The 57,671-nt window shown below is 70.0% G+C and carries 49 protein-coding genes and 1 pseudogene (1 of these 50 running past the window's edge); 26 read left to right on the forward strand and 24 right to left on the reverse strand.

Features of this window, described 5'->3' with window-relative positions; all coding sequences use genetic code 11:
- Window positions 1-52 precede the first annotated feature (52 nt).
- The gene (locus ACFWBT_RS11210) at window positions 53-1,429 is read right to left on the reverse strand and encodes a M14 family metallopeptidase (protein ID WP_385698230.1); all 1,377 of its coding nucleotides are present in this window, start codon (window positions 1,427-1,429) and stop codon (window positions 53-55) included.
- 309 nt (window positions 1,430-1,738) lie between these two features.
- Here ACFWBT_RS11210 and ACFWBT_RS11215 point away from each other — a divergent pair, with 309 nt between their 5' ends.
- Entirely contained in the window at window positions 1,739-3,055 is a 1,317-nt protein-coding gene (locus ACFWBT_RS11215; protein WP_385698232.1) for an Nramp family divalent metal transporter, read from the forward strand.
- Between the two features lie 213 nt (window positions 3,056-3,268).
- A complete protein-coding gene (locus ACFWBT_RS11220) occupies window positions 3,269-3,616 on the forward strand; it encodes a hypothetical protein (protein WP_385698234.1) in 348 nt (115 codons plus the stop codon).
- Between the two features lie 146 nt (window positions 3,617-3,762).
- Here ACFWBT_RS11220 and ACFWBT_RS11225 read toward each other — a convergent pair whose 3' ends face one another.
- On the reverse strand, window positions 3,763-5,448 hold the full coding sequence (locus ACFWBT_RS11225; protein WP_385698236.1) for a chitinase: 1,686 nt from the start codon (window positions 5,446-5,448) through the stop codon (window positions 3,763-3,765).
- 376 nt (window positions 5,449-5,824) lie between these two features.
- On the opposite strand from ACFWBT_RS11225, the gene ACFWBT_RS11230 reads away from it, so the two are divergent.
- The 14 genes from ACFWBT_RS11230 (at window position 5,825) to ACFWBT_RS11295 (ending at window position 18,383) form a co-directional block, all read left to right on the forward strand.
- Window positions 5,825-6,706, forward strand: a complete 882-nt coding sequence (locus tag ACFWBT_RS11230; protein WP_385698238.1) for a hypothetical protein — start codon at window positions 5,825-5,827, stop codon at window positions 6,704-6,706.
- A 171-nt stretch (window positions 6,707-6,877) separates the two neighbouring features.
- Complete coding sequence (cpaB, locus tag ACFWBT_RS11235; protein ID WP_385698240.1) at window positions 6,878-7,591, forward strand: Flp pilus assembly protein CpaB; 714 nt, start codon at window positions 6,878-6,880, stop codon at window positions 7,589-7,591.
- Between the two features lie 198 nt (window positions 7,592-7,789).
- Entirely contained in the window at window positions 7,790-9,406 is a 1,617-nt protein-coding gene (locus ACFWBT_RS11240) for a CpaE family protein (protein ID WP_385698242.1), read from the forward strand.
- 299 nt (window positions 9,407-9,705) lie between these two features.
- Window positions 9,706-10,110, forward strand: coding sequence for a TadE/TadG family type IV pilus assembly protein (locus ACFWBT_RS11245; protein ID WP_385698309.1), 405 nt, complete (start codon window positions 9,706-9,708; stop codon window positions 10,108-10,110).
- An 18-nt stretch (window positions 10,111-10,128) separates the two neighbouring features.
- Complete coding sequence (locus ACFWBT_RS11250) at window positions 10,129-11,469, forward strand: CpaF family protein (protein ID WP_385698245.1); 1,341 nt, start codon at window positions 10,129-10,131, stop codon at window positions 11,467-11,469.
- 88 nt (window positions 11,470-11,557) lie between these two features.
- Window positions 11,558-12,499, forward strand: coding sequence for a type II secretion system F family protein (locus ACFWBT_RS11255; protein WP_385698247.1), 942 nt, complete (start codon window positions 11,558-11,560; stop codon window positions 12,497-12,499).
- Window positions 12,500-12,512: 13 nt separating this feature from the next.
- Window positions 12,513-13,403 carry a DUF5936 domain-containing protein gene (locus ACFWBT_RS11260; protein ID WP_266762253.1) on the forward strand — a complete coding sequence of 297 codons (891 nt, stop codon included), beginning with the start codon at window positions 12,513-12,515 and terminating at the stop codon, window positions 13,401-13,403.
- Window positions 13,403-14,779 (forward strand): sensor histidine kinase, encoded by a 1,377-nt coding sequence (locus ACFWBT_RS11265; RefSeq protein ID WP_385698250.1) that lies wholly within the window; start codon window positions 13,403-13,405, stop codon window positions 14,777-14,779. Before ACFWBT_RS11260 ends, ACFWBT_RS11265 begins: the two co-directional genes overlap by 1 nt.
- A complete protein-coding gene (locus ACFWBT_RS11270; protein ID WP_385698252.1) occupies window positions 14,772-15,503 on the forward strand; it encodes a response regulator in 732 nt (243 codons plus the stop codon). Before ACFWBT_RS11265 ends, ACFWBT_RS11270 begins: the two co-directional genes overlap by 8 nt.
- Window positions 15,504-15,605: 102 nt before the next feature.
- Window positions 15,606-15,806, forward strand: a complete 201-nt coding sequence (locus ACFWBT_RS11275) for a hypothetical protein (RefSeq protein WP_385698255.1) — start codon at window positions 15,606-15,608, stop codon at window positions 15,804-15,806.
- Window positions 15,803-16,408, forward strand: coding sequence for a pilus assembly protein TadG-related protein (locus ACFWBT_RS11280; RefSeq protein WP_385698310.1), 606 nt, complete (start codon window positions 15,803-15,805; stop codon window positions 16,406-16,408). Before ACFWBT_RS11275 ends, ACFWBT_RS11280 begins: the two co-directional genes overlap by 4 nt.
- 15 nt (window positions 16,409-16,423) lie before the next feature.
- Entirely contained in the window at window positions 16,424-17,017 is a 594-nt protein-coding gene (locus tag ACFWBT_RS11285) for a hypothetical protein (protein ID WP_385698257.1), read from the forward strand.
- Between the two features lie 3 nt (window positions 17,018-17,020).
- Window positions 17,021-17,659 (forward strand): OmpA family protein, encoded by a 639-nt coding sequence (locus ACFWBT_RS11290; protein ID WP_385698259.1) that lies wholly within the window; start codon window positions 17,021-17,023, stop codon window positions 17,657-17,659.
- A gap of 85 nt (window positions 17,660-17,744) precedes the next feature.
- The gene (locus ACFWBT_RS11295) at window positions 17,745-18,383 is read left to right on the forward strand and encodes a dihydrofolate reductase family protein (RefSeq protein ID WP_385698262.1); all 639 of its coding nucleotides are present in this window, start codon (window positions 17,745-17,747) and stop codon (window positions 18,381-18,383) included.
- Between the two features lie 107 nt (window positions 18,384-18,490).
- Here ACFWBT_RS11295 and ACFWBT_RS11300 read toward each other — a convergent pair whose 3' ends face one another.
- Window positions 18,491-19,003 carry a DinB family protein gene (locus tag ACFWBT_RS11300; protein ID WP_385698263.1) on the reverse strand — a complete coding sequence of 171 codons (513 nt, stop codon included), beginning with the start codon at window positions 19,001-19,003 and terminating at the stop codon, window positions 18,491-18,493.
- Window positions 19,004-19,087: 84 nt separating this feature from the next.
- Here ACFWBT_RS11300 and ACFWBT_RS11305 point away from each other — a divergent pair, with 84 nt between their 5' ends.
- Window positions 19,088-19,876, forward strand: coding sequence for a class I SAM-dependent methyltransferase (locus tag ACFWBT_RS11305; protein ID WP_385698264.1), 789 nt, complete (start codon window positions 19,088-19,090; stop codon window positions 19,874-19,876).
- A gap of 118 nt (window positions 19,877-19,994) precedes the next feature.
- On the opposite strand, the gene ACFWBT_RS11310 is transcribed toward ACFWBT_RS11305, so the two are convergent.
- Entirely contained in the window at window positions 19,995-21,146 is a 1,152-nt protein-coding gene (locus ACFWBT_RS11310) for a winged helix DNA-binding domain-containing protein (RefSeq protein ID WP_385698266.1), read from the reverse strand.
- A 359-nt stretch (window positions 21,147-21,505) separates the two neighbouring features.
- Complete coding sequence (locus ACFWBT_RS11315) at window positions 21,506-21,850, reverse strand: DUF192 domain-containing protein (protein ID WP_385698267.1); 345 nt, start codon at window positions 21,848-21,850, stop codon at window positions 21,506-21,508.
- A 655-nt stretch (window positions 21,851-22,505) separates the two neighbouring features.
- On the opposite strand from ACFWBT_RS11315, the gene ACFWBT_RS11320 reads away from it, so the two are divergent.
- Both ACFWBT_RS11320 and ACFWBT_RS11325 read left to right on the forward strand, forming a co-directional pair.
- Complete coding sequence (locus ACFWBT_RS11320; RefSeq protein WP_385698269.1) at window positions 22,506-26,240, forward strand: S8 family serine peptidase; 3,735 nt, start codon at window positions 22,506-22,508, stop codon at window positions 26,238-26,240.
- Window positions 26,241-26,377: 137 nt separating this feature from the next.
- Window positions 26,378-27,379: a helix-turn-helix domain-containing protein gene (locus ACFWBT_RS11325; protein ID WP_385698270.1), complete on the forward strand. Its 1,002-nt coding sequence runs from the start codon at window positions 26,378-26,380 to the stop codon at window positions 27,377-27,379.
- A gap of 107 nt (window positions 27,380-27,486) precedes the next feature.
- On the opposite strand, the gene ACFWBT_RS11330 is transcribed toward ACFWBT_RS11325, so the two are convergent.
- Both ACFWBT_RS11330 and ACFWBT_RS11335 read right to left on the reverse strand, forming a co-directional pair.
- Entirely contained in the window at window positions 27,487-28,422 is a 936-nt protein-coding gene (locus ACFWBT_RS11330) for a GNAT family N-acetyltransferase (RefSeq protein WP_385698271.1), read from the reverse strand.
- A 299-nt stretch (window positions 28,423-28,721) separates the two neighbouring features.
- Window positions 28,722-29,841 (reverse strand): annotated as a pseudogene (locus ACFWBT_RS11335) (tyrosine-type recombinase/integrase); the annotation flags it as partial.
- Window positions 29,842-29,882: 41 nt separating this feature from the next.
- Between ACFWBT_RS11335 and ACFWBT_RS11340 the strand changes: the two are divergent.
- Window positions 29,883-30,131, forward strand: a complete 249-nt coding sequence (locus tag ACFWBT_RS11340; RefSeq protein WP_385698273.1) for a hypothetical protein — start codon at window positions 29,883-29,885, stop codon at window positions 30,129-30,131.
- Between the two features lie 711 nt (window positions 30,132-30,842).
- On the opposite strand, the gene ACFWBT_RS11345 is transcribed toward ACFWBT_RS11340, so the two are convergent.
- Entirely contained in the window at window positions 30,843-31,565 is a 723-nt protein-coding gene (locus ACFWBT_RS11345) for a hypothetical protein (protein WP_385698275.1), read from the reverse strand.
- Window positions 31,566-32,329: 764 nt separating this feature from the next.
- Here ACFWBT_RS11345 and ACFWBT_RS11350 point away from each other — a divergent pair.
- Both ACFWBT_RS11350 and ACFWBT_RS11355 read left to right on the forward strand, forming a co-directional pair.
- Window positions 32,330-32,578 (forward strand): hypothetical protein, encoded by a 249-nt coding sequence (locus tag ACFWBT_RS11350; RefSeq protein WP_385698276.1) that lies wholly within the window; start codon window positions 32,330-32,332, stop codon window positions 32,576-32,578.
- Between the two features lie 389 nt (window positions 32,579-32,967).
- A complete protein-coding gene (locus ACFWBT_RS11355; RefSeq protein WP_385698277.1) occupies window positions 32,968-33,537 on the forward strand; it encodes a DUF4232 domain-containing protein in 570 nt (189 codons plus the stop codon).
- A 189-nt stretch (window positions 33,538-33,726) separates the two neighbouring features.
- Here the strand turns inward: ACFWBT_RS11355 and ACFWBT_RS11360 are convergent, their stop codons facing one another.
- On the reverse strand, window positions 33,727-34,467 hold the full coding sequence (locus ACFWBT_RS11360; protein WP_385698278.1) for a DUF6928 family protein: 741 nt from the start codon (window positions 34,465-34,467) through the stop codon (window positions 33,727-33,729).
- 284 nt (window positions 34,468-34,751) lie between these two features.
- Here ACFWBT_RS11360 and ettA point away from each other — a divergent pair, with 284 nt between their 5' ends.
- From ettA to ACFWBT_RS11375, 3 genes are read left to right on the forward strand one after another with little or no spacing between them, the layout of a single operon-like run.
- Window positions 34,752-36,416: an energy-dependent translational throttle protein EttA gene (gene ettA, locus ACFWBT_RS11365; protein ID WP_385698280.1), complete on the forward strand. Its 1,665-nt coding sequence runs from the start codon at window positions 34,752-34,754 to the stop codon at window positions 36,414-36,416.
- 6 nt (window positions 36,417-36,422) lie between these two features.
- A complete protein-coding gene (locus tag ACFWBT_RS11370; RefSeq protein WP_385698282.1) occupies window positions 36,423-36,833 on the forward strand; it encodes an acyl-CoA thioesterase in 411 nt (136 codons plus the stop codon).
- Window positions 36,830-37,543 (forward strand): hypothetical protein, encoded by a 714-nt coding sequence (locus tag ACFWBT_RS11375; protein ID WP_385698284.1) that lies wholly within the window; start codon window positions 36,830-36,832, stop codon window positions 37,541-37,543. The genes ACFWBT_RS11370 and ACFWBT_RS11375 overlap by 4 nt, the downstream gene beginning before the upstream one ends.
- 225 nt (window positions 37,544-37,768) lie before the next feature.
- Here the strand turns inward: ACFWBT_RS11375 and ACFWBT_RS11380 are convergent, their stop codons facing one another.
- Complete coding sequence (locus ACFWBT_RS11380; RefSeq protein WP_385698285.1) at window positions 37,769-38,173, reverse strand: globin; 405 nt, start codon at window positions 38,171-38,173, stop codon at window positions 37,769-37,771.
- A gap of 133 nt (window positions 38,174-38,306) precedes the next feature.
- Here ACFWBT_RS11380 and ACFWBT_RS11385 point away from each other — a divergent pair, with 133 nt between their 5' ends.
- Window positions 38,307-39,287, forward strand: coding sequence for a methyltransferase domain-containing protein (locus tag ACFWBT_RS11385; protein ID WP_385698287.1), 981 nt, complete (start codon window positions 38,307-38,309; stop codon window positions 39,285-39,287).
- A 48-nt stretch (window positions 39,288-39,335) separates the two neighbouring features.
- Here the strand turns inward: ACFWBT_RS11385 and ACFWBT_RS11390 are convergent, their stop codons facing one another.
- The 14 genes from ACFWBT_RS11390 to ACFWBT_RS11455 form a co-directional block, all read right to left on the reverse strand.
- Window positions 39,336-40,589 carry an FHA domain-containing protein gene (locus ACFWBT_RS11390; protein WP_385698288.1) on the reverse strand — a complete coding sequence of 418 codons (1,254 nt, stop codon included), beginning with the start codon at window positions 40,587-40,589 and terminating at the stop codon, window positions 39,336-39,338.
- Between the two features lie 73 nt (window positions 40,590-40,662).
- Window positions 40,663-42,009, reverse strand: a complete 1,347-nt coding sequence (locus ACFWBT_RS11395; RefSeq protein ID WP_385698289.1) for a VWA domain-containing protein — start codon at window positions 42,007-42,009, stop codon at window positions 40,663-40,665.
- A 100-nt stretch (window positions 42,010-42,109) separates the two neighbouring features.
- A complete protein-coding gene (locus ACFWBT_RS11400; RefSeq protein ID WP_385698291.1) occupies window positions 42,110-43,549 on the reverse strand; it encodes a protein phosphatase 2C domain-containing protein in 1,440 nt (479 codons plus the stop codon).
- Window positions 43,550-46,033, reverse strand: a complete 2,484-nt coding sequence (locus ACFWBT_RS11405; RefSeq protein WP_385698312.1) for a tetratricopeptide repeat protein — start codon at window positions 46,031-46,033, stop codon at window positions 43,550-43,552.
- 88 nt (window positions 46,034-46,121) lie between these two features.
- Window positions 46,122-47,456, reverse strand: coding sequence for a hypothetical protein (locus ACFWBT_RS11410; RefSeq protein WP_385698293.1), 1,335 nt, complete (start codon window positions 47,454-47,456; stop codon window positions 46,122-46,124).
- A 78-nt stretch (window positions 47,457-47,534) separates the two neighbouring features.
- Window positions 47,535-48,554, reverse strand: a complete 1,020-nt coding sequence (locus ACFWBT_RS11415) for a glutamate ABC transporter substrate-binding protein (protein WP_385698294.1) — start codon at window positions 48,552-48,554, stop codon at window positions 47,535-47,537.
- A gap of 14 nt (window positions 48,555-48,568) precedes the next feature.
- Window positions 48,569-50,059 (reverse strand): hypothetical protein, encoded by a 1,491-nt coding sequence (locus ACFWBT_RS11420; protein ID WP_385698296.1) that lies wholly within the window; start codon window positions 50,057-50,059, stop codon window positions 48,569-48,571.
- A gap of 292 nt (window positions 50,060-50,351) precedes the next feature.
- A complete protein-coding gene (locus tag ACFWBT_RS11425; protein ID WP_385698313.1) occupies window positions 50,352-51,311 on the reverse strand; it encodes an N-acetylglucosamine kinase in 960 nt (319 codons plus the stop codon).
- Window positions 51,312-51,370: 59 nt separating this feature from the next.
- Window positions 51,371-52,636: a 6-phospho-beta-glucosidase gene (locus tag ACFWBT_RS11430; protein WP_385698297.1), complete on the reverse strand. Its 1,266-nt coding sequence runs from the start codon at window positions 52,634-52,636 to the stop codon at window positions 51,371-51,373.
- Window positions 52,637-52,638: 2 nt separating this feature from the next.
- A complete protein-coding gene (locus tag ACFWBT_RS11435; protein WP_351546934.1) occupies window positions 52,639-53,532 on the reverse strand; it encodes a carbohydrate ABC transporter permease in 894 nt (297 codons plus the stop codon).
- A gap of 3 nt (window positions 53,533-53,535) precedes the next feature.
- On the reverse strand, window positions 53,536-54,477 hold the full coding sequence (locus tag ACFWBT_RS11440) for a carbohydrate ABC transporter permease (protein WP_385698299.1): 942 nt from the start codon (window positions 54,475-54,477) through the stop codon (window positions 53,536-53,538).
- A gap of 7 nt (window positions 54,478-54,484) precedes the next feature.
- A complete protein-coding gene (locus ACFWBT_RS11445; RefSeq protein ID WP_385698301.1) occupies window positions 54,485-55,822 on the reverse strand; it encodes an ABC transporter substrate-binding protein in 1,338 nt (445 codons plus the stop codon).
- Window positions 55,823-55,881: 59 nt separating this feature from the next.
- Complete coding sequence (locus tag ACFWBT_RS11450) at window positions 55,882-57,093, reverse strand: ROK family transcriptional regulator (protein WP_385698303.1); 1,212 nt, start codon at window positions 57,091-57,093, stop codon at window positions 55,882-55,884.
- A gap of 220 nt (window positions 57,094-57,313) precedes the next feature.
- Window positions 57,314-57,671, reverse strand: the 3' end of a protein-coding gene (locus ACFWBT_RS11455) for a hypothetical protein (RefSeq protein WP_385698305.1). 467 nt of this gene lie beyond the right edge of the window; only the last 358 of its 825 coding nucleotides appear in the window; its start codon lies beyond the right edge, outside the window — the gene reads right to left on this strand; its stop codon occupies window positions 57,314-57,316.

The raw sequence follows: 57,671 nt of genomic DNA on the forward strand, positions 1-57,671 counted from the left end.
GACAGCGGTCACGCGGGGCGCGCGGTTCCCCGGTCACCGACAGGCCGGCCTCCTAGGCGCAGTACTGGGCCGCCTTGCCGATGGACCGGTACATGCAGTCGGCGTTCTCCAGGAGTTGGAGCACCGCGTCCCGGTTCCTGGACGTCTCCCGCTCGATGACCTCGTCGGGCGGGTAGAAGCCGCCGCCGGAGCTGGACGACGGATACATCTCGAAGGTGTAGTCGAAGATCTTCTGGCTGCCCCAGAGGTAGTCGTCGATCGAGCCGTCCGTGATGTACAGGTCACTGGCCTGTTCGGCCGTGTAGCCGTTGCTGGCGGCCATCTTCTGGCCGACGGTCTTGAAGGCGTTGTAGTCGTCCGCCGTCATCCCCGTGGCGGTGTCGGAGTAGGTGTACCCGAACGGCCACAGCACCAGCTCGCTGTAGGTGTGGAAGTCGATGCCGGCCTTGATCTGCTGCTTGCCGCCGACGACCCGGCCACGGACGAAGTCGGCGACCACCTTCACCTCGGGAGCCGACTCGGCCGACGCTCCGCGGTAGGTCTCCGAGGACGTGGAACCCGAAGAGCCGCCGCAGCAGCCCCACTTGTAGTTCCAGTTGCGGTTCAGGTCCGTACCGACGTACGAGGAACCGGAGTTGGGCTGGCGGTTCTTGCGCCACGAGCGGTAGGAGCCGCTCGCGATGTCGTACTCGCCTCCGTCCGGGTTGAGGTCCGGGACGAGCCAGATCTCGCGGTTGTTCACCATGCTGGTGACGCGGGAGTCGTTGCCGTAGCCCGCTCCGAGTTCACGCAGCAGATACAGCGCCATCTCCACCGTGAGGTGCTCGCGGGCGTGCTGGTGGAAGGTGAGGAGGACCTCGGGTTCGCTCTCGTCGGTCGCGACGTTGTCGCTGACCTTGATCGCGACGATGTCCCGGCCCTGGTACGACTTGCCGATCACCCTCTTGCTCATGATGCTCGGGTAGGCCGCGAGCCGCTGGTCGATCTCCGCGTTCGTCTCCGCGTAGTTGTGGTACTTCGCGTCCGCCGTCGGGAAGTCGAAGAGGCGCACGTCGGAGGCGCCTGCGGCGCGGTCGGGCGCCGAGCCCAGCAGGGAGACGTCGTAGCCCTGCCGGCGCAGCTTGCTGATCTGGTCCGCGCGGCCCGAGACGACGACGGTCTCCTCGTCGGCCTCGTCCACGGTGACCCCGGACTGCTGGATCGCCGTACGCGACACGGGAGTCGAGCTCTGGTGGATCTCGTACTGCCTGATGTCGTCGGTCGAGGGGGCGGGGGCCTTCGCTCCGCTCGCCGTGGCGTCGGTGGTGGTGGCGGTGAGGGGAGCGGCGAGGGCGAGGGCCGCGAGGACGGCGAGAGCGGCGCTGCGCCGGCCGCCTCTGCCCTTGCCGTCGGTGCTGCCGCGGGCGCTGCCGCGTATGCGGAGTCGCATGAAGTCTCCTTGTTTCTCCAGGAATTCCGGGATCTCCGGAATGTGGGGAGTGGAGCGGGGGGTGGTCCATGGCGACGTGCCTGGTGCGGGTGTGGCGCTCATGGTGGGCCCATGGCATGAGCAGGTCAAGATGTGCCGAAGGGGCGGTGGCTCGAAATCGGCCGTGAGGGCGGGGCGGGGCGGGCCGCCGGGACGGCCGCCGAGGATCGCGCGGCGTCGGCATCTCCTGCGACCGCCCTGCGTGGATCGCGTGGCGATCGGCGTACGCGCACTTGTGCCGCCCTCGCCCTCTGCGCTTTCTTGAATCGCATGACGGAGACCAGTGGGAAGTCAGCGTCAGGGGAGACCGCAGCGACCGTCTCCCGCCCCCGCGCATCCAGTTGGAAGTACATCGGGCCCGGCATCGTGGTGGCCGCGACCGGTGTCGGAGCCGGAGACCTCGTCGCGACCCTCATCGCGGGCAGCAGCTTCGGCTACACCCTCCTCTGGGCCGCCGTGATCGGCTGCCTGGTCAAGATCTCACTGGCCGAGGCGGCCGGCCGCTGGCATCTGTCCACCGGGCGCACGCTCTTCGACGGCTGGGCGAGCCTGGGCCGGTGGACCACGTACTTCTTCGTCGTGTACGTGGTGGTCTGGGGCTTCGTCTACGGCGCCGCCGCGATGTCGTCGAGCGCGCTGCCGCTCCAGGCGCTGTTCCCCGGCGTCATGGATCTCGAATGGTGGGGCATCGCCTGCGGACTGGTCGGCCTGGTCTTCGTATGGTTCAACAAGTACGAGGTCTTCGAGAAGGTCATGACGGTCCTGGTCGGCGTCATGTTCGTGGTGACGGTGTATCTGGCGATCCGGGTCACCCCGAACCTGCCGGACGCGTTCGCGGGCCTGCTTCCCGTCCTGCCCGACGAGAAGGACTCCGTCCTCAACACACTCGGCCTGATCGGCGGCGTCGGCGGCACCATCACGCTCGCCGCCTACGGCTACTGGGTCAACGCCAAGGGCTGGAGCGACACCGGCTGGATGAAGGTCATGCGGCTCGACAACCGCGTCGCCTACGTCACCACGGGCATCTTCGTGATCGCGATGCTCTTCGTCGGCGCGGAACTGCTCCACTCCGCCCAGGTGGCCCTCGCGAGCGGCGACAAGGGCCTGATCCAGCTCAGCGACATCCTCGCGGCCGAATACGGCACGGCGACCGCGAAGTTCTTCCTGATCGGCTTCTTCGCCACGTCCTTCACCTCGCTGATCGGCGTCTGGCACGGCGTGAGCCTGATGTTCGCCGACTTCGTGGCGCACTACCGCGGCGGGCGGGCGAGGGGCGAGGAGGTCGCCTCGGGGCGGCGCGACAAGTCCTGGGCCTTCCGCGCGTACCTCCTCTGGCTGACCTTCCCGCCGATCGTGCTCCTCTTCCAGGGGCAGCCGTTCCGCCTGGTGATCCTCTACGGAGTCCTGGGAGCGGCCTTCCTCCCCTTCCTCGCCCTGACCCTCCTCCGCCTCCTCAACTCCTCCCGCACACCCCGGGAATGGCGCAACGGACTCCTGAGCAACGCCATGCTGGTCATCGCGGGCGTCCTGTTCCTGATCCTGTGCGCCAAACAGGTCTGGGACCAGCCGTGGTCGGAGTTCTTCTGAACTGCGGTCGCTTCAGACGCCAGTTCTCACCGCGACAATCCAGCAGGCGCGGTGTCATCCTGCGTTCGCGACGTTTTCGGCCACATCGTGGAGAGCACGGATCCCCTTGGCGGCGTCACGCGGTTCGGCTGGACCGTGGAGGGACGACTGGCTTGGCGCAGAAAGCCGAGCGGGGCCACAGAACACTGGCGCTACGACGCCGAGGGCGATGGCATGCGAGAGTTCGACGCGGATCAGGTCAGGGAACTGGTGGCGGGGCCCAAGTTCTACGACGACCAGTCGGAGCGGGTGTGTCCTGCCTGCGGGAACTCCTCCGTACGTACCTATGTGTATCGCAGCCACATCAGGGTGCGCCCCTCGCTGATCAGTTACCTGTGGTGTGCCAGCTGCCGACGCTTCAAGTGTTGGACCGGACCCGATCTCGGAACCTTCGACTTCACGGACCCGATGGAGCGTCTGTCGTCGGAGCAGCGAGCCGCCATGGCCAAGGACTTCGGTGGATTCTTCCGGCATCTGGACCAGCTATGGGACGCCGGCGAACTTCCCCAGCGGTTCTCCTGAGTCCGATCCCGCCGGGGCGGGACTGGTTGAGAGGTGGCCAGTTCCGCGGGTGAGAACGGCCCGGCCCCGGCTGCGGGGCAGCCGGGGCCGAGACGTTCCCTTCCGTCGGCGAGGGCGGAGCGGAACGGGAAGGGACCGGGGCGGAACTACAGCGCGTGCACGTGCGGGCCCACCGCGTTCGACCAGGCGTTGCCTGCCGAGGCGTCCCAGTTCGTCGACCAGGTCATCGCGCCGCGCAGGGCCGGGTAGGTCCTGGAGGGCTTGAAGGAACCGCAGTTGGTGAGCTTGGTCAGGCAGTCGAGGGCGTTGTTCACGATCGCCGGGGAGACGTAGCCGCTGCCCGCGCCGCTGGTGGAGGCGGGGAGGCCGAGGCCGACCTGGGACGGGGCGAGGCCGCCCTCCAGCTGGATGCAGGCGAGCGCCGTCAGGAAGTCGACCGAGCCCTGCGAGTAGACCTTGCCGTCGCAGCCGAGCATCGAACCGCTGTTGTAGTACTGCATGTTGACGACGGTGAGGATGTCCTTGATGTTCAGGGCGGTCTGGAAGTAGGCGTTCGACGTGGACTGCATGTCGATCGTCTGCGGGGCCATCGTGATGACCAGGGACGAGCCGGCCTTCGCGGACAGGGACCGCAGCGCCTGTGACATGTAGGTCGCGTTGAGGCCGTTCTCCAGGTCGATGTCGACGCCGTCGAAGCCGTACGTCTGCATCAGGGAGTAGACGGAGTTGGCGAAGTTCGTGGCCGACGCCGAGTCGCTCACCGAGACGGTGCCGTTCTGGCCGCCGATGGAGATGATGACCTTCTTGCCCGCGGCCTGCTTGGCCTTGATGTCGGCCTTGAACTGGTCGACGGTGTAGCCGCCGAGCCCGGCCGAGTCGAGGGTGAAGCTCACCGCGCCCGGCGTGCTCGTGGCGTCGGCGAAGGCGACGGCGATGATGTCGTACTGCGACTGGACGGCGGAGATCTTCTGGACGGTCGCCCCGTTGTTGAAGTTCTGCCAGTAGCCCGTCACGGCGTGCGCGGGCACGCTTCCGCCGCCCCCGCCGCCCGAGGCGGTCGTCGTCCCGGTGACGGCCGACGACTTCGCCGACTCACCGGCCGAGTTGGTCGCCGTGACCTGGAAGGAGTACGAGGTGGAGGCGGCGAGACCCGAGACGGTCGCGGAGGTCCCGGTCACCGACTGGACCTTGGAGCCGCCCTGGTAGACGTTGTAGCCGGTCGCGCCCGACACCGTGTTCCAGGCGAGGGAGACGGACGACGAGGTCGTGGAGGGCACGGAGAGTCCGGCCGGGGTCGCCGGGACCGTCGGGGCCGGGTCGCCGCCACCGCCGCCGTCGGGGCCGAACACCGAGAGGTCGTCGGCGAAGTAGGCGGTCTGTCCGTACCAGCCGTGCGTGTAGACCGTCACCGACGTCGTCGAGGCACCGGTGGTGAAGGTGGTCGTCAGCTGCTTCCAGGAGGAGGAGTCGGGCGTCCACGTCGACACGTCCGTCGTCCCCGTACCGGTGGCCCCGAGGTAGGTGTAGCCGCCCTGCACCCAGGCGCTCAGCGTGTACGTCGAGTTGGGCTTCACGGCGACGGACTGGGTGCACTTGGCGTTGTCCTGCCCCGCGGGCGTGCCCTTCAGCGCGGCCGAGCCGCCGTGCACCGGCGAGGAGACGGTCGCACCACTGCTCGCCGAACACGTCCAGTTGCTCAGGCTGGACTCGTAGCCGCCGTTCTTGGCGTTGTTGACGTCGGCGGCCTGGGCTTGGCCGGCCAGGCCGGTGAGGGAGAGGACGGATGCGGTGACGGCGGTGGCGAGGGCTCCCGCCCATCTCCGCCTGGGCATACGGGTGACGCGGTCCACTGGGTCCTCCGGGAAGAGGTGGGGGAGGGGGAACGGAACGGTGGCCACCGCCGGTGGATACAAGTTGGTCCAGACCAATCTGGTTGTCAAGACCTCTGGAGTTCTCAACACCCTTACCGAGGGGTTGAGTTGTCATCACCCGGCTTACTCTCCGTTGATCACGCCCGCACCTTCGGTGAGATGATCTCGGAGATTCGGTGTTGAGCGGGCCATGCCGTGGATATGGTGCTGATGCAAGAGGACGTCACAGTGACGATCTGCGGCCGTTCGTGGTCGTCCGTGACGCTCCATGGCGATAAAAGGGGCGATCTGAGGCGGTGGTTGACCACCCCGCCCCAGCGAACGGGGTGTGTGCAGCGTGCCGACCGCGATAGCCGTCACCAGTCCCGATCTGGTGCTCCCGCCGCACGACCGGCAGACCCCGCCGGCGGTCGTCCAGCCGCTCGACACCCTGGAGAACTCCCTCACCGGGATGCACGCGCTCATCGAACAGCACGGGTATGTCATCTCCCTCTACCCGTCCTCCGCCGAGGGCGCCGTCACCCGGCGGCTGCACACCGTCCGCTCCGTCCTGGAGAGCGACCGCATCGCGCTGCTCGGCATCGACCTGCCACCGCTCGGAATCGCCCTGCTGGCCCAGCAGTTGCGCCAGCTCTCCGTCTGCGACTTCAGCCCCGGCGTGCTCGCCTCCGCCGCCCGGCTGCTCGCCCACTACATCTACGCGGGCGCCCTGCTCGGCTCCGTCGCCAAGCTCGACCGGGTCCCGGTCCCGCTGAAGTCGCACGCCAAGTCGTGGGTTCCGGGCGCCCAGTTCGCCGTACTCGCCAATCCGCGGCCCGAGCTGATCAGAGTCGGTCAGGACGAGCTGCCAGGACCGGAGTTCGGCACCCGGCTGCTCTGGGCCGCGGGCCAGCCGCCCTCCGACTGGGTCACCGAGACCCTCGCACCCGCCTGGCGCGTCCAGGGCGCCGCGACCGTCCCGCTGCCCGAGGAGTCGGCCCGCTGGTGGGGGACGTCACGGCTCGTCGAGTTCGCCGCCGGCCTGTACGACGTCTCCGTCCTCTACCAGCTCGTCTCGTCCGTCCGGCGGGAGGAGTGCCACTGGTGCGGCCTCGAACTCATCGGTGACCGCTGCGGGTTCTGTGCCGCGCCCCTGCCACCGCCTTCCGCCCATGAGCTTCCGGCCACCGTCGTCCGGGCAGCCTCTTCGGTACGCGCTCTGCCCCGCGGCGCCACATAGGCCCCTCGGGCACATCTGAACAGCACCAGGCACGACCGCTCGACCCCGCCGTCCGCCGTAGATCGAGGTTGTCCGGAACATGCTGCATCACCCCGGGGGACACCCCCCGGCTCCCCGGCAGGAAAGACAGCTCGGTCCAGTCCCCGGTACCGCCCCACGAGGTGAGATTCAGTGAACTCGCGCCAGCGCCGCGGCGTCATCCTGCTGGTCCTCTCGGTCCTGTGCGCCCTCGGCGCCTTCGCCGGAGTCCTCTCGGTGATCCGCGACGTGAACTCCAAGGTCGGCCCGGAGGTCACGGCGTACCGCCTGAAGAACGACATCGCGCCCTACAAGGAGCTGTCGGCCGACCAGTTCGAGAAGATCTCGATGCCCGAGCGATGGCTGCCGTCCACCGCCGTCACCAGCCTCTCCCGCATCCGCGGCAAGATCGCCGTCACCCGCCTGGAGAAGGGCTCCCTGCTGCAGGCCGACATGATCGTGGACCGGCCCCGACTGGCGTCCGGGCAGCAGGAGATCGCCATCATGATCGACGCGGCGACGGGTGTCGCGGGCAAGATCAACCCCGGCTCGCGGGTCAACATCTACGCCACCTTCAAGGCCGAGAACGACAAGGGCACCGACCAGTCCAAGGTGATCGTCGAGAACGCGCGCGTCATCGACGTCGGCAAGCTCACCGCCCTCGACCCCGGCCAGTCCAGCTCCGACCGGCGCAACAGCGCCAACCAGGCCGTCCCCATCACCTTCGCCCTCGGCACCGCCGACGCCCAACGTGTCGCGTACGCCGAGTCGTTCGCCGAACACGTCCGGCTCGCCCTGGTCGCGGGCGGCTCCGACGCGGCCGTCGCGCCCGGCGACCGTACGTACACCCTCGACGAGGACAAGTAGGAGGCCGCGCATGAGGTCCATGCCCACGGGGCGGTGCCGAGGGTCGCTTACGAGTCCGAGGCGTACGGGTCCGGACCGAGGCCCCGGCGTGCGGCAGGCGGACGGGCCGCCGGGGCGGTCGTCCGCGGCCCGGTGGCGCGTCCGCGGGGTGCCGGGCCCGGCGGCCGGTCCGCGGCATGTGGAAGTGGGGCTGGGCCGATGACCGTCCGCATCCTTCCCGCCGTCGGCGACATCGACTCGGCCCGCGCGCTCACCACCCTGCTGAGCCAGCTCGCCGACACCGAACCCGCCCCGCCCGTACCCGACTCGACGGCGCTCCTCGACACCCTCGCGCGCCTCGCCGCCGAATCCCTCGACGAGCTCCCCGAAGTGGTCCTGGTCCATGAACGCATAGGCCCCGTAACGGCGTTGGACCTGATCCGCGACCTCGTGATGCGCTTCCCCGCCGTCGGGGTCGTCCTCATCACCGCCGACACCAGCACCGGCGTCCTCACCGCCGCCATGGACTCCGGCGCCCGCGGCATCATCGGTCTGCCGCTCGGCTACGACGCCCTCGCCGAGCGCGTCCAGGCCGCCGCCGCCTGGTCCGCCGGGATGCGCCGCCATCTGCACAGCGGCGCGCCCGAGCTGTACGCGGGGCCCGGCGGCACCGTCGTCACGGTGACGGGCGCGAAGGGCGGCGTCGGAGCGACCGTCACGGCGGTCCAACTCGCCCTCGCGGCACGGGCGTCCGGCCACAATGTGGCCCTGGTCGACCTGGACCTCCAGTCCGGCGACGTGGCGTCGTACCTCGATGTGCAGTTCCGCCGCTCGGTGGCCGACCTGGCGGCCATCAGCGACATCAACCCGCGCGTCCTCCAGGACGCCGTCTACACCCACGACAGCGGCATCGCCCTGCTGCTCGCCCCCGCCGAGGGCGAACGGGGCGAGGAGGTCACCGACCGCGTGGCCCGGCAGGTCCTCGGCGCGCTGCGCTCCCGCCACGACGTGGTGGTCGTCGACTGCGGCTCCCAGATGAACTCGGCCACCGCGGCGGCCGTCGAGATGGCCGACCGGGCCCTGCTCCTCGTCACCCCCGACGTCATCGCCGTACGGGCCGCCAAGCGCATGGTCCGCATGTGGGACCGCCTCCAGATCCGCAAGGCGGAGGAGACCACGACGGTCGTGAACCGCTTCGCCCGCGGTACGGAGATCCAGCCGTCCCTCGTCGAACGCGTCACCGGCACCAAGGTCGCCCGCTCCGCGGTCCCCGCCGCCTTCAAGGAACTCCAGTCGGTCGTCGACGCGGGACGGCTCCAGGACCTGGACGCCCGCTCGACCGTCAAACAGGCCCTGTGGGCGCTGGCCGGCGAGCTGGGTCTCGTGGTCGCCCAGGAAGGTGGGGCCGGCGGCAGGCGCCGTAAGGCGTCCTCGTCGGACCGGGGCGCGCTCGCCCTGAGGCGACGAGGTGACCGGGGAGCGGTCACCCTCGAATTCGCCGGGATGTTCCCGCTGCTGCTCGTCGTCATGACGATCCTGTGGCAGTGCGTGCTGTACGGCTACTCGTACTCGCTCGCCGGGAACGCGGCGGACGAGGCGGCACGCGCCGCCACCGCCGCGTACGCGGTGAACGAAGACGTCGCGGGCGCGTGCGCGGCGGCGGGGAGCGAGCATCTGCCGGGTGCCTGGAGCGGCGCCGAGATCGACTGCGGTCCGGCCGGCTCCGTCATGAGGGCCACCGTCGAGGTCGACGTCCCGCTGTTCTTCCCGGGATTCGACGCAGGGTTCCACGTACGGGGCAGCGCGGGCGCGGCATTGGAGGGGGACGACGGATGAGGACGTACCTCCGGCGCGGGTCCCGTGCCAGGCACGGCTCCGCGGCCACGACTCGGCTTCGCGCCGCGCCCCGGTCCGGTGCTGCGAACGGGCTCGGCGCAGGACGCCGGTCCGATGCCACGACTCGGCTTCGCGCCGCGCCCCGGTCCGGTGCCACGAGTGAATTTCTTGCCGCGCGCCGACCCGGTTCGACGAGCGGATGCCGCGCCGCGCACAGGGCTGGCCCCAGGAGATTCCTCCGTGCCGTGACCGGTCGCCAGGGCATGGCCTGGCACCGCGCCACGATCGGGCTGCGCGCCATGGCCCGGCACCGCGCCACGACCGCGCTCCGCCCCTCGGGCAGGTTGCTGGCCGTGCGTCGGCCCCGGGGTGACCGGGGTGTCTCCATCCTGGAGTTCACCGGGTTCCTGCCCATCCTGCTGCTCATCGGGATGGCGGCCATCCAGCTCGGCCTCATCGGGTACGGCGTCAACCAGGCAGGTTCCGGGGCGCGGGCCGCCGCGCGGGTCCAGTCGCAGGGAGGCGACGGCGCGGCGGCGGGACAGGCGGCCGTGAGCGGATGGCTCGACCCGAGCGTGACGCCTGGGGGAGGCCCAGGGTCCGATCTGACCACCGCCACCGTGCAGGTCACCGTCCCCGGGGTGATTCCCCTGCTCGGCCCCTACACCGTGACCCGCCACGCCACCATGCCCACCGACGACTGACCGGGAGGAGCCGAGACCATGAGCCTGCGTTCCCGTATCGCCGCCCCCGACGAGGGGGGACCCGCCCGTGAGGACGGACACCTCGTCGCCGTCTACCGGGCGAAACTCCTCGAAGAGATCGACCTCGCCGAGATGTCCAGCCTCGCGGCGGCCGAACGCAGGGTCCGTCTCGAACGCGTCCTCGGCCACATCATCAGCCGCGAAGGCCCCGTCCTCTCCACCGCCGAGCGCTCCCAGCTGATCCGCAGGGTGGTCGACGAGGCCTTGGGGCTCGGCGTCCTCGAACCGCTTCTCGCCGACGCCTCGATCACCGAGATCATGGTCAACGGCCCGGACTCGATCTTCGTGGAACGGGCCGGCCGCGTCGAACAGCTGCCGCTCCGCTTCGCGTCCAGCGAGCAGCTCATGCAGACCATCGAACGCATCGTCTCGACGGTCAACCGCCGCGTCGACGAGTCCAATCCGATGGTCGACGCCCGCCTGCCCACCGGCGAGCGCGTCAACGTCATCATCCCGCCGCTGGCCCTGACCGGCCCCACCCTCACCATCCGCCGCTTCCCGCGCGCCTACACGCTCCCGGAACTGATCGGCCTCGGCTCCCTCGACGAGCAGATGCTCATGCTGCTCGCGGCCTTCGTCCGGGCCCGCTTCAACGTCATCGTCAGCGGCGGCACCGGCAGCGGCAAGACCACCCTGCTGAACGCGCTCTCCGGGCTGATCCCCTCGCACGAGCGCATCATCACCATCGAGGACTCCGCCGAACTCCAGCTCCAGCAGGAGCACGTCATCCGCCTCGAGTCCCGTCCCCCGAACGTGGAGGGCAAGGGCCAGGTCACCATCCGCGACCTGGTCCGCAACTCCCTGCGCATGCGTCCCGACCGCATCATCGTCGGCGAGGTCCGCGGCGGCGAGACCCTCGACATGCTCCAGGCGATGTCGACGGGCCACGACGGCTCGCTCGCCACCGTCCACGCGAACTCCGCCGAGGACGCCCTCATGCGCCTGCAGACCCTCGGTTCGATGTCCGAGGTCCAGATCCCCTTCGAGGCGCTGAAGGACCAGATCAACTCCGCCGTCGAGGTCGTCGTCCAGCTCTCCCGGCACGCCGACGGCTCCCGCAAGGTCACCGAGATCGCGCTGCTCGTCTCGCACGGCCGCGAACAGTTCCGCGTGACCCCCGTCACCCGGTTCGTGCCCCGCCCGGTCGGCCCCGACCGGGTCGTCCGGGGCCACTTCGAGCACCTTCCGCTCCCGCGCTCGGTCGCGGAGAAGCTGTACGTCGCCAACGAGCCGCCGCCGCCCGCCTTCGGCGTCACCGAGGCCATCGACGCACTCAACACGAGGCAGGCCATCGGATGACGCCGCCCGCCTCAGGGCCGCCCGCCCCCGAGCCGCCCACCTCCAAGCCGCCCGCCCCCGAGCCGCCCACCTCCGAAGGGAGGCAGCCGTGAACGACCCCGCCCTTCTCGCCCTCGGCGGGACCGTCCTCGGCGGCACACTCGCCGTCGCGGGCGTGCACTCGTACGCCTCGGGCCGCGCCCAGCGGCAGGCGCTCGTCGACCGCCTCTCCGGCACCGGCCCGCTGCGCACGGCGTCCGGCCGGGTACGCCGCTTCGCGGGCATCGACCGCCGACTGCGACGCACCCAGCTCGGCCGCGCGATCCACCTGCGCCTGTCGGCCACCGGACTCGACCTCACGGCGGGGGAGTTCTTCACCTACGTCTCCGCCGTGGTCGTCGCCCTGTGGCTGATCGCCGCCGCGACGCTCGCCCCGTTCTTCGGTCCGATCGCCGCCGTCCTCGGGGTGTGGAGCGCGGCCGTGTTCCTCAACTGGCAGCGCCAGAAGCGCATCGAGGCCTTCATCAACCAACTCCCCGACGTGGCACGCCTGCTGGCCAACGCGACGGCGGCGGGCCTGGCCCTGCGTACGGCACTCGCCATGGCGGCGGAAGAGCTGGAGGCTCCGGCGGGCGAGGAACTCGCCCACGTCGCCGACCAGTTGATGCTGGGCCGCACCATCGACGACGCCCTCGGCGAGCTCTCCGAGCGCCTGCCCTCCCGCGAGCTGATCGTCCTCGTGACCACCCTCGTGCTCGCCAACAAGGCGGGCGGGTCCGTGGTCAGCTCCCTGCGCAACCTCACCCAGACCCTGGAGGACCGCAAGGAGACCCGGCGCGAGGTCCGCACCATGCTCTCCGAGGTCAACGCGACCGCCTTCACGGTCCCCTTCCTCGGCATCGGCTCCCTGGTCCTGATCAACTCCTCGAACGAGGGAGCCCTCGCCCGCGTCACCGGCTCCCCGCTCGGCCAGGGCCTGGTCCTGCTGGCCCTCGGCCTCTACACCGTGGGCTTCTTCGTCATCCGCCGGCTCGGCAAGATCGAAGTGTGAGGGAGGGGTCACGTTGCTGCCGCTGCTGCTCGCCGTCCTGATGGGCGCGGCCGTCGCGGGCGTCCTCCTGGGCGTCCGGATGATCCGCGCCGACGTCAAACTCCCCAGCGACCTCCAGCTCGCCCTGGAGGTCGGCGGCACCCGGGTCTCCACGGCGGACTCGGCCGTAGACCGCCTCGGCATGCGCTTCGCGCCGACCGTCCTGCGCCTGATGGGCCCCCGGCGTGTGGACGCCAAACGCCGCCGCATCGACATGGCGGGCAACCCCGGCGGCCTGACCCTGAACCGCTACGCGGCCCGCCGCGCGGTGTACGGCATCTTCGGCGTCGTCCTCGGCCTGGTCTTCCTCTCCAACGGCCAGCTCCTGTTCGCCGTACTCACCCTCGCCTTCGGCCTGGTCGCCGCGGACGCCCTGATCTGGCAGGCGGTCCGCGAGCGCAAGGAGGTCATCGACCGCACACTGCCCGACTTCCTCGACGTCCTGGCGGTCGTCGTCTCGGCGGGCCTCGGCTTCCGCCAGGCCCTGGACCGCGTCGCGGAGAAGTACGAGGGTCCCTGGGCGGACGAACTGCGCATCACCCTGCGCCAGATGGACATGGGCGTCAGCCGCCGCCAGGCCTTCGACGAACTCCGCAGGCGCAACTCCTCCGAGCAGGTGGCGCAGTTCGTCTCGGCCCTCCAGCAGGGCGAGGAACTCGGCTCCCCGATCGCCGAGACCCTCATCCAGCTGGCCACGGACATGCGCCGCACCGACGCCCAGAACGCCCGGCGTCGTGCGGCCAAGACCATCCCCAAGGCCACGATGGTCACCCTCGTCTTCATGCTGCCGGCGACGATGATCCTGATCGCGACGGGCATGTTCTTGGGCTCGGGGACGAACTTCGGCTCGATCCTGGGGCGCTGATGGACGCCATCCTGCGCCGCTCCGGGCGCGCCGGCGACACGGTCCGACGGTGGTCCTCGCTGCTCGGGCGGCGCCGCGAACGGCCCACCGGCTACCTCGCGGACGACGCCCCCGCCCCCGGCGGCATCCGCCTCCAGCTCAACGCCCTCCAAGCCCTGTGCCGTCAGGCCTTCGCCGTCCGCCTCGCGGCCATCGCGATCGGCGCCCCCTTCGCGATGACGAACGCGACGGACGGCCTGGCCCGCTACGCCGTCCTCGCCGCGGCCGTCCTCGGCGTCATGGGCTCCTACGCCATGCTCAGGGACTGGGACCGGTTCGGCCCCCGCCTCCTCGCCCACCCGACCCTGATGGCCCTCGACCTCACCTTCGGCGCGGTCCTGCTCCTCACCGCGTCCCCGGCCTCCCCCCTCGCCTACGCCACCGTCTGCACCCCGCTCCTGTCGGGCCTGCTGTACGGCTGGCGCGGCGCGGGAGTCTTCACCGGACTCCAGCTCATCGTCCTGCTCACGGTCTTCAGGGCCTGGGAACACCGGCCGGGCGCGGGCGCCAACACCCTCCTCGTCGCGGGCTTCTGCATCGGCGCCGGCATCATCGGCGTCACCCTGCGCAATCTGATGTTCCGCTTCGGCACGGCCAGTCAGGCATTGTCCGAGGCGACCAGCAGACTGGCCGTCGCGGAGGCCGTCGAGTCCGAACGGGCCCGCCTGGCACGCGAGATGCACGACTCGGTGGCCAAGACGCTGCACGGCCTCGCGCTGGCCGCGGAGGCCCTGGCCGTCACGGCGGACGGCGCGGACCCAGAGGCGCTCAAACGCCAGGCGACGGTCGTGGCCGACGCGGCACGCCTCGCCGCCGCGGAGTCCCGCACCCTCCTGACGGACCTGCGGCGCCATACGGACCTGACCGCCCCCGACACCGACCTTCTCGCCGAACTCCGCCGCATGACAACCGACTTCGAGACCCGCACCCGCCTCCCCGCAGCCGTACGACACCGGGGGGCGGACCCCGTCCTTCCCTGCACCACGGCCCACCACGTCCTGGCGATCGTCTCCGAGGCACTGGAGAACGCCGACCGCCACGCGGGCGCGAGCGCGGTGACGGTCGAACTCGACCTGTCGACGCACGAGTTCGCGCTCAGGGTGGGGGACGACGGAGTCGGACTGCCGACGACGGCGACTCCAGCCGCGCTGGCCGCCTGGACGAGATCCGGCCATTTCGGCCTGCTCGGCATGACGGAACGGGCCGCATGCGTCGGCGGCCTGATCGCACTGGACCGATCCCCGCAAGGGGGCACCGAGGTCCGTCTGACTCTCCCGCTCCCGTCGGCCGCACTTCCCTCTTCCCCCACTCCCCAAGAGGAGGCCGCACATGCCTGACCAGGCACTTTCCGGCCCGCCCCTGCGTGTCCTCGTGGCCGACGACAACCCGGTCGTACGGGCCGGCCTGAGCGCGCTGCTGGACGCGCACCCCGACATCACGGTCGTCGCGGCGGCGCGGGACGGCGGAGAGGCGCTGGCCTGCGCCGCCCGCCTCACCCCGGACGTGGTCCTCCTCGACGTTCGCATGCCCGGCACGGACGGCCTCACCGCGCTGCCCGAACTGTCCAGGATCGCCCCGGTGATGATGCTGACATACAGCCGCGAACCCGAGGTCGTGGCGGAAGCCCTGCGCAAAGGCGCCTCCGGCTATCTCATCCATGGCGAGTTCACGGCGGCCGAACTGATCGCCGCGGTGCGGGACGTCCGCCACGGACGCCCGACTGTCCCGGATTCACTCGGAGTTTCGTACCAACCGCCCGCTTCTTCTTCGCATCTGCAACCAACTGTGCCACAGTCGTCGGAGGCTCGGCCCGTACCCGCGGCGGGACTTCACCGTCGCGCTCTCAATCAGCCTGATTTCGGCCTGAGTTCAAGGGAGGTGGAGGTGATGGACCTCATCGCCGCCGGCATGAACAACCGCCAGATCGCCGCCACCTGCTTCATCACCGAGAAGACCGTCAAGAACCACATCAACCGCATCTTCGCGAAGCTGCACAGTTCAACGCGCAGCGAAGCGATCGCCCACTGGCTGGGCACGGCCCACGGGGGGTGGAGCCGATGACTCCACGACCTGGAAGTTGGGCCCCTGGGCCCACCCGGAGTAGGCGACTTCTCACGTACGGTGCTCGGGTCGTTAGTGGCGTCGGGTGGGAGGGCAGTGCTGATGAGCAAGTTCACCGTGTGGACACGAACCGTGGTCTCCCGCATGCGGGGCACGAACCGGGACGCGGGAGCGGGGTTCGTGGAGTACGCGGGCCTGATGATCATCATTGCGGGGATCTTCACGTTGATCGACCAGATCGGCCTGGACGGGCTGATCTCGGGTGCGATCAGGACTGCCGTCACCCAGGTAACCGGCGGCTGAGCCGACCGTTTCACGGCGATCGTGGGCAGACTCTCCCCATCTACATCTGGCTGACGGGGATTCTGCTCTTCGCCGCGTTCGCCTTCTTCGCCTTCGCCCAAGCAGCGTCCGCCCGGAATGGAGCTCAATCCGCGGCGGACGCTGCGGCGTTGGCGGCGGCACAGGACGCCCGGGGTGAGCTGGTGGATGGGCTCACGGGAGCAATCGGCACGGACGACCCATGGCTGGAATGGCTCAACGGCGAAAAGTTCGAAGGCACGGGAGCATCCGCCGCAGCCGACCGGCTGGCCGACGCCAACGACTCGACGGTGATAGGCCGTGCCCAGCGCACCACTGTGAACGGATTTCCCGGCTATCACGTGGCGATCGAGACCCGTTACACGGTCGGAGACTCGATCATCCCGGGCACGGAGAACCGTCATGCCAAAGCCCAGGCGACGGCGGTCATCGAGCCGCGCTGCACCTTCGCCGATGACGCGGATCCCACGAAGCTCGTGCAGTTGGACTGCGGCGGGGCCCTTGTGGACATCGATCCCGAAGATTTCAATTTGGACGAATTCCCCGACCCGTCCGTGCTGTTCTCTGTGCATCTGGCCGAGTGAGAGGAAGCCGTACCGATGGATCTCCGGCACACCATGAAGGGCCGCAGGGCAATGGCCGCGGTGGCGATCACGACTGGGTTGCTCCTCACGGTGTCCGGGTGCGGTGGGGGAGACGGCGACGACAAGCCGAAGACGGCCTCGTCCTCTTCCCAGTCGGGCAAGAGGGGTGGCGACGGCGCGGAGCAGGAGTCGCCGACAGCGAGCCAGGACCAGGTGCTGGCCGAGGTCAAGGGCGACGCCGTGACGCTCACGATTGCCTCGGCCGTGCGGGACGGGGGCGGATTCGTGACCGTGAGCGGCAAGGTGACCAACAGCGGCGGCCAGTTCTGGGTGGCCTCGAACTGGCGCGGCGACGAGCGCGAGTTGAGCAGGAACGGCGCATCCATGGCAGGAGCTTCCCTGGTCGACAGCAAGGGCAAGAAGAAGTACCTGGTCCTGCGGGACACCCAGGGGCGCTGCCTGTGCACCAAGTTCAACGGCGGTGGGGTGGAAGCCGGTCAAACGGCTGACTGGTTCGCCCAGTTCCCCGCACCCCCCGCCGACACCACCGCCGTCGACTTCCAGGTCGGCTCGATGCCCCCCGCCTCCATCGAGATCTCCGAGGGCTGAGCCATGGCCCTCCCGACCCGCGGCGTCGCGACGACGTTCACGGCCCTCGCCGTGCTGATCACCCTCGGACTTCCGGGTCCCGCGTACGCGGACGACGACCCCAGTGCCCCGCCCGGCAGCGTCACCACCTCCCCGCCTCCCGACGTCGACGCCAACAGCCCCGGGCTCAAGCTCGCCGACGGTGCGACGCTGGCGCCCGCCAAAGTGCTGGACATCAAGTCGGTCGTGGAGGACCTGGGGGGCGAGGAGCGCCGGGAGGACACCAACTCGGATGTGACGTTCGCGCTCCAGGCGGAGGTGCTCTTCCCGAAGGACAGCTCGAAACTGAACCCGGACGCCCAGTCCCGTATCCAGGCGATCGCGGACGAGATCAAGGCCCAGAACGCGACGACCGTCCGCGTCTTCGGCTTCACCGACAACCTCGGCTCGTACGCGCACGGCTTGACGCTCTCCAAGAAGCGCGCGGAACAGGTGCACGACCGGCTGGCCGCCGCGCTCGGCTCCACGGACATCACCTTCGAGGTGCGGGGCTACAGCGAGGACTACCCGATCGCCGACAACACCTCCGAACAGGGCCGCCGCAAGAACCGCCGCGTGGAGGTGACCTTCCCGAGGGGCTCGGCCGCGGGGGACAAGGCCTGACGCGCGCGTCACCTTCTCCGGCGCCGGACCGCCTGGCAGCATTCCCCCGACGAATTGGTCGCGCACGAGGTCGGTGGAGTCCGTCATGAGGAAGATCGTGTTGATGTCGTCGGTGTCCCTCGACGGATTCATCGAGGGCCCGAACAGGGAGATCGACTGGCACCGGGTCGACGCGGAGCTGCACCAGCACTTCAATGACCTGGTCAGGGGCTACGGCGCCCTGTTCTCCGGACGGGTGACGCACGAGCTGATGGCCGCGTACTGGCCGACGGCCGACAAGAACCCGCAGAGCAGCCCGGAGGAGGTCGAGTTCGCCAGGATCTGGCGGAACATGCCCAAGGTGGTGTTCTCGCGGACGCTCAAGCACGCCGAGTGGCACACCACCGTCGTACGGGACGTCGTGCCCGAGGAGATCCGGGCGCTGAAAGCACAGCAGGGCGGTGACATCGCACTCAGTGGCGCCGATCTCGCGGCGGAGTTCCTCCGGCACGACCTCGTGGACCAGTTCAGGCTGTACGTGCACCCCGTGCTCATCGGGCGCGGCAAGCCGCTCTTCGCCGAGTCCGATGCCCTGACCGATCTCCGCCTCATCGAGACGCGGCGCTTCGGGAACGGCGTGGTACTCCTGCGCTACGACCGCGACAGAACCACCGACACCGCCGAAGCCACCGGCACGACCGAGACCACCGGCACCGCAGAGACCGCGGGCACCGATGACGCGTAAAGCGGTTGGAGGTGACCGACCTGGCGGCCGGTCAGCCCGGCCGTCGGACCAGTCGGGCAGTCCGGCAGGTCAGGCCGGTTGATCGGCCCGGCCGGACAGAAGACCGGTCAGCCCCGCCGGTGATCTCCCGTTCCCCCGTCGATCAGTTCCCGCACGATGTCCATGTGGCCCGCGTGCCGTGCCGTCTCCTCGATCATGTGGACCAGCACCCAGCGCAGCGAGACCGTCCTGTCGTCCCACGTCGTGCCCACGTCGTCGAGCGACAGCTCGGTGACGGTCCGGTCGGCGGCGGTGCGGGCGCGGCCGTAGAACTCGACGATCCGCTCCGTCGTCTCGCCCTGCCCCGCGCTCATGTCCTCGGCGGAGAAGGGGTCGAACCACAGTGGCTCGACCTCGCGGCCGAAGGTCGAGCAGAACCAGCCGTACTCGACGGACGCGAGGTGCTTCACCAGCCCGAGCAGGTTGGTGCCGGACGGGGTCATCACCCGTCTGACCTGCTCGTCGTCCAGGCCCTGGAGCTTCCACAGCACGGCGTCCCGATGCCGGTCGAGACTGGCGTGCAGGGTTTCCTTCTCTCCGTCGGTGTACGGCGTCGGCGTGGCTCCCGGATGTGTCGTCATGCCCGGAAAGTAGCAGTGGCCACTGACATCACCCGCCCGGGAAATTGCGTAGCCCCCTACGGCGTCCGTTGCGAGAATCGCCCCATGAGCACCGCGCGCACCTTCGAGGACCTCGTCACCGAGGCGGAGACGGCATCCGTCGACGGCTGGGACTTCTCCTGGTTCGAGGGCCGGGCCACCGAGGAGCGGCCCTCGTGGGGGTACGCGCGGGCGATGGGGGAGCGGCTGGGCCGCGCCCGCGGCGCGCTCGACATGCAGACGGGCGGCGGGGAGGTCCTGAACTCCGCCCCGAAGCTGCCCGCGCTCACCGTCGCCACCGAGGGCTGGCCGCCGAACGTCGCGAAGGCCACCGCCCTGCTCCACCCCCGGGGCGCCGTGGTGGTCGCCACCCCGGAGGACGCGCCGCTGCCGTTCGCGGCCGGCGCCTTCGACCTGGTCACCAGCCGGCACCCGGTGGCGACGTACTGGGACGAGGTCGCCCGCGTGCTGTGCCCCGGCGGCACCTATTTCTCCCAGCAGGTCGGCCCCGCGAGCGCCTTCGAACTCGTCGAGTACTTCCTCGGCCCGCAGCCGGAGGAGGTCAGGAACGGCCGCGACCCGGGCCGCGCCCGCGCCGCCGCCGAGGCCGCCGGGCTCGACATCGTCGATCTGCGCTCTGAGCGGCTGCGCATGGAGTTCCACGACATCGGCGCCGTCGTCCACTTCCTGCGCAAGGTGATCTGGATGGTCCCGGGCTTCACCGTCGACGCGTACCGGCGAAGGCTCCGGGCCCTGCACGAACAGATCGAGACGGAGGGCCCGTTCGTCGCCCACAGCACCCGCTTCCTGATCGAGGCGCGCAAGCCCCGGGGCACCGGAGACGCGAAGGACTAGCCACCCCGCAGGTCGCGGAGGTCCGGAGCCCGCAGGCCCGGCAGCCACGGAGGACCGGAGACCCGAACCCGGCCGTCACCCCTGCACGTCCGCCGTCACCCCTCCCGCACGTCCGCCGTCACGCATGCGGTCCCGACGTCACCTTCCCCACCACCAACTCCGGTGTCGCCACCAGGATTTCGCCCACCCGGTCCACCTGCCGCGCCAACTCCCTCTCCCGTGCCGCCGTCAGCCGTACCAACGGCTCCACGGTGACCGTCGTACGGCGTCCGCTGCGCCGCTGGTGCCAGACTCCCGACACCACGCCGTCGATGAGCAGCACCGGGTGGTTCCCCGCCTGTCCGCCGGCCAGCGCCCGCTCGTAGGCGGCCCCGGGGAACAGCAGTTCACGCGGGCGGCAGCCGATGCCGTACGCGTCGAAGTACGGCAACAGCCGGAGCCCGCGTGCCGGTTCACCCGGGAAGTCCGTGTCGCCCGCCGCCACCCACGCCGGTCCGCCCGCGAAGTCGACCTCCTCGATCTCCCCGGCGTCGGCCAGCGTCGCGAACAGGTCGCGGGCCCAGCCCCGGGGTGCCGCCGCCCACTGGGCGAAGTGCGCCGCCGTCGCCGGACCGTAGGCGCGCAGATGCCGGCGTACGAGCAGGGAGAGAGCCTCGTCGGCGGCCATCGGCCGGAAGTGCGGGGGCCGGGTGTACGTCACCTTGCGGCCCCGGTTCGGGCCGAGGCACAGGGCGCCCCGCTGGCCCGCCCGGTGCATCACCTGCCGCCAGCGCGGCCACATCCCCTGGAACGCGGGCATCACCAGGTCCCCGGCCCAGGGCCCGGTGCGCGCCACGACCTCCTCGCTCAGTTCGTCGATGGTCAGCGAGGTGCCGGCCAGGGCGTCGCCGATCGCGGCGACGACCTCGTCGGCCTGTGCCGCGGTCATCCGGGCATCCCGCGTGAACGGGCTCGGGCCGGTCGGAATCGCCGTCAGAGCGGCGGTCCAGAAGGAGAGTGCGGCGGTGGGCAGCAGATGCAGGGTGCCGCGCGGGCCGTACGTCTTCACCAGCGAGCGCTCCTCCCACAGCGCCGCTCGGACGTCCGCCCGGGTCACGCCCTCGGCCCGTACGCCCACCGACACCTCGGCCGCCGACAGCACCTGAGCGTGGGCGCCGAGCATCGCGCCGACCACCTCTGCGACCGGTGTCCCGGCCCGCGCGGGAACGGACAGGAACTGTCGTTCCAGGCGCCGGGCACCGGCCTCGTCCCATGTGATCCTCAAGGTCATACGCCCGACGCTAGGGGGGAAAGAGGTCAGTTCCTGTCCGCTGCGCGGAGGTTCCGGGAGGGGCTCCGGGCGGGCGGACGGGGCGATCGGCGCCCCCGCGAGACGATTGACCGAAAACACCCCAATGAGGGGTGCTCGGCGTGAGATGTCCGTCCGGATGGCGGACCGGGGCCGGGTGCGCGCCGAGGGGTCCGCCGCGCATCTCCACGGGTTTTCCACATCGTTATCGAGAGTGGGTCGCCTCGTCCGTTCGGCTCACGTAAGTTCAGACCAAGGTAATTCGCGTCAGCAAAGCTGCGCGTGTGGCACCGCGCAGAGGAGGGGGCTGCGCGGTGCTGCCTTCATGTGGTGACGTGCTGTCAGCCGTCCCGGACCGCGATCCGCACCCCGCGCCGCACGCCCCACCGCTCCATCGCGCCGGCCTCCGCCTCCAGGATCTGCCGGGCCCGCGGTCGCGGCAGCCCCAGTCGGCCCGGACGCATCGTGCGCACCGCCAGGACCCGCGACGTCCGGTCCAGATAGGCGACGTCGATCGCGAAACGCATCCCCAGCGTGTGTACCGAGTTCGCCGGTGTCAGCAGCAGCGCGCCCTCGATCCCGTCCCGTCCGAGCAGTCCGCGCCGCCGGGAGCGCGCCGTCGCGGCGAGCTCCAGGGGTACCGGCTCGCCCGCCCCCTCCGTCGTGTCCGTCGTGAACGTGGCCATGGGTGCGAAGTTAGCGGCGGCGTCAAGCGGGAGCGCGCCACGCGCGTCACTCTCGCGGAGTACCCAGGGACAAGTCGGCGCCACGTCCCACAAGCGGGCGCAGACCCATTGGATCTCCACCGATACTCCGCGATTCCCTTTGAATCAGCTGCGATTCGGCCATGATCACACCCGGAATCGATGGTTCCGTGCTCATCGCGGCGCTGTCGGGTGACTCCGGAGAGTAGTTGTGGCACGCGGATGCACGCAGCATCACTTACGAAGGGTTATGGTGGAAACCCCCCCTCGGGGGGGGGGGGGGAGGCCCCCCCCCCCCCCCCGCGGGGTTGTGGTGGGCGCGGCGCCGCGCGGGGGGGGCGCCCCCCCGCCCCCCCCCCCCGGCCGGGGCGGGCTGGGTGGAGGTCGGCGGCGGCCGGTGACGGGGTCGCTGCCCGTGCGGGCGGAGAACGTGCAGGGGCGCGCGTCCCGATGACACCGGCGGCCCGGTCCATCGCGCTGACGGTTCGCGTCGCGAACCGCTGACTCAATGCCGTGTCTGAAAAGTGCAACCTCGCCAGGACGTGCGCGGTTTTGCGGGCGGCAAGTCCTTGCCATGGCGGGGACTTGCCGTCATCCGGCCTTCACGTCGGCGTGAACCGGCCGATAGACCCTTGGCATGTCCTCCCCCTCTCAGTCCTCCGCCTTCCGGCGCAGGCGCCGGCGGCTTGTCTCCGCCGCCACCGCGTTGCCGCTGCTGGCGTCGGGGCTCGCACTTCTGCAAGCGCCCGCACAAGCCGCTCCGAGCAAGCCCTCGGTTCCCGCCAAGCCCTCGGCGACCCACAAGGTCACCCTGGTCACCGGCGACGTCGTCACCGTCACCACGATGGCCGACGGCAAGCAGACCGCCGACGTCCGCCGTCCGGGCAGCGCCGTCGGGGGCGTGAAGATCCAGGAGATCAAGGGCGACCTGTTCGTCATCCCGGACGAGGCGGCTCCGCTGCTGGGCACCGAGAAGCTGGACCGGCGGCTGTTCAACGTCACCGACCTGATCGAGATGGGCTACGACGACGCGAAGTCGGCCGCGGTGCCGCTGATCGCGGCGTACGCCCAGCCGAAGTCCCGCTCCGCCGTCGAGCCGACGGCCCCCCGCGGCAGCAAGCTGACCCGCAAGCTCAAGGGCATCCACGGTGCCGCGTTGAGCACGCAGAAGCGGCAGGCCCGCACCTTCTGGACCACCGTCGCGCCGCAGGGCAGCGCGAAGTTGGGCGCGGGTGTGTCGAAGCTGTGGCTCGACGGACGCGTGAAGGCCAGCCTGAAGGAGAGCGTGCCGCTGATCGGCGCGCCCGAGGCATGGAAGGACGGCTACACCGGCAAGGGCGTCAAGGTCGCGGTGCTCGACACCGGCATCGACGTCAACCACCCCGACTTCGCCGGCGTGATCGACGGCACGACCAGCTTCGTGCCGGGCGAGGGCGTCACCGACGTCAACGGGCACGGCACGCATGTGGCCAGCACCATCGTCGGTTCCGGGGCCGCCTCCGGCGGCGACAACAAGGGTGTCGCCCCCGGCGCCGACCTGTTCGTCGGCAAGGTGCTCGGCGGCGCGGAGGGCTCCGGCCAGGACTCCTGGGTCATGGCCGGCATGCAGTGGGCCGCCGAGTCCGGTGCGGACGTCGTCAACATGAGCCTCGGCGACTCCTACCCGACCGACGGCAGCGACCCGATGTCGCAGACGGTCGACGCGCTGTCCGAGCAGTACGGCACGCTGTTCGTCATCGCCGCGGGCAACGCGGGCCCGGAGAGCATCTCCGCCCCCGGCGCGGCCGCCTCGGCGCTGACCGTGGCCGCCACGGACAAGCAGGACCAGCTCGCGTCCTTCTCCAGCACCGGCCCGCTCGCCTACTCCGGCGGCATGAAGCCGGACATCGCGGCGCCCGGCGTGGACATCACCGCGGCCCGCTCGCAGGACATGACCGACGGTGGGGAAGGCCTGTACCGCACCCTCAGCGGCACCTCCATGGCCACCCCGCACGTGGTCGGTGCGGCGGCGATCCTGGTCCAGCGGCACCCGGACTGGACCGGCGCGCAGCTCAAGGAACACCTGATGAGCACCGCGAAGGGCCTGGACGGCGGGTACTCGCCGTACGAGGTCGGCACCGGCCGGGTCGACGTGGCCGCGGCCGTGCGCACCACGGTCCGCGGCACCGGATCGCTCTTCTTCGGCAACTACACATGGCCGCACGAGCCGAGCGACGTCGCCGTCACGAAGGACCTGACCTTCACCAACGCCGGTTCCGGCGACGTCACACTGAAGCTGGCGCTGACCGACGACGGTGGCCCCTTCTCGCTGGGAGACACCACGGTGACCGTCCCGGCGGGCGGCACCGCCACCGTCCCGGTGACCGGTGACCCGCAAGCCGCCTCGGCGGGCCGGCACGTCGCCTACGTCATAGCCACCGACGAGGCCACGGGGAAGCCGGTGACCCGCACGTCCGTGGCGCTGCTCAAGGAGGAGGAGCGCTACGACCTGAACATCAAGCTGGTCGGCCGGGACGGCAAGCCCGCCGCTGGCTGGGTCACGGTGAACCTGGCCGGCGACTTCTGGCCGTGGAACGTCTACGTCGACGGCTCGACCACCATGCGCATGGCACCCGGCACGTACACCGTCGCGGGGTACCTCGACGTGGCCGGTGAGAAGGCGGACCGCTCGGGTCTGGCCGTGCTGGTCGACCCGGAGACCGTGCTCAAGGACGGCTCCATGGACGTGGTGCTGGACGCGAGCAAGGCACGCCTGCTGCGGACCGAGGCGCCGCAGCGCACCGAGGACCGCCAGCGCAAGGTCGACTTCAACGTCCACTACAAGGGCCTCGACCCGTACATGGACTACCGCAGCGCGTACGTGCTGCCGCCGACGTACGACGACGTCTACGTCGCGCCGACGAAGCCGATGAAGCAGGGCGAGTTCATGCTGACCACCCGCTGGCGCAAGGGCGAGCCGCCGCTCAGTCTGAGCACGGCGGGCGGACGGCTCCGCTTCGAGACGCTGGTGCAGGCGGGCAGCGCCCTGGGCACCCGCACGGACACCCTGGACGCCGTCTACGCGAGCAACGGCGCGGCGGCCGCCTACGAGAAGGTCAGGGCGAAGGGCAGGCTCGTCGTCGTCGAGCGCAGCGACGAGGTCTCGCCGCAGGAGCGCGCCGAGGCCGCGGCCTCGGCCGGCGCGAAGGCGCTGATCGTGGTCAACGACGGTGTGGGTGCCCTCATGGAGTACGTCGGCGAATCGACCGTCCCGGTCGCCACCGTGCACCGTGACGCGGGCAAGGCCCTTATCGCGATGGCCAAGGCCGGCAAGATGAAGCTGACGGCGAAGCAGACCGAGTACACGCCGTTCGTCTACGACCTGACCCGGGACTACCCCGGCCAGGTGCCGGACCGGGCCCTGGTCTACCAGCCGACCCAGAGGGACCTCGCCCGGATCGACGCCCGCTACTACTCGGCCACGGGGGGCACGTCGGCGGAGGGCTACCGGTCCGACTTCACCCTCAGCCCGTCGTTCAACCTCCCTGAAGCCGAGTGGCACCCGGGCACCCGCACCGAATGGGTGACCCCGGGCCAGAACTGGAGAGAGTTCCACGCTCAGGGCGTCGACGGAGACCTGCCGTGGGTGATGGTGTCGGGCGACAACACGTACGCCAAGGGCAGCACCTCCCGTCTGGACTGGTTCGCTCCGGCGACCCGGCCCGGCCAGAGCGAGTCCTTCGGCGTGTACAACTCCCGCTGGCAGAACTACATGACCTGGAACGTGCAGGCGTGGGCCTCCGCCAGCGAGAACATGCGGCTGGGCGGCTTCCTGGACTGGGGCGAGACACCGACCCACCTGCGGGTCTTCCAGGGCGACACGCTGATCCACGACAACCCGAACAGCACGGACATGCAGTGGGTGGAGGTGCCGGCGGGCAACCTTCCCTACCGCGCCGTCCTCGACGCGGAGCGGCCCGGTGACGCCTTCCGGCTGTCGACGCGCACCCACACCGAGTGGACGTTCGTGTCCGACACCGTCGACTCGGACTTCTTCGAGCCGTTCTCGGTGCTGAACCTGAACTACAAGCTGGAGTCGGACCTGCACGGCGACATCAAGGCCCACGCGACCCAGCGGATCGCGCTCAAGCCGGTGTCGATGGACCTCGGCACCGTGCCGGGCAAGGTCACCACGGTGAAGCTGGACGTCTCGTACGACGACGGTGCCACCTGGCAGAAGGTGACCCTGGCCAAGAGCACCGACGGCTACTGGAAGGGCTCGTTCAGGACGGCGAAGAAGCCCGGCGGCTTCCTCTCGGTCCGCGCGAGCGCCGGGACGGACCGCGGGTACAGCGTCAAGAACGAGATCGTCCGGGCGTACGGCCTGCGATGAACCGCATTGCCGGGCCCCGGGGAGTCACCTCCCCGGGGCCCTTCCCGTCACACCTGCTCCCAGCAGGCACTATTCAGGGTCTGCCGCCATGGCACATACTCTCCCCGCCGCGGCAAGTGGAAGAAGGTCGGTCGCCGATGCTGGACGCTCTGGGCCTCGAACCCGATGACGAGCGCGTCTACCGGACGCTGGTCGGACAGCCGAACTCCACCGCGATGCTGCTGTCGGATCTGCTCGACGTACCGCGGGCCCACGTCGACAAGGCCTTGTCCCGCCTGGTCGAGTGGGGACTGGTGATCGGGTCGGCGGACGAGCGGTTCACCGCCGCGCCGCCGGCCATGGCGTTCGGCGCTCTCATCGCCCAGCGCCGAGAAGGGCTGCGGAAGGCCGAGCAGGCACTGGTGACCCTCGCCGAGGAACACCGGGCGGCGATGACCGGGAACAGCATCAACGATCTGATCGAAGTCGTCACGGGCCGCGACGCCATCCGCCATCGCTTCCTCCAGGTGCAGCAGGCGGCCCGCACGCAGGTCCGCAGCTTCATCACCGCACCCTTCCTCGCCGTCCCGCCCGACGAGAACACGGCCGAACCCACGGCCATCGGCCGCGGCGTGCACTTCCGGGCAGTACTGGACCGGGCCGTGCTGGCAGAGCCGGGCATCATCACCGATGCGATCGCCTCACTGCGCAACGGCGTGCAACTGCGTGTCACCGACCAACTGCCGATGAAACTCGTGCTGGCCGACGCCGACCTCGGCCTGGTCCCGCTCACGGTCACCCCAGCGGGAGAGCCCGGCGCCGTGCTGCTGCACCGCAGCGGCCTGTTGGACGCGTTGGACGCGCTGTTCGAGACGGTATGGCGCACCGCCCACCCGCTCCAGCTGTCGGGCACCGGCACAGAAGCCGAAACCACCGTGGAGCTCGGCGCGGAAGGCCCTACCGACCTCGACCGAAGGATCCTCGCGCTCCTGCTGGCCGGCCTGACCGACCAGACGACCGCCACACAGCTGGGCCTGTCACCGCGCACGCTGCACCGACGCCTGCGCCACCTGATGGACATGGCCGGGGTCCGCACCCGGATGCAGCTCGGCGGTCACGCGGTCCGGCACGGCTGGGCGGAGCCACCGGTGCCGAGCTAGCAGGAATCTTCGCGCCCGCGGCAGCTCCCGCCCGAAGCCGCTCCGAGGACCGCGCGGTCGCACTGCCGCCGTCGTTCCCGTCGGCCGTCAGGGACTGGCTCGTCGGCTCACCGCGGTGGGGTTTCCAGGACGAGGCGGATCTCCGTCACCTCATAGCCCGCGCGGTCGAAGGCGGCGGCCATCGGCACGTTGACGGTGTCCGTCGTAGCGGTGATGCGGTCGGCGCCCTCGCTCGCGTGGAACCTGGTGATCTCGGCGAGGATTTCGTCGATCAGGCCCTGACCGCGCTGCTCCGGGACGACACCCAGGTAGCCGACGTTGCGGTGGTAGGGGGTCGCGGAGGGGATGGCCAGGCCCGCCGGAGTGCCGTCCGGGAGTTCGGCAAGGCGCCACCACGAGCGCTCACCGGGACAGTCGAGGTAGAACTCGATGTCCTCGCGGGCCAATTGCTCGGCGTCCATCGAGCGGAGCTCGTTCCGCGTGTGCAGATCCAGACTTCCGGTCGACAGCCGGATGAACGCGTCGAGGAACTCTTCGTCCGTACCCTCCCGGAAGACCAGCCTTCCCGCGGGCACAGGGACCTTGGCGGCCGGTGTCCACTCGTACCGCAGACGCTCGATCTCGCTGGTCAGTCCGGAACCGCACGCCGCCTCCCTGCGCCAGGCCACCGCATCGACCAGCACCGGGCTGCTCCGCCAGTCGCGAGGGAGCGACACGTTGTAAGCGGGAAGGGCCCCGAAGGAGGCATGGCCGGCGGCAAGCAGTCCGGAAGCGACGGCGACCGGGTCGGCGACGTCGGAACGTACCTGGAGGCAATCAAGCACGATCGGCCGCGCGCTGTCGGTACGACCCCACCACAGAGCGCGAGCCAGGATCTCCCCCTCCTCGTCCTCGGCGAACCAGATCCACTCGGGGCGGAACCGATTGCTCGCGAGCTCTTCTCGGATCCTTTCCCCGGTCAGGGCTGGGACGGGACCGTCGGCCTGGTATCCGGCGGCGCGATCGAGGTCTGAGGGGTCTGCCGTGGCAGCGCGAAACAGCATCCGACCATGATCACACCGTGGGGCCACCGGGACCACGTCCCTTTTTTGGCTGCAGCAACGGACCACAAGGCGCCCGTGCCCCGGCCGAACCCGATCGCCTTCACCGCCCGGCAGCGACCGGCGGCGACGACCAGTGACAGGCCGGCTACCGGCGCGGTCGGCGAAGCGCCAGGTCACAGCGCCCCGATGAGACTGGTTTCCCCCGAGGGGTAGCCGTCAGGCAAGATGGGGTGTTACTTGCCGAACGAGGGCATGAAACAGCCCCTCACCAGCGGGTTTCCCGTCGATGAGGGACCGTGTCAGGCGGCTTGGGCCGTCTCTGGGCCGTCGTGGGCGTGACCGGCGGCCCGGTACATCGCGCTGATGGCTTTCCGGGTCCTGGTCTCGCTGCTCGGCATCAGGTGGGTGTACACGCGGAGCGTGAAGCCCGGGTCACTGTGGCCGAGGTAGAGGCTCAGCGCCTTGATGTTCTCCCCGGCGTCCAGGAGGACCGAGGCGTAGAAGTGCCTCAGGGCGTGCATCCCGTGCTCGCGGGCCGCCGCGTACCGCTGGCCCTTTTCGGGGGTCGCGATGATGCTGGCCGCGGCAAGCGCGGGCTTCCACCGATCGTCGTTGAAGCCGTTGCTCCAGAGGGCCGTGCCGACACTGCTCGTGAAGAGGAGCCGGTGCGTCACCTTGGGCCCGGTCGGCGTCACCCACGGCAAGGTCACCTCAACCGGCGGGAAGCGCTTCATGTGCTCGGTCAGCGCCGCGGACGCTTGGGGATCCAGCGGAACGTCCCGGAGCTTGCCCCGCTTCGGGGGAGCGAAGACGAGGGAGCCGCGGACCTTTTTTTACCTGCTGCCGTACATAGAGCCAGCCGAGATCTCCAAGGTTGTCGACCGCGAGACCGAAGATCTCGCCTTGGCGGAGTCCGCACCCCGCGCCGACGTCCGTCATGGCCTGGTAGCGATCGGGCAGTCCCGCCCGTACGGCGAAGACCTGCGAGGCCGACCATGGACGCACCCGTGACGGCGCTGGACGCGGTGCCTTGACCGATCGAGCCCGGCAAGGATTCGAGGCCAGCAGGCGATCATCCACGGCCGCGGTGAGTACGGAGGAAACCGCGTCGAAGATCAGGCGCCGGTACGAGGCCGACGCGACAGACTCCTCCAGCCGACGGCTCCACTCCCGGATGTGCTCCGGCTGGAACGAGCCGATCGGGCGCGTACCGAGGTAGGGCAAGGCGTGAAGGCGGAGACGCCCCTCGACCGCGGCCCGGCTCGTGAGGTCGGTCGTCAGCGCTGCGATCCAGCGATCCGTGTACTCACGAAACGTCGTCCGTGCGGCACGAGGGTCGATGTACTGGCCGCGCGCCATGTCGGCTTCGATGTTGGTCAGCCACGCGTCCGCCAAGCGCTTCTGCTTGTCCGGGAAGCTCGAGGGCGGGAACAGACTTCGACAGCACCGAGCACTCACCGATGCGCAACGCAGAAGCGCGGGTCACGCTCGGAGTCACGGCAGCACGTGAGGGCGACTTGGAACAGGCACTCATCATGGGTGAACGGGCTCTCGAAGGAGACCGTCAGTCGGTGCCGTCGCTCATCATGACCAGCCGCGAAATCGCCGCCGAGATGCGGCGTCGCTACGCCGCAGAGCCCGTGTCGCAGAACTACCTCAACCGGCTGCACTCCTTAGCACGGGAGAAACCTGGATTCCTGCCCCGGTGAAGTGCAGCACGGACAAGCATCAGCCCGGGGCTTTAAAGGTCAGGCTCCCGCTCAGCCTGGCGTCCCACCTAATCGGCGATCCATCAGTCGATGAGAGCAGGCTGCTGCTCGATGGTCCGTCGGATGAAGCGGGGCACGTCGAGTCGGAGTCGGGGCAGTAGACCCGGGACGATGTGACAGGCAACTTCCGGTTGCACCCCGCTCAACTTCGAAGACCCGCAGTAGGTTATGCGGCGAGGATGGCAATCGACCACCGAACGTTCGCTCCATTTACATGGATCGAAAGGTGTTGAGCTTCAGGGTCCGAGTAGACGCGGCCGATAGCTACAGGATTGTTACAGGTGATCTTGGTTGGATTTGCGGTGCCGAGATACTTAATCAAAGCACTGCCACCGCCAGTGCACTTCATGTGCACTATATAGAAATCACCGGTCGGGGTAAAAGTCTTCAGTTTCATATCGTTCGTTCCCGATGTGACCGGAACGAGATATTCGGCCTTACTGGGAAGTTTCAGATCCAGCGGTGAGGATGTAGCAGAGTGACTAGGGCGCGGAGACGGCGTTGCCTTGGCACTTTCCGACCTGTTGTTATCTACCGAACAAGCAGACAGTAGCAGCAGGGACGCTATGGCCACGCGTGCACGCATGATTAATTCCTACCCTTAAGAGGAAGACTCCCGGCGGGTTTGTCCGCCGGGAGCTAGTCGAACTTTTAACTAATGACCCACCCTTCGCCTCGGGGGGCCCAGACGTTCATGTAGGTCTTATTCCCAACCTGGCAGTTGCTGTACCTGGTGGCAGTGTAGCCGTAGACCCGCTCCATCTTGGCGCCGTACTTTCCGTAAACGGTTGAGTGAGCCCGCACCTTCCCGCTGACTTCGACCCCAATGTCAGTGGTCCAGGACTTCTGCACGCTGCCCGTGATGGTTGCGTGAATCTTGGAGAACCACAGCGCCTTCCACTCGACGCCAATAGAGATAGAGCCGCCGACTGTGAAGGTGTCGGACTTCTTCGACGTGAACTTAAAATCCACGGGGTAAGACTTATTGTTGGTGACGAAGGTGCTATCCGCGACGCTCAGGGTGTTCTTTATGTTATTCGTGATGTGTACGAAGTTCGTTGAGGGTCCGCAATACTCGGAATCAGGATGGTCCTGGTCTCCGGGCTTCCCTGTGTAGACGGGATCATCGACTTCCCCAGCAGTGTCCGTCTCGCCTGGAATCTCTGCGGTTTCGCCTTCCGCTGTGGTGGCGTCAGCGCCTTCCAGAAATTCTCCACTGGCATCAGGATCTCCGGTCACACTTCCCGGTTCGACCGGAGCGGTGGAGGAAGTTAGAGGGTCATCGACGCCGGCGTCGGCCTCTGATGCAAGTGCAGGTGCGGCGCCACTGATAAGGAGTATCCCGACAGCGCTTGCAACGATTCTGGTACGCATAAACCCAGGCCCCCTAGCCGTCAGCGGTATCCTGTGAGACCGCTTGCTTCGGAGAAGTCAATCATCGCGATCTCCTCAACGCGAGCGATGTTGCAAAATTTGAGAGACTTCTGAGGTGGAGTCACGAAGTCCGGTCGCGCCTCTCCAAGCAGCTGTGATGCACGTTCGGATCTTGGGCAGGGGACGGTGAACCTGAAAGGCGCGACACGCGGGTGCCGGTCGGGTGCCCTGTTTCGAGGGTCAAAATGGAAGCTTGAGTCCGATGGCTGCTCGTTTTGATGGTCATGAACCGTTCGTGGAAGTTGCGTGGGGCAGCCTCGCGGGGCACCTGGCGCGCAGTTCCTTGTCCAACTCGTTGGCGACTAAGACGTCGTTTCAGTTGGCGAGTCGGCGATAAATGATAAGGGCTGCGGCGATGCCAACGAAGGCGAGGCGCGTTCGCCCTCCTGTCTGCTGTCGCTCGCCAGCTTGAGAGAGTTCGAGCACTCGGCTGACCAGCACAGGGACAGCAGTCAGCCACCTCAGTGGGGGCCAAATAGGGGGGCCAAACGCGACAGCCTCGGCCAGACGCTCATGGACGACAACGGACAGTGTTGGCGCCGAACGGGCAGGTCGGCAACGCTGATACCAAGCACGCGGAGGGGCTGATCGTGTTCGGGACGAAGAGGTCATCACTCATGTCTCGGCGTCGCGGCTGGCCCGGGGTACGCGATGCTTGGGGTATGGCCCCTGAAGCTAGCGCTGCTCCGTCGATGAACACTCGCGTGAGTGCGGCGACCGATGGAATCACCAGAGTTTTCACGTGGGAGGAAGGCGCACGCATCGAGGTCCGCAACCTGGGTGGCGAGATCGTCGTTGAGGCAAACGCTGCCGGGTTGAAGACCCTGGCCGGCCACCTCCTCGCTCTCGCTCAGGACGGGACGCCAGACGGCGCTCACCTCCACCTGGAGGAGAACAACGGGCTCGAACGAGGCTCCGTAGGGCTGGTCTTGGAGAGGTGCGACGACGAATGACGCGTGCCAGACGCGTGCCAGATCGTGCGGGGAACCACGGGGAACACCGGAGAAGCGGCCGACCGCCCACCAGACCCCGACGCTACTTCACCGCAGGTCAGCCCAGTAGCAAGCCCCGAATGCCCTCAGCTCCCCAAGCTGAGAGCGTGACGGGTGCACATCGAGTGGCCGCATCGCCCTTTTTTTCCAAGGCGTGTTGCCTTCGGTGTGTCAGCAACGGCCATCTGCACGGGTGCAGCCTGTCATCACCGTTCCGTCACAAGTAGTCGCCGCACGGAACCCCGCCGCTCTCCCGCCCTATCTGCACTCACGCACCACGACCACGCGTACCGCGGGGCAACAACCGACGACCGAAACCCGCGGACGAGACGACTCAGGGGGACGACAACATGCGTCACAGCAACGGCATTCGCAGGGCGGCTCTGGCGACGACGGCGGTCACGGCCGTCGCGGCGGCGGTGACCGGCATCCTGCCCGGCACCGCCATGGCGGCGAGCACCACCACCTCTACCCCGCCGCCCGCTTGCCCGGCCTCCGCTCTCCAGGTCAGCGCCTGGCAGGCCGCCCACCCGCCCGTCGGGACCGGGACCGGGGCGGCGGTCGTGCAGTTCACCAACGTCTCCCGGAAGACGTGCGTCCTGAAGGGCCATCCGACAGTCGCGGGCGCCGGCAACGGCTCCCCCGCCCACAACACCCTGCTCAAGGTCACCCCCACCGGCAGGGCGGCCACCGTGACGGTCCGGCCGCACGGCAAGGCGTGGGTGAAGCTGACCTTCGTCCAGGTCCAGGGGGAGGGCGACGGCTACTGCGTGTCGGGCAAGACCCCGGCGGCGTATCCGACGATGGTCATCGGGCTGCCGCACTCCGGGAAGCACCAGGTCGCCCTGAACGACGGGTGGTGGGCCGAGTGCGACAACAAGGTGACCGTCACCCCGGTCTCGGCGGTCAAGCCTTCCTGACCCCTCCCGTCCCTACAAATCGACCAGCCTGCATGACGATCGCAAGGCTCTGACCTACACGTTTACGAGGAACTGCACATAAGTGCAGGTCAGCGACTCAATGTACCTTCGGTGCGCTGAGTCGCTGACCTGCGGTGATCAAACTCCGATGACACAAACTTGCGTCCGTCAAAGTCCGATGGCAAACGGTCAAGATCCAGTGGCACAGGACAACCCAGACGCACCTTCGGCGGCACGCCTCGCCCCCAAGCTTTGCTGCGCCGCTTCTTGCTCCACGGGGTCAGGGCCGTGCGGGTCTCGCATCCGGAAGCCGTGCAGGCGGATGCTGTCCGCGTCGACGTCGTCCGGTTCGGGGCAGCCCTCGCGGACGAAGCCGCAGAGTGCTCGCAGTGCGTCTTCGCCCAGCTCCAGGGGGTGGAACGGCAGCGGGTACGGCTCTTCGTCCTCGTCCGGCCAGGGGATGACGTCGGCAGGGCGGTCTCCGGCCCAGTAGGGCAGTTCGAAGGGGAGTGGTTCGCCGATGTTCTCGATGATGCCGCTGTCGGGGGACAGGCTCAGGGAGCGGACGAGTTGGCCGTCCTCCCACACGGCGAACGCGAGCCAGTCCACGACGCTGTGCATGGCGTGCAGCACGAGCCGTCGGCCGGCGCTCGCCGCCACCAGGTGCTCCGGGAGCTCGGAGGGGGCATCGATCATCACCCTCTGGTCACCGACGACCTCCACGCCGGGCCAGCTCGCCGCGTACGCCGTCCCCTCCGGGGGATACACACCGCTCCAGAGATTCGAGCCCTTGCTCTCCTCGATCTCCCAGCCCGGGTAGAGCCGCCGCATCATGGCGGTCGTCCGTTCGAGGTCCGCTGTGCCTACTTCGCGCAGCCGTCCCGGAACGTCGCCGTCGGCGTACACCAGAAAGCCCGTCTTGGCTCCCAAAGCCCCTCCCCAGGATGTTGCCATCGCTGGTGGGTGCACCGTAGCCGCGTCCACTGACATCGGCGGTGCTTCACCGCGTGGGCCCGGCTGGGCCGTCCCTGGGCCGTCCGAGGCTGGCCGAGGCCGGCCGATGGCGACCGACAGTGACAAGCGAGCTACGGGGACCAACAGCAGAACCCCAGGTCACAGCCCCCCGACCGAACGCGTTTCCCCCGAGGGGTAGCCGTCAGGCAAGATGGGGTGTATCTGCCCACTGCCGATTTCAAGCGTCCGGACGGTTTCTCTTGGCTGAGTTCATTTACACCATGCGCAAGACGCGCAAGGCGCACGGCGACAAGGTGATCCTCGACGACGTCACCTTGAGCTTCCTCCCGGGTGCGAAGATCGGTGTGGTCGGTCCGAACGGTGCCGGTAAGTCCACCGTTCTCAAGATCATGGCGGGCATCGAGCAGCCCTCCAACGGTGACGCGTTCCTGTCGCCCGGCTTCAGCGTCGGCATCCTCATGCAGGAGCCGGAGCTGGACGAGTCCAAGACGGTGCTGGAGAACGTCCAGGACGGTGCCGCCGAGCTGATGGGCAAGCTCAACCGCTTCAACGAGGTCGCCGAGCTGATGGCGACCGACTACTCGGACGCGCTCATGGAGGAGATGGGGAAGCTCCAGGACGACCTGGACCACTCCAACGCCTGGGACCTCGACGCGCAGCTCGAGCAGGCCATGGACGCGCTGGGCTGCCCGCCCGGCGACTGGCCGGTCACCAACCTCTCCGGTGGCGAGAAGCGCCGCGTGGCGCTCTGCAAGCTGCTGATCGAGGCTCCGGACCTGCTCCTCCTCGACGAGCCCACGAACCACCTCGACGCCGAGTCGGTGAACTGGCTGGAGCAGCACCTCACGAAGTACGCGGGCGCCGTCGTCGCCGTCACTCACGACCGGTACTTCCTGAACAACGTCGCCGAGTGGATCCTCGAACTGGACCGCGGCCGCGCGATCCCCTACGAGGGCAACTACTCCACGTACCTCGACAAGAAGGCCTCCCGCCTCAAGGTCGAGGGCCGCAAGGACGAGAAGCGCGCCAAGCGGCTCAAGGAAGAGCTGGAGTGGGTCCGGTCCAACGCCAAGGGCCGTCAGACCAAGTCCAAGGCCCGCCTCGCCCGTTACGAGGAGATGGCGGCCGAGGCCGACAAGATGCGGAAGCTGGACTTCGAGGAGATCCAGATCCCGCCGGGCCCGCGTCTGGGCTCCATCGTCGTCGAGGTCAACAACCTCTCCAAGGCGTTCGGCGACAAGGTCCTCATCGACGACCTCTCCTTCACCCTGCCGCGCAACGGCATCGTGGGCGTCATCGGCCCGAACGGCGCGGGCAAGACCACGCTGTTCAAGATGATCCAGGGCCTGGAGACGCCGGACTCCGGCGCGATCAAGGTCGGTGACACGGTCAAGATCAGTTACGTCGACCAGAGCCGCGCCAACATCGACCCCAAGAAGACGCTGTGGGCGGTCGTCTCCGACGAGCTCGACTACATCAACGTCGGCCAGGTCGAGATGCCGTCGCGGGCCTACGTGTCCGCCTTCGGCTTCAAGGGCCCGGACCAGCAGAAGCCCGCGGGTGTCCTCTCCGGTGGTGAGCGCAACCGGCTGAACCTGGCGCTGACCCTCAAGGAGGGCGGCAACCTGCTGCTCCTCGACGAGCCCACGAACGACCTCGACGTGGAGACCCTGTCGTCGCTCGAGAACGCGCTGCTGGAGTTCCCCGGTGCGGCCGTGGTCATCTCCCACGACCGCTGGTTCCTGGACCGGGTCGCGACGCACATCCTCGCGTACGAGGGTGAGTCGAAGTGGTACTGGTTCGAGGGGAACTTCGAGTCGTACGAGAAGAACAAGATCGAGCGGCTCGGCGCCGATGCCGCGCGCCCGCACCGCGCCACCTACAAGAAGCTGACCCGGGGCTGATCGATCTTGCGGCACATCTACCGCTGCCCGCTGCGCTGGGCGGACATGGACGCGTACGGCCACGTCAACAACGTGGTGTTCCTCCGCTACCTGGAGGAAGCCCGTATCGACTTCCTGTTCCGCCCGGACAAGGACTTCAAGCAGGGGTCCGTGGTGGCGCGTCATGAGATCGACTACAAGCGGCAGTTGGTCCACCGGCACGCGCCGGTGGACATCGAGCTCTGGGTGACGCAGATCCGGGCGGCGTCCTTCACGATCACCTACGAGGTGAAGGACCCGGACCAGGTCTACGTCACGGCCGCGACGGTGATCGTGCCGTTCGACTTCGAACGGCAGCGCCCGCGCCGGATCACCGCCGAGGAGCGCGATTTCCTCGAGTCGTACCGCGACGACGAGGACGAGGCCGTCGCGGCATGACGGTCCTGCACCTCGCCGACGCGGGGGAGACGGCGGATCTCGCCGCCTTCCTCTCCCGGCTCGTCCACTACGACCGCGCGGCCGCCGTGCGCCTCCAGGCGCACGGCACCACGCTCGCGGTCTTCGGCCGCCCGCCGTCGTTCGAGGTCCTCGCGATCCGCACGGCGCGTCTGGCCAAGCCGTACGAGAACGGGCTGGAGGTCACCCTCGACGTGACCGTGTCGGCCGGTGAACTCCTGGAGTCCGCCGACGAGTCGGCGGCCACCATCGCCGTGCCGGGTGCCGTCACCGGGCCACCGTGGGCCGGCGTGCTGCCGCCCCGCGGCGGCTGGCGGCAGGAACCGGGGCTGCCCGCCCCGGACGCCGTACGCGCGATGGTCGCCGCCGCCGTGGCCGAATTCCGGTCCCGCACCGAAGAGTTGGCGCCCGAGCGGCGGACCCGTGCCGAACTCGACCGGGTCGGGCGGGAGATATGGTCCCGGCCGATCGGTGACACCGGACTTCCCGTGCGGGCCGCGCACGCCGCCCAGTCGCTGGGATTCCTGCGGCCCGTACCGCCCGCGGCCCCGTCCGCCGCACAGCAAGTCCCCTCCGGCGAGAGCCCGTTGGTGCTCTACTCGTCAGGTGCCTGGCTGCGCCTGCGCACGCCGTTCGGGTCGGTCGCCGTCCGCAGAGCGGGACTCGGGGCCCTGGACATCAGCGTCCACTGACCGGGCCGTTGCGCACACGGTCGCAGCGTGGCCTTTCCCGTTCGCGTGATCTGCCCCTGGCGGGCCGTCCGAGCAGGCCGGCCCGGTCGAGCGTTGGCGGGGTCCTGGAGCGCGTGGCTCACAGAGCGGCCTTGACCGGATTGTGACCGGAATCAGACGTCGCGTGACCGGAATGCGCGTCGGTGATCAGTGATCAGTGCCCTGCTCACCGTCCAGGACCGGTGCTCAACTCGCCGTGTTCACCATCGAAGCGGCCGCGTACGTCAGGTAGTTCCACAGGGTGTGCTCGTGCTCCTCGGAGAGGCCGAGCTCGTCGACGGCCACCCGCATGTGCTTCAGCCACGCGTCGTGCGCGGCCTGGTCGACCTTGAAGGGCGCGTGCCGCATCCGCAGCCGGGGGTGGCCGCGGTTCTCGCTGTACGTCGTCGGGCCGCCCCAGTACTGGATCAGGAACAGGGTGAGGCGCTCCTCGGCCGGGCCCAGGTCCTCCTCGGGATACATGGGCTTCAGCAGCGGGTCCCCGGCGACACCCTCGTAGAAGCGGTGCACGAGGCGCCGGAAGGTCTCCTCGCCACCGACCTGCTCGTAGAAGGTCTGCTCCTGAAGCGTGCCGCGCCGAATCTCTTTCACGTCCCCATGTTCTCAGACGGGGTGACCGAGGACTCCAGGCTTAAGGACCACGCGCAGCGCGCGGGACGGACCCGCTCCGGATCGGCCGGGTCCGGCGCTCGCCTCGCGGCCCGTCCCGCAGCACAGTGGAGGTATGGGCACGCACGCTCTCGACACCGACCCCGAGGACCTCGCCGACCTGGCGCGGGCGTCCCTGGTGCGCGAGATCGAGCGGAGCGGCGCCTGGGAGAGCGACCCGGTCTGGCGGGAGGCCTTCGAGGCCGTCCCGCGCCACCTCTTCGTGCCCTACTACTACATCGGCGTCACCGGCGGCTTCGAGCGTGTGTGGGGCGAGGACCCGGACCCGCGGGCCAGGGACCGCTGGCTGCGCGGCGCGTACGCGGACGCCCCGCTGGCGACCCGGGTGCGGGACGGGGAACTGATCTCCTCCAGCAGCCAGCCGTCGCTGATGGCGAAGATGCTGACCGAGCTGGCGGTACGGGACGGGGACGCCGTCCTGGAGATCGGCGCCGGGACCGGCTACAACGCCGCCCTGCTCGCCCACCGCCTGGGCGACGACCTGGTGACCACCGTCGACCTCGACGTGGAGATCACCGAGGCCGCGCGACGGCATCTGGCCGTCGCCGGGTACCACCCGACCGTCGTCACCGGGGACGGCGCCCGCGGGGTGCCCGAGCGCGCGCCCTTCGACCGGATCGTCGCGACCTGCACCCTGACCACGATCCCGCGCGCCTGGCTGCCCCAGTGCGGCCCCGGCGCCCGTATCCTCGCGCCGATGGCCACCGGTCTGATCGCGCTGCGCGTGCGGGACGCCGGGCACGCCGAGGGACGCTTCCTGCACACGCCCGCCTTCTTCGTGCCGCTGCGCGGCGCCACCCGGTCCGAGCCGGAGCCGGCCCGGCTCGGCGGGCTGCCGCGCCGGGCCCGCGGGCACGACCTGTTCCGGTTCCTGGTGGCCCTGACGGCGGGCAGCCTGGACCCGCACGACGCCTACGCGCTGTGGGAGCGCGAGGGGCAGCCGACGCGCGAGCGGTACGGGATCACGGTCGGCGAGGAGCGCGCCTGGGCCTGGCTGGACGACCCCGAGGGGCCGTACGCCTGGCCGCTGCCGTGAGCCGGCCCGCAGGCGACCGGGGTCGGTGAGCGGACCCCGTGAGCCCGCTCAGCCCCGGTGGATCGTGATCGTCGTCCAGGCGCCGACGTGCACCCGGTCCCCGTCCTGCAGCGGCACCGGCACGAACGGCTGGATGGGCTCCTCACCGCCGTTGACCGTGGTGCCGTTCGTCGAGTTCTGGTCGACGACCGCCCAGGTACTGTCCGGCTGCTGGACCAGGACCGCGTGCTGGTGCGAGACGCCCGGGTCCTCCGGGGGCACCGACAGGTCGATGTCCGGGGTGTCGCCGGTGGAATGCCGGCGGCGGCCGATGGTGATCTGGTTGCCGACGAGCCGGCGCTGCTGCTCCGGCGAGTACGCGGGCAGGTTCAGGCCCGCGGCCTCGGGGCCGGAGCGCTGCATCATCGCCATGAAGTACTCGCGGTCCGGTCCGATGGTCGCGCTCCAGGACAGCGGCTGCTGTTGCTGCGGCTGCTGGTAGCCGGGCGGGGCCTGGGTGGGGCCGGGCTGCGGGTAGCCGTAGCCGGCGCCCTGGCCCGGGCCGCCCTGACCGCCCGGGCCGCCGGGCGAACCGGACGACGGCGGGGGGATCACCCAGTCGTCGTCACCGCCGAAGCCCGAGGGGCCGCCGGACCGCGGTCCGCCCTGCTGGGTGTAGGCCTGCTGCGGGGCACCGGGCGTGGGCCCGGGCGGCGGCGGGACCGGACGCGACGGGTCGCCGCCGAAGCCCGAGGGGCCGCCGTACGGCTGGGCCGACGGCCCCGGCGGAATCGGTTCGGCGGGCCGGTTCATCTGCGAGGGCCGCGAGCTCTGGTACTCGAACGGGTCGTGACCGGGGCCACCGGCACCCGGACCGCCCGGCTGCCCGGGCCCCTGCTGCTGGAACCGCAGCGCGGGGTTCGGGCCACCGGGACCGCCGGGGCCGCCCGGACCACCGGGGCCGCCGTACGGCGAGGGCCCGCCGGGGCCGCCCGGCGCGGAGGCGGGCGGACGCGGTGCCGCCGGTGTGTACGACGTCGCGGTGTTGGTCAGGAAGTTCCACCGGCACTCCTCGCAGAACGGCGCGGCGCCCTCACGGGGCGTACGGCACTGCGGGCAGAGCTCCGGCTCGGATTCCGGCACGGCGGACAGGTGCGACCGGCCGCCGGGGCCGGGAGGCGGCGAACCGGGCGCCGGATAGCCGTAACCGGCGCCCTGCGGCGGCGGGGGAGGCAGTGGGGGCACGGCACCGGCCATGCGGTGACCGCAGACCTCGCACCAGTCGTCGGAACCCGACTGGTGTCCGTTCGGGCATGTCGGCATGTCGGTGCTTCCCCCTTTCCTTTTCCGGCCGTTGTGACCGGATTTCTCCGATTCCCCGCGGGAACCGGGCTCGCTACTTCTTTACACGAACAGTCTTTGTGGACCGTGTCTCGAGGGTCATTTCGTCAGCCTCTTCGACCCTTGCCTTCAATCGCACAGTACCTGCCGCGGCGTCGACCACGTCCACCACCTTCGCGAGCAGTTTCGCAGTATCGGCGTTGCCGGAGGCGCTGGCGAGCTGAACGGCCCGTCCCAGCTTGGCTGTTGCTCCATCGGCATCCCCCGATTTGCGGAGATCGAGACCCTGTTGGATGACTTGCGCCAGTTCGGCCTGACCTGTGTAGTGCGCGACCTGAGGGTTGATGGACGTCGAGGCGACCATGTCGTCGGTCCACACGGCCCGTACGAGCCCCTGTGCGCCGAGGTTCTGCGCGCTGCCGTCGCCCTGCGGGATCACCAGCGACACCCGGGCGGCGAGCATCTCCTGGCCCAGTCCCGCCGTCGGGACCTGGACGCACACGTGGTAGTCGCGGGACTCGTCGCCCCAGGAGCCGGTCGGGTAGTCGCCCGCGCGAGGGCCGGCCTCGGTGCGACGGTCGGTCAACTCCCCCACCGTGGGCGCCACTTGCTTGACGAACTTGATCTCGGTGCCGACCGGCGTCCACAGCCGCAGGGCCACGTCGGCGACCTCCTTGCCCATGGCCGTCTCCATCATCTGCGTGAAGTCGGCGGCGAGGGCGGCCGGGTCGGCGACGATGTCGGCGGTGCCGAGCAGCGCCGAGGCGATCCCGGTGACCTCCTTGACCTCCCAGTCGGTGCCGACTCCACGCGCGTCACACGTGAAGCGTCCGGCACAGGAGTCCAGGGCGGCCTTCAGGTCCTCGGGCGACTCGTGCTCGTTGCGGCCGTCGGTGAGCACGATGCCGTGCCGGATCGACACCTCGGCCGAGGACAGCAGCCGGTCGGCGAGCCGCAGCCAGGTGCCGATCGCCGTACCGCCGCCCGCGCTCAGCTTGCGCAGTGCCTGCTTGGCCTGGTCGCGGGTGGCCGTGCCGGCCACCGCGAGCCGTCCGCCCCCCGGATAGACCTCCTTGGCGACGTGCGTGCCGCCGATCACCGCGAAGTGGACTCCGTCGCGCAGGGTGTCGATGGCGGCGGCCGTCGCGTCGCGGGCGTTGCGCATCTTGGTCGGCGGGTAGTCCATCGAGCCCGAACAGTCGACCATGATCGCCACGGCGGCGTCCGGGCCCTGACCCGCCGTGTACAGATGCGGCGCGCCGACCGCGCTTCCGATGGTGCCGCCGCCGGTCGAGCTCACCGTGACGATCGCGTTGACCTCGCGGCCGCCCTCCGGCAGGTACTCGTTCTGGTACACGTCGACCGAGAACTGCGGCACGTTCGACTTCGAGAAATTGGCCATGCCTTCTCTGTCCCCCTCGGGCCTCCGGCTCAGGCGGAGGTGATGACTGGTTGCGGACCGGTCCCCTCCGGTCCGCGGCCGCCCCCGTTCGTTCGCGGCCTCAGGCCGATCCTGCCCCCTGAGAGGGGGCGGGGAACGGCACGACGGCCACTGTTACGTTGTCGTGGCCCCCGCCGTCCAGGGCGTGGCCCACAAGGACCTGGGCGCTGCGCAGCGGCCTCTCGGCGGCGTCGAGGGGGACGACCTCGGCCATGTCCTCCGCCGCCTCCGCGTAGTTCCACAGGCCGTCGGTGCACACCACGACCACACCGGGCCGGTCCGGCTTGAACGAGACGGTGTGCGGCTCCAGTTCGTAGGCGTCGGCGCCGAGCCAGCCGGTGATCGCGTGGGCGCGCTCGTCGGCGTACGCCTCGGCCTCGTTCATCAGACCCGCGGCGACCATCTGGGCGGCCCACGAGTCGTCCTCGGTGAGCCGGGCGGGCAGCGAGGAGCGGTCGACGGGAACCCAGTAGACGCGGCTGTCGCCGACCCAGCCGACGATCAGCAGGGCGGGTGTGACGACGGCGCCGACGATGGTGCAGGCGGGCGCGTTCACGTGCGGGGCGTGGTCGCCCTGCGCGGTGGACGGGTCGGCCAGCGCGTTGACGGCCTCCGCGGCCGCGACGATCGCCTCGTGCATGGCCTGCTGCGGATGCGTGCCCAGCGGAAGAGCGGCCAGGAGCGACTCGTTCGCCGCACGGGACGCGGCGAGCGAGGCCTCGTCCGGGCGGGTCGCGGAGGAGACCCCGTCGCAGACGATCGCGACGACCGCGGGGGAACCGTCGGGCAGCGCGGTCGAGGAGATCGCGAAGGCGTCCTCGTTGCGGTGGTGGCGCAGACCCCGGTCGCTGACCGCGGCGACCGCGCCCAACTCCTGTTCCATGTGATCCCGTTCCCGTGGCTGCGCGTGCCCGCAGTTCTCGCAGTAGCCGTCCAGGTCGACATGCCCCTCACGGCAGGCCACACACAGCTTGGCACCCGCGGGGGGCGCGGGGAGATCGCCGGTCCGGGGATCGGCGGGGATCTCGGGGTCCGGGCTCTCGACCGGACGGCCCTCCGCCGTCCGGGCCTCGCCGGCCGGTGGAGCGAGCGGGTACTCGTCGGGCTCCGACGGCCGGTCGAACCGTACGCCCGACGGCTGCCCGCCGGACCGCTTGGGAACGGACGGCCGGACGCCCGCCGGATCCCCGTGCGGGTGCTCCGGACGGGGGAGTTCGGAACCACCCGAATCGGTGCCCCGGATGTCGGTGGCGCGGTGCACCGGCGCGGGCAGGTCGGCGCTGTCGACCTCCGGCGCGACGGGCCAGTCCACGGACGGGTCGGCGGGCGGAGGACCTGCCGGGGTGTCGTTCATGGCGATCGTGGGGTGGTCCGGCGGCGGTGCGGGCACCGCCGACAGGTCGTAGCCGCACGCACCGCAGAAACGGTCGGCCGCCTCCAGCGGCTCCTCGCAACTGGGGCACCGCGAAAGGGCCTTCGGCTGGGGCATCTGGGACATCAATCACACCCACGTCCGGGGGCGGTAACGGTTGGCACGTTCCACCAGGTCGATCCTCTCCTCGCCGCCCCGCGCGAGCCGGGCCAGCGTGCGGTACGAACGTTCGAGGCCGAAGCGGAGGCCGCGCTCGTCCAACGCGCTGCCGAGCAGCGCGGGTCCGCCTCCGGAGGCCGGAGCGGAACCCTGGCTACCGGAGAGTACCCAGTCCAGCGCACAGCCGAGGACCTCCGTCGACAACTGCTCGCGCCGCACCGCGTCCAGGCCGAATCCGTCCAGGGCCTCGACCTGCCCGGCGGCCGCCGTCAGATCGTCCAGGAACGGCGGAGCCGCCGCCTCCGCCGCCGACCGCTGACGCAGCCGCGCCCGTACGGCCGCGACCCGCGCCGCCGTGTAGTGGATCGACGACTCCGGTACGGACTCCAGGGTGTGTACGGCGCCACGGCGGTCCCCGGCCGCGAGCTGCACCCGGGCCAGCCCGAACGCGGCGCTCACATAGCTGGGGTCGGTCGTCCACACCAGGCGGTAGTACTCGGCGGCGTTGTCCAGCTGGCCGAGCACCTCCGCGCACAGACCGAGCGCCAGCTTGGGCGCGGGCTCGCCGGGGAACGCGTCGTAGATCGCGTCGAAGGACAGCGCAGCGATCTCGTTCCGCCCGGTCGCCAGCGCCGTGACACCGCGGTACCAGACGACCCGCCAGTCGTCCGGGTGATCCGTCTCCAGCGCCTCGACGGCCGTGCCCGCGCCGGTCAGTTCGCCCATCTCCAGCCGGGCCCGCAGCTCCCGCAGCCGCAGCTCCGGCGAACCGGCCGGCGCCGCGTGCAGCGCGGCGATCAGCTCCGCGGGCGCGGATGCGATGAGTCCCGCGAGGAATCCGGCGTTCGGGTCCGAGGGGTCCACCCGCGGAATGGGCAGCGCGAGTGCGGTGACCGCCGCCTGGACGGGCTTGACCAGGGCGGTGACGGAGGCCGGAGCCGCAGTCGGCGGCAGAGCCCCGTTCGTCCCGGCGGGCGGCCGGGGAGCGCCCTTCCTCCCCCGTACGGGGACCACGCGGGCCCCCAGCCGCGACACGCCCTCGGCCGCCTTCCCGAACAACTCCGTGTCCGTGACCTTGGTCTCCGGCCCGAACAGGGTCGACAGAGCCGGCCGCGCCCGCCCCGTCTGCAGGGAGACCACCTCGCGCAGCACACCGGTCAGCTGCTCGGACATCTCCTGCGCGGAGGCGAAACGGCGGGCCGGGTCCGGGTCGGTGGCCCGGACGAGGAGCCGGTAGAAGGACTCGTACTGGCGGAAGACCTCGATGTTGTCCGGGTCGGGCAGGGAGTCCACGAAGACGTTCGTGTAGCCCTGGAAGTCGAAGGTGAGGACGGCGAGCGTACGGGCGACGGTGTAGAGGTCGGAGGCGACCGACGGTCCCGCCTCGGCCACCTCGGGGGCCTGGTAGCCCACCGTGCCGTAGATGGCCGACTCGTCGTCGTCCATCCTGCGCACCGCGCCCATGTCGATCAGCTTGAGCTGGTCCTCGGTCTGGATCGCGTTGTCGACCTTGAAGTCGCAGTACAGCAGGTTGCGGCTGTGCAGATGACCGAGGGCCTCCAGGGCCTCGATGCCGTACGCGCAGGCCTGCTCCACCGGCAGCGGGTCGCGCTTGCCGTCCGCCGTCCGGCGTCCGTTGGCGATCTCCTTCAGCGACTTGCCGCCGACGTACTCCATGACGATGTACCCGTCCAGCGAACCCGTCCGCTGGTCCAGGTGCTCGACGAAGTTGTAGATCCGCACGATGTTGGCGTGCTCGATCTCCGCGAGGAAGCGCCGCTCGGAGATCGCGGCCGCCATCGCGTCCTGGTCGCCCGTGTCGAGCAGACCCTTCAGGACCACCCAGCGGTCGGACACCGCGCGGTCGACGGCGAGGTAGACCCAGCCGAGCCCGCCGTGCGCCAGACAGCCCACCACCTCGTACTGGCCGTGCACGATGTCACCGGTGTGCAGCTTCGGCACGAACGAGTACGGGTGGCCGCACTTCGTGCAGAACCCCTCCGTTCGGCCGGGCCGGTCACCGCGCGAACGCCCGACCGGGGCACCGCAGTCGGAGCGCGAACAGAACCGTTTGCGCTCGGGCACCTCCGGGTTCTCCAGCACCATCTCGCGCGGAGCGGGCCGCGGCACGTCCGGGACCTGGACGAGCCCCGCACCGAGCCGGCCCCGGCCGGAGGACGACGTCGTCGAACCGGAGCTGCGCACCGACACCGAACGGCCCGTCGAACTGCCCGACAGCGACCGCGACAGCCGGCCGGAGACCGAGCGCCGCGACTGCGAGGAGCGCGACGACGTACGCGAGCTGGCACGTGAACTGCCGCGCGCACTGCTGCTGTCGGAGCCACGCGAACCCTTGCGGCCCGCCGATCCGGTCGGCGGCGAATTCAGCGTGCCCCTCGACGCCACGACCGGGGCGAGACCGCACGTGTCGCAGTACAGCTCGCCGCCGCCCATGTCCTCGTACGACCCCTCGCAACCGGGCCGCTGACACTTCCGCTCTTCACTCACAGCCTGCTCACTCACGCCGCATCCCCTTCAACGCTCACGCGTCGGGCCCCCTCCGGTCCGCACGGTCATGAGGCCCGCCCTGCTCGGGCACCCGCGGGCTCAGCAGTTCGGCGGCCGCCCGCTGGTAGCGCAGCACCGCCTCCTCCGCCACCCGCAGATCGCAGGGAGCGCTCCACAGCATGCGCCGGGCCGCGTCGTAGCGCTCCACCAGGAACGGGTCCTCGGCGAGGCCGTGCCGGGCGACCTTCGCCTTGTACGCGTCGAGACGGCCGCGCAGCTCGGCGCGGACCGCCAACGGCTGGGTGACCGCCGTCAACGACTCGCGGGCGCGCAGGAGTTCGTCCTCCGCCTTCTCCTCCAACGCCTCCAGGAGCGGCGAGAGACGGTGCCACTGCGCGTGCCTGCGGTACTCCGCGGCCGCCGCCAGTTGCTCCTGCAACGCCGTCGGCGGACCGCTGACGGCCGGCACCTCGGACGCGGCGATCTTGGCGAGCACCTCACCGCGGGCACTCCTCGCCTCGGCGAGCGTGCGGTCCGCGCGGCTGAGCACGTCCCGCAGCTTCACCAGCCGCGCCTCCGCGTCCTGCCGGACGGTGAGCACCGCGTCGATCTCCCGGCGCACCTCCTCCAGGGCGCGCGCCTCACGGTCGTACACCGTCGTGTCCGGGCGTCCGCCGCCCGGGGCCGAACTCCCCTGCGCGGGAACCCAGAAGGCCAGCGGGTCGGAGACGACACGCTCGCGCAGGGCGGTCAGCGTCCGGGTGATCCGCTCCAGGTCGTCGCCGGAGGGGTGCTCGCCGGGGCGCACGCCCACGGAGTGCGCGAGCCTGCGGGTGCGCTGGAGCTCCGCGGCCAGTAAATCTATCCGGGCGGGCAGCGCGGACCACACGGCGTCCGCGGTGACGACCATGTCGAGCGAGGACGCGTACAGCTCGTTCATCCGGTCCACCAGGGCGGCCAGCGAGAACCGCTCGCTGAGCTTGCCGGTGCCGGCCAGGGTCGGCGCGTTCGCGGTGGCCGTGGTGGAACCGGCGACCGTGATGCCCGCACCGCGCAGCAGCTCGGTCAGCTCGGTCAGGTCCTCACGGCTGGACCAGCGTCTGCGGGAACGGATCTCGCGCGCGGAGCGCAGCGCGTCCGTGTACGCGTCGAAGTACGCCCACAGCAGGGTGATCGAGGCCTCCGCGGAGGTCCAGCGCTCCTTGGTGGTGCCGGTGAGTTCGGCGCCCTCCAGGAGTCTGCGGCCCGCGTGGTCCTGCAGGGCGAGGAGCGAGGTCTCGATGGCCTCGTACTCCGCGCCGAGACGCGCCAGCGCACGGTCCGCCTCGTCCCGGTCCATCACCGGCCCGGAGGGTCCCGTGACGCCCATCGATCACCTCTCGTTCTCGTACGTTCCCCGCGCGCTCGATGTGCGCGTCCGGGCAACTCTCCAGTGGTATCAGGTCGGTCACTTGTACTGGGCGGTGGGCGGGTTCTCCGAGCGGGAGTTCACCCCGAGGGTCGGAGCGAGCCACTTGTTGTACGACTTCTGCCAGCCGTCCTCGCGGTAGTCCGCGAGGACCCGGTTGACCCGGCGTACCAGATCGTCGGAGCCCAGTTTCATCGCCACGCCGTAGTACTCGGTGGTGAAGGTGTGGCCCTTGAGCTCGACCGTGGGGTCCTGGGCGGCCTGGCTCGCGGCGAGCGCGCCGTCGGTCACCACCGCGTCGGCCTCGCCCAGTTGGAGGCGCACCAGACAGTCGAGCTGGTTGGGCACGGGAGGGGCGATGATGGCGGAGGAGACGAGCTTGCGCGCCTTCCGGTCCGCCGTGAGCCGCTCGTACGCGGTGGAGGTCTTCGCCGAGCAGATCCTCTTCTCGGCGAGGGTCTCGTCGTACCCCTTGATGTCGGACTTCGTCGGGGCCAGCACCTGCTGGCCGGTCTTGAAGTAGGGCGCGGAGAACGCGACCTGCTTGAGGCGGTCGCAGTTGATCGTCATGGTGCGCACCACCATGTCGACCTTGCCGCTCTGGATCGCGGGGATGCGCTGGCTGGTCGGGATGGCCCGGAACTGGACGGCCTTCTCGTCGCCCAGGATGTCCTTGGCGATCGCGTGCACCAGGTCGATGTCGAAGCCCTCCAGGTCGCTGCCGGCCTTCGGGTTGTTCGGGTCGCGATAGCCCCAGTGGTAGCTGTTCTGGTCGACGCCGACGATCAGCCGCCGGTCCTTGCGGTTCTTGATGGCCTCGATCGTCGTCCCGTCCGCGCCCGACGGGGCGGGACTGCGGTTCTGCGGGTCGGTGCACTGGGCCGCCCTGGCCTGGGTACCCCGGGCGACGCCCTGCCCGCCGATGCCGGTGCTTCCGTTCCCGTGCGCGTCGCCGAGCGGGAGCGTCAGGGCGAGGACCAGGGCCGTCACGCAGGCCACGGCCATCGCGCCCACGCCGCCCCAGCCCTTCAGACGTGTCCTCAGGCGTCGTGCGGTCATCGCCGCTCCCCCTCTCACCGGTACTCCGAAAGCCTGCGTCCGATGCCGAGCACCGCGCCCGCGGCGGCCAGCACGGCGAGGACCGCCGCACCGGCCGGGAGCCCGGTCATGGCGCCCAGTCCGTCGCTCGCCGCCCGCTGGAACTCGCTCTCCTCATGCGTCAGCGCGAGCGTCAGGTTCTGGTCCACGCCGTCGAAGCACTGGCCCGTGGGCTCCTTGTCGGCAGTGCCGATGACCCGGTCCAGGGCGAGCTGGTACTTGCCGTCGTTGTCGGCCTTGCGGGCGTCCTTGTGGCGCAGCTTCCATTCCTCCATGTTGGACGTCGCGGCCAGTACGGGCTTCGTGCCCGACTGGTCGTCCGCGAGGTCCGCCGCCTCCGCGAGGCCCTTGGTGAGCGCCTTCATGTCCTGTTCGAAGTCGTCGTCGTACAGGTCCACGGTCGTCTTGTCGGCCAGGGTCTTGGTCTCGGCGCCCCGGCTGACCAGGGTGAGGTTCTCGTTGCCGCGGGCCTTCAGGGACGCGATCTGGGCGTTGTGCAGCACGTTCAGGGAACGGACCCCGTGGTCGTAGGACTCGCTCAGCCCGGCTCGGGCGACGCTGTGCCCGACGACGAGCCACAGCAGCACGACCACGGACGCCGCGGTGGCGGCGGCCATGCCCTGGTTCAACACCCGGTTCGTACGGTGGTAGTTGCGCCGCTGGGCCCACACGAGGCCGCCGAGCGCGACGACACCCAGGGCGATCGCGGCCCACGGATAGGGCTTCGCGTCGGCGTAGTCGGCGCTCAGCCGCTGGTTCTCCCGCTGGTAGAGGTTCTCGGCCTTCGGGAGCATCTCGCGCTGCATCTTCTCGTTCGCGTACCGCAGATACGCGCCGCCCAGCGGATAGCCCTGCCGGTTGTTCGCGCGGGCCCGCTCGACCAGGCCCTTGTACTCGGGCAGCAGCTTGTTCAGCTGGGAGATGGTCTCGGCCGAAGGGGAGCCCGGCTCCGAGCTGTTGGCGGCCGTGATCAGCTTCGCGGCCGCCGTCCTGATGTCCCCCTCGTAGCGGTTGCGGGAGTCGTTCGTCTCCTGACCGCCCGCCAGGAAGCCGCTGGAGGCGGTGGTGTTGGCGTCGGCGAGGGAGCGGTAGATGTCCGCCGCGCTGGCGCTCAGCGGCTGGCTGCTGTGCAGCACGTTGTCCGCGGCGTCCGAACGCTGTGTCATCTGCAGGGCGGTGACCGCGCCGAACGCGACGACCAGCAGGGCGAGGACGGCACCGATGATCCTCAGCCGCCCGGGCTCCGTCGTCGCCACGGCGCGCAGCCGGTCCACACCCTCCGCCCACGCCGTGCGCCGCGGCGTCGTGCCGGGGGACGGGGAGAGGCCCTGCGGGGCACCGAATCCGGTCTGTGGCACGACGGATCCGCCCGGCGGCGCGGGAGGCCCGGCCTGTGAGGGCACGGCAGGCATCGTCGGCGCGCCCCGCCCCGGTGGCGCCGCGTTGCCCTTCGGCGGGTGTGTCACTGTTGACCTCCCCCATGGTCATCCGGTCGGTCACGCTCGCCGCGGGCGCGGAGAGCGCGGCCGGTCGGCGTACGTGCACGGCGGCAAGTATCGCCGCCGGGACCGACATCCGCACAGGCCTTGCCTGGATCTTGTTCGGATCACGGCGCAGCACGATTCCCCCGCGCCACCCCCCTTCCCATGAACACGTGTTCCGGTTCTGTTTGGTTCCCGCCCCTCGCGGCAGGTCATGAAGGGTCCGGGAGCCTCCGCGCACCCGCGTCGGCCCCCCCCCCCCCGCGTCCCGCGGGCCTCACCGGCCCCGTTCGTAGAACGCCCGTACCCGCGCGTGGATCTCGTCCCCGGCCCGGACACGGTCCAGGCCCAGGAGTGCCGCTCCCAACACCGGAGGGACCGTGACCACCCGGGGGACCGCCTTGGGCGCGCGGGCGGCCAGGAGTTCGTGGATGCGGTCGTCGAGCTGGGGATGGCGGGCGGCGAGGATGCTGCCGCCGAGGAGGACCGGGGTCTCCTCGGTGAGGAGACCGAGGCGGGTCAGGGCCACGGTCGCCATCGCGACCACCTCGTCCGCGAGCCGGTCGACGAGTCCGCGGGCCACCGGATCGCCGTCCACCGCCGTGGCGAACAGGACCGGGGTGAGCTCGTGGCGCCGCGCGTTGCCGATGTGCTCCAGGTGGAGCGCCTCGATGAGCGCGTACATGGAGTCCAGGCCGAAGTGCGCGGGCAGGGTGCGGGCCAGGGCGGTCGGTCCGCCCCGGCCGTCCTCGGCCCGCGCCGCGTGCCACAGGGCCTCCTCCGCCAGCCCCCAGCCGCCGCCCCAGTCGCCGGAGATACGGCCGATGGCGGGGAAGCGGGCGGTGCGGCCGTCGGGCCGCATGCCGACGCAGTTGATGCCGGCCCCGCAGACGACGGCGACGCCGCGCGGTTCGGCGATCCCGGCCCGCAGGATCGCGAAGGTGTCGTTGCGCACCTCCACTTCCGCGCCCCAGGCGCGCGCATGCAGCGCGGCCGCCAACTGCTCCTCCTCCACGGGCAGATCGGCGTTGGCGAGGCAGGCGGAGACATGGTCGACCGAGGTGACGCCCGCCTCGGCGAAGGCCCGCCGTACGGCGTCGGCGACGGCGTCCACCGCCGCTTCCACGCCGACCGCCGGCGGCCGGAACCCGCCCCCGCGCGCGGTGCCGGCCACCCGGCCGTCCGCGGCCACCACGGCGACGTCGGTCTTGCTGTTCCCCGCGTCGATGGCCAGCACGAGGCCCGCGGTCGCGGGGCCGGACCCGGCGGCCGTCCCGGCGCCGGATTCCGTTGACGTCATGCCCACGCGAGGTGCTCCCGGTTGTGCGCGATCAGCTGGTCGGTCAGGGAGTCGGCGCAGGCGTACTGGCCGACCAGGGGGTGGGCGAGCAGGGCCCGGAAGACCCGGTCGCGGCCGCCGCGCAGGGCGGCCTCCAGGGCGAGGTCCTCGTACGCCGTCACGTTCGCCATCAGGCCCGCGTACAGCGGGTCCACGGCCGTCACAGGAAGTGGCGCCGGCCCCTTGGAGTTGACCGCCGCCTGCACCTCGATCACCGCGTCGTCCGGCAGGAACGGCAGGGTTCCCCGGTTGTACGTGTTCACCACCTGGTAGGGGCTGCCACCCCCGCCGAGCAGTGACGCGGCCAGGTCCACGGCGGCCTCCGAGTAGAAGGCGCCGCCGCGGCGGGCCAACAGCTCCGGCTTCTCGTCGAGCGCCGGGTCGCCATACATCGTCAGCAACTCCCGCTCCATCTCGGCGACTTCGGCCGCGCGCGAGGGCTTGGTGCGCAGCTCCTCGACGACGGCGTCGTGCGCGTAGAAGTAGCGCAGGTAGTACGAGGGGACCACGCCGAGGCGGTCGACGAGACTGCGGGGCAGCCGGAGGTCGTCGGCGACGGCGGCACCGTGCTCGGCGAGCAGCTTGGGCAGGACGTTCTCGCCCTCGGGACCGCCGAGGCGCACCCCGGTCTCCCAGGTGAGGTGGTTGAGGCCCACGTGGTCGAGGTGCACGTCGGCGGGGGAGACGCCGAGCAGGCCGGCGAACTTCCGCTGGAAGCCGATCGCCACGTTGCACAGGCCGACCGCCTTGTGGCCCGCCTGGAGCAGGGCGCGCGTCACGATGCCGACCGGGTTGGTGAAGTCGATGATCCACGCGTCCGGGTTGGTGCGGCGGACCCGCTCGGCGATGTCCAGCACCACCGGAACCGTGCGCAGCGCCTTGGCCAGGCCGCCCGCGCCCGTCGTCTCCTGTCCGACGCAGCCGCACTCCAGCGGCCAGGTCTCGTCCTGCTGACGGGCCGCCTGGCCGCCGACGCGCAGCTGCAGGAGCACCGCGTCGGCGCCCTCCACACCCGCGTCCAGGTCGGAGGTCGTGACGATCTTGCCGGGGTGGCCCTGCTTGGCGAAGATGCGCCGTGCCAGACCGCCCACCAGCTCCAGGCGTTCGGCGGCCGGGTCGACGAGGACCAGCTCCTCGACGGGCAGGGTGTCCCGCAACCGCGCGAAGCCGTCGATGAGTTCGGGGGTGTAGGTCGACCCTCCGCCGACCACGGTGAGTTTCATGGTTAACCCTTCACTCCGGTGAGCGTGACACCCTCGACGAACGCCTTCTGCGCGAAGAAGAACACGAGGATCACGGGGGCCATGACCAGAACGGTCGCGGCCATGGTGAGATTCCAGTCGGTGTGGTGCGCGCCCTTGAACGACTCCAGGCCGTACGAGAGGGTCCAGGCGCCCTGGTTCTCGGAGGCGTAGATCTGCGGGCCGAAGTAGTCGTTCCAGGCGTAGAAGAACTGGAACAGCGCGACGGCCGCGATACCCGGCTTCGCCATCGGCAGGACGACCTTCAGCAGGGTCCGCAGATCCCCGCACCCGTCCACCTTGGCCGCGTCGAGGTACTCGTTCGGGATGGTCATCAGGAACTGGCGCAGCAGGAAGATGGAGAACGCGTCCCCGAACGCCATCGGGATGATCAGCGGCCACAGCGTGCCGGACAGGTCCAGCTGCTTCGCCCAGAACAGGTACATCGGGATGATCACGACCTGCGGCGGCAGCATCATCATCGAGATGACCAGCATCAGCGACAGATTCCGGCCGCGGAAGCGGAACTTGGCGAGCGCGTAGGCGACCGGGATCGACGAGACGACCGTCAGCACGGTGCCGAAGCCGGCGTAGAGCAGGGTGTTCTTCCACCAGGTGAGGAAGCCCGGGGTGTCGAAGACCTTCTTGTAGTTGCCCCACTCCCAGGTGTGCGGGATCAGATCGCGGCTGAGTGCCTGGGTGTCGCTCATCAGCGAGGTCAGGAACACGAACACGAAGGGCAGCACGAAGAAGAGGGCGGCGGCGACGCCGAGCGCGTGGACCGCGACCCACTCCAGAAGGGCCTTGCGGCGGGCGGTGCGTTCGGCGGGGGAGACCTGTGCGGCCAACTCCACCGGCTTGTCGAGTACTTGAGTCATCGGTCAGTCACCTGCCTGGATGAGACCGCCCCGGCGCCGCATCAGGAACGCGGTGAACACCATGGACAGGGCGAACAGCACGAGCGCGACCACACAGGCGGAGCCGTAGTCGAAGCGCTGGAAGCCGAGGTTGTAGACGAGCTGCGGCAGGGTGAGCGTCGACTTGTCGGGATAGCCGGGCTCGAACTGCGTACCGGCGCCCTGGATGACGCCCGAGGCGACCTTCCCGGCGATCAGCGGCTGCGTGTAGTACTGCATGGTCTGGATCACGCCGGTGACCACGGCGAACATCACGATCGGCGAGATGTTCGGCAGCGTGACGTACCGGAAGCGCTGCCATGCCGAGGCGCCGTCCAGCTCGGCCGCCTCGTACTGCTCCGTCGGCACGTCGAGCAGCGCGGCCATGAAGATGACCATCAGGTCGCCGATGCCCCACAGGGCGAGCAGGGTCAGGGCGGGCTTGGACCAGGTGGGGTCGTTGAACCAGCCCGGAGCCGAGATGCCGGCCTTCTCCAGGAGCGAGTTGACCGGCCCCGTACCGGGGTTGAGCAGGAAGGCGAAGGCCATGGTGGCCGCCACCGGCGGGGCGAGGTAGGGCAGATAGAAGAGGGTGCGGAAGACACCCGTGCCCGTCTTGATCTTCGTGATCAGCAGACCCACGCCGAGCCCGAACAGGACCCGCAGAGTGACCATCACGAGGACCAGCCACAGGGTGTTGCGCAACGCGGGCCAGAAAAGCGGGTAGTTCTCGAAGACGTACGTCCAGTTCTTCGTCCCGGTCCACGTCGGCGGCTTGAAGCCGTCGTAGTGCATGAAGGAGAAGTAGACGGTCGAGATCAGCGGGTAGGCGAAGAAGACCGCGAAACCGATCAGCCAGGGCGACATGAAGGCGAGGGTCCGCAGTGCCGAACGGCGGCGCTTCGAAGCCAGCGTGACAGTGCTCATCGTGTGGCTACTTCGCCTGCGCGATGTCCGTGTCGATCTGCTTGGCGGTGGATTCCAGGCCCGCCTTCAGATCCTTCGCCCTGCCGCTCTCGTAGTCGTATCCGAACTGCTGGAGCGTCACGAGGTAGGTGCCGCCGTTGATGGACGCCGGCGTGGTCGTGGAGTTCGGGTTGGACGCGATGTCCAGGAACGTCTTGAACCGCGGGTCGTACTTCAGCTTCGGCGACTTGAGGGCCGCGAGGGTGGAGGGGACGTTGCGGATGTCGTTGGCGAAGCCGACCACCGCGTCCGTGTCCGTGGTCATGTATTTGACCAGCTCCCAGGCCGCGTTCTGCTTCTTGCTGGTGGCCGCGACGCCCGCGATGGTGCCGGTGATGTAGCCCTTGCCGTACTGGTCCGCCCGGTCGTCCGGGACGGGCAGCGGGGCGACGCCGATCTCGAAACCGGGTTTGGCCTCCTCGGCCATGCCGAGCCGCCACTCGCCGTCCAGCTGCATGGCGACCTGACCGGTGTGGAAGGGGTGCTTGGGGCCCCATTCGTCACCGAGCTTGGAACGGTAGGTCTCCAGCTTCTTGTAGCCGCCGAGCGCGTCGACCAGCTTCTTCTGGAGGGTGAACCCGGCCGTGAAGGCGGGGTCCTTGGCGATGTTGGACTTGCCGCTGCTGTCGAAGTACGTCGGGGAGAACTGCCCGAAGTAGTGCTCGGTGGTCGACTCCCAGCCGTGGTAGTTCGGCATGAAGCCGAGCTGGGAGTAGGAGTCGCCCTTGGTGATCGTGAGCTTCTTGGCGTCCTTCTCGAACTCCGACCAGGTCTTCGGCGGGGAGGCGATCCCGGCCTTCTCGAAGGCGGTCTTGTTGTAGTAGAGCCCGTACGCGTCACCGAGCAGCGGCACCGTGCAGCGGTTGCCGTCGAACTGGGTGTACTCGTTCATCGCCTTCGGGAACGTCGTCTCGGGGTCGATGCCCGCCTTCTTGAAGAAGGGGTTCAGGTCGATGAAGGCGCCGGACGAGCAGAACTTGCCCACGTTGTTGGTGGTGAAGGAGGAGACGACGTCGGGGGCCTTGTCGCCGCCCGCGCGCAGCGCCTGGTTGATCTTGTCGTCCGTCATGTTGCCGACGACGTTGACGTGGATGTTGGGGTGCGCCTTCTCGAAGCCCGCGACCAGCGACTTCACGGCCTTGACCTCGTTCGGCGCGCTCCAGGCGTGCCAGAAGTTGATCGTCTGCTCCTTGGACGCGTCGTCGCTCGCGCCGGAGTCCGACTGGCCGGTACAGGCGGTGGCGAGGAGGGCTATCGAGGCGGAGGCGGCGAGCGCGACAGCCGCCTTTCGGGACATTCCGGGCATGGTGAGGTCTCCCTGCGAAGGACGGGGCGGGACGGGGGAGTTGCGGGCTTGGGGCGGGTTCAGCGGGAGGTGTCGAAGACCTCGTCGCGGGTGGCTGCCAGGGCGCTCTCCAACGCGCCGCGCAGCACGGGGTGTTCGAGTACGTCGCCGACGACGAGCCGTGGCCGGGACGCGGCCAGCTCCTCCAGCTCGGCCTGGACCAGGGCGCGCAGCGGTTCCCCGCCCGCGGTGAGCGACGATCCGCTGAGGACGACGAGTTCGGGGTCGAGCACGGAGACGAGGGAGGCCAGACCGGTGGCGAGCCCGGTCGCGTACGTCTCCAGGAGCTGCCGGTAGGGGCCCTCGTCGACGGCGGCGGCACGTTCGACGACGGTGGCCGCGACCTCGGCGTACGGACCCGTGGGCAGGTCCTTGATGCCGAGTTCGCGCGCCAGCTTGGGGACGGCCTGCGAACCGGCCAGTTCCTGGTAGCCGCCGCTGTTGGCCTTGGTCACCTGGCGCACCAGGGGCGCGCCGGGCACCGGCAGGAAGCCGACCTCGCCCGCGCCGCCGGTCCAGCCGCGGTGCAGCCGGCCGCCGAGGACGAGCGCGGCACCGAGACCGCCCTCGTTCCACAGCAGGACGAAGTCCTCGTGGCCCCGGGCGGCACCGAGCCGCTGCTCCGCGATGGCGACGAGGTTGACGTCGTTCTCGTACTCGACGGGCATCGGCAGCGCGGCCGCCAGCTCGTCGAGGAGGGTGGGGGTGTGCCAGCCGGGCAGGTGGGAGGCGTAGCGCAGCCGGCCGGTGTTGGGGTCGAAGGCGCCGGGGGTGCCGATGACCAGGCGGCGGACGTCGTCCCGGGCGAGCCCGGCCGCCTTCACCGCGCCGTCGAGGGCGTCGGTGACCTGGCGTACGACGGGCTGGGCCGGGCGGCGGCCCGGGGTGGGCAGCTCGTACTCGCCGACCGTGCGGCCGGTGATGTCGGCGACGGCGGCCAGGATGCGTTCGGGGGTGACGTCCAGGCCCGCCGCGTGACCGGCGCCCGGATTGACCACGTACAGCTGGGCGTTGGGGCCGGGCCGGCCCTCGCTCGTGCCGGTGGCGAGCACGAGTCCCGCCGCTTCCAGGCGGGCGAGGAGCTGCGAGGCGGTGGGCTTGGACAGCCCGGTGAGCTTCCCGATCCGGGTCCGTGAGAGGGGGCCGTGCGCGAGCAGCAGATCGAGAGCGGCGCGGTCGTTCATCGCGCGCAGGACGCGCGGAGTGCCCGGCGTACCGGCGGATCCTGCCATGTCTGTCGCCACCTGCCCTTCTTGGCCGACCAGCTTCCCAGGGGTGCCTTCGGGAAGTCCACCGCAAGATCATTGTTAGGAAAGTTTCCTATTGCTGGTGCGAGGAAAGTAGGCCGGGGGAGGCGGGGGCGTCAAGAGAAACCGCCCCCGAGGCAACAGAGTCGTTACCTGCGAGGGCGGTGTGTCGGTGCTGGACAGCGCGCTCGTAGCGCGCCGCGGCCTACTTCACGTCGACGTAGTCACCGGTGGCCGCCTTGGCTCCGGTGGTGGACGTTCCGGCGAAGGAGAAGCGGTAGGTGCCGTCGGCCGAGGCCTTGACGGTGGTCTTGAGCGCGCCGGAGGTGCCGGACGTGACCGTCTTGACGGTCGTGTAGGCGCTCGCGCCCTTGGCCTTGAACTGGAGGGCGACCGGCTGGCCCGTGTAGCCCGCGTACTCGCTGCTGTACCAGTTGGCGCGGGTCAGGCCGCCGGTGACGGTGAGGGTCTTGCCCTTGGTGACCGGCTCCGGGCCCGCGTTGACGGTGAGCTTGGCGGCCCGCTTGATCTGCACGGAGGCCAGGGGGCCCCACATGTCGTCG

This window comes from Streptomyces sp. NPDC060027, assembly GCF_042737005.1.
Classification (GTDB): domain Bacteria; phylum Actinomycetota; class Actinomycetes; order Streptomycetales; family Streptomycetaceae; genus Streptomyces.

Coding starts and splice junctions, on each gene's coding strand:
- ACFWBT_RS11210 (WP_385698230.1), bottom strand. CDS start 1,429: ATGCGACTCCGCATACGCGGCAGCGCCCGCGGCAGCACCGACGGCAAG.
- ACFWBT_RS11215 (WP_385698232.1), top strand. CDS start 1,739: ATGACGGAGACCAGTGGGAAGTCAGCGTCAGGGGAGACCGCAGCGACC.
- ACFWBT_RS11220 (WP_385698234.1), top strand. CDS start 3,269: ATGCGAGAGTTCGACGCGGATCAGGTCAGGGAACTGGTGGCGGGGCCC.
- ACFWBT_RS11225 (WP_385698236.1), bottom strand. CDS start 5,448: ATGCCCAGGCGGAGATGGGCGGGAGCCCTCGCCACCGCCGTCACCGCA.
- ACFWBT_RS11240 (WP_385698242.1), top strand. CDS start 7,790: ATGACCGTCCGCATCCTTCCCGCCGTCGGCGACATCGACTCGGCCCGC.
- ACFWBT_RS11245 (WP_385698309.1), top strand. CDS start 9,706: ATGGCCCGGCACCGCGCCACGACCGCGCTCCGCCCCTCGGGCAGGTTG.
- ACFWBT_RS11250 (WP_385698245.1), top strand. CDS start 10,129: ATGAGCCTGCGTTCCCGTATCGCCGCCCCCGACGAGGGGGGACCCGCC.
- ACFWBT_RS11265 (WP_385698250.1), top strand. CDS start 13,403: ATGGACGCCATCCTGCGCCGCTCCGGGCGCGCCGGCGACACGGTCCGA.
- ACFWBT_RS11270 (WP_385698252.1), top strand. CDS start 14,772: ATGCCTGACCAGGCACTTTCCGGCCCGCCCCTGCGTGTCCTCGTGGCC.
- ACFWBT_RS11275 (WP_385698255.1), top strand. CDS start 15,606: ATGAGCAAGTTCACCGTGTGGACACGAACCGTGGTCTCCCGCATGCGG.
- ACFWBT_RS11285 (WP_385698257.1), top strand. CDS start 16,424: ATGGATCTCCGGCACACCATGAAGGGCCGCAGGGCAATGGCCGCGGTG.
- ACFWBT_RS11290 (WP_385698259.1), top strand. CDS start 17,021: ATGGCCCTCCCGACCCGCGGCGTCGCGACGACGTTCACGGCCCTCGCC.
- ACFWBT_RS11295 (WP_385698262.1), top strand. CDS start 17,745: ATGAGGAAGATCGTGTTGATGTCGTCGGTGTCCCTCGACGGATTCATC.
- ACFWBT_RS11300 (WP_385698263.1), bottom strand. CDS start 19,003: ATGACGACACATCCGGGAGCCACGCCGACGCCGTACACCGACGGAGAG.
- ACFWBT_RS11305 (WP_385698264.1), top strand. CDS start 19,088: ATGAGCACCGCGCGCACCTTCGAGGACCTCGTCACCGAGGCGGAGACG.
- ACFWBT_RS11310 (WP_385698266.1), bottom strand. CDS start 21,146: ATGACCTTGAGGATCACATGGGACGAGGCCGGTGCCCGGCGCCTGGAA.
- ACFWBT_RS11315 (WP_385698267.1), bottom strand. CDS start 21,850: ATGGCCACGTTCACGACGGACACGACGGAGGGGGCGGGCGAGCCGGTA.
- ACFWBT_RS11320 (WP_385698269.1), top strand. CDS start 22,506: ATGTCCTCCCCCTCTCAGTCCTCCGCCTTCCGGCGCAGGCGCCGGCGG.
- ACFWBT_RS11325 (WP_385698270.1), top strand. CDS start 26,378: ATGCTGGACGCTCTGGGCCTCGAACCCGATGACGAGCGCGTCTACCGG.
- ACFWBT_RS11330 (WP_385698271.1), bottom strand. CDS start 28,422: ATGCTGTTTCGCGCTGCCACGGCAGACCCCTCAGACCTCGATCGCGCC.
- ACFWBT_RS11340 (WP_385698273.1), top strand. CDS start 29,883: ATGCGCAACGCAGAAGCGCGGGTCACGCTCGGAGTCACGGCAGCACGT.
- ACFWBT_RS11345 (WP_385698275.1), bottom strand. CDS start 31,565: ATGCGTACCAGAATCGTTGCAAGCGCTGTCGGGATACTCCTTATCAGT.
- ACFWBT_RS11355 (WP_385698277.1), top strand. CDS start 32,968: ATGCGTCACAGCAACGGCATTCGCAGGGCGGCTCTGGCGACGACGGCG.
- ACFWBT_RS11375 (WP_385698284.1), top strand. CDS start 36,830: ATGACGGTCCTGCACCTCGCCGACGCGGGGGAGACGGCGGATCTCGCC.
- ACFWBT_RS11385 (WP_385698287.1), top strand. CDS start 38,307: ATGGGCACGCACGCTCTCGACACCGACCCCGAGGACCTCGCCGACCTG.
- ACFWBT_RS11390 (WP_385698288.1), bottom strand. CDS start 40,589: ATGCCGACATGCCCGAACGGACACCAGTCGGGTTCCGACGACTGGTGC.
- ACFWBT_RS11395 (WP_385698289.1), bottom strand. CDS start 42,009: ATGGCCAATTTCTCGAAGTCGAACGTGCCGCAGTTCTCGGTCGACGTG.
- ACFWBT_RS11405 (WP_385698312.1), bottom strand. CDS start 46,033: ATGGGCGGCGGCGAGCTGTACTGCGACACGTGCGGTCTCGCCCCGGTC.
- ACFWBT_RS11410 (WP_385698293.1), bottom strand. CDS start 47,456: ATGGGCGTCACGGGACCCTCCGGGCCGGTGATGGACCGGGACGAGGCG.
- ACFWBT_RS11415 (WP_385698294.1), bottom strand. CDS start 48,554: ATGACCGCACGACGCCTGAGGACACGTCTGAAGGGCTGGGGCGGCGTG.
- ACFWBT_RS11430 (WP_385698297.1), bottom strand. CDS start 52,636: ATGAAACTCACCGTGGTCGGCGGAGGGTCGACCTACACCCCCGAACTC.
- ACFWBT_RS11435 (WP_351546934.1), bottom strand. CDS start 53,532: ATGACTCAAGTACTCGACAAGCCGGTGGAGTTGGCCGCACAGGTCTCC.
- ACFWBT_RS11440 (WP_385698299.1), bottom strand. CDS start 54,477: ATGAGCACTGTCACGCTGGCTTCGAAGCGCCGCCGTTCGGCACTGCGG.
- ACFWBT_RS11445 (WP_385698301.1), bottom strand. CDS start 55,822: ATGCCCGGAATGTCCCGAAAGGCGGCTGTCGCGCTCGCCGCCTCCGCC.
- ACFWBT_RS11450 (WP_385698303.1), bottom strand. CDS start 57,093: ATGGCAGGATCCGCCGGTACGCCGGGCACTCCGCGCGTCCTGCGCGCG.